The organism is Microbulbifer yueqingensis (assembly GCF_900100355.1).
GTDB classification, from domain to species: domain Bacteria; phylum Pseudomonadota; class Gammaproteobacteria; order Pseudomonadales; family Cellvibrionaceae; genus Microbulbifer; species Microbulbifer yueqingensis.
In genome coordinates, this window is sequence record NZ_FNFH01000005.1 from 171,716 (window position 1) to 229,386 (window position 57,671).

The 57,671-nt window shown below is 63.8% G+C and carries 49 protein-coding genes and 2 tRNA genes (2 of these 51 running past the window's edge); 19 read left to right on the forward strand and 32 right to left on the reverse strand.

The window, feature by feature from the left end; translation table 11 throughout:
• Positions 1-187, reverse strand: partial view of a formimidoylglutamase gene (gene hutG, locus BLT26_RS12730; RefSeq protein ID WP_091514888.1) — the 5' portion only. It extends 770 nt beyond the left edge of the window; 187 of the gene's 957 nt are visible here — the first part of the coding sequence; the start codon lies at positions 185-187; its stop codon lies off the left edge, out of view.
• Entirely contained in the window at positions 171-1,400 is a 1,230-nt protein-coding gene (gene hutI, locus BLT26_RS12735; protein ID WP_091514891.1) for an imidazolonepropionase, read from the reverse strand. Before hutI ends, hutG begins: the two co-directional genes overlap by 17 nt.
• 199 nt (positions 1,401-1,599) lie before the next feature.
• On the opposite strand from hutI, the gene hutC reads away from it, so the two are divergent.
• The 7 genes from hutC (at position 1,600) to BLT26_RS12770 (ending at position 8,479) form a co-directional block, all read left to right on the forward strand.
• Positions 1,600-2,331 carry a histidine utilization transcriptional repressor HutC gene (gene hutC / locus BLT26_RS12740; RefSeq protein WP_091514895.1) on the forward strand — a complete coding sequence of 244 codons (732 nt, stop codon included), beginning with the start codon at positions 1,600-1,602 and terminating at the stop codon, positions 2,329-2,331.
• A gap of 78 nt (positions 2,332-2,409) precedes the next feature.
• Positions 2,410-4,086, forward strand: coding sequence for a urocanate hydratase (gene hutU / locus BLT26_RS12745; protein ID WP_091515251.1), 1,677 nt, complete (start codon positions 2,410-2,412; stop codon positions 4,084-4,086).
• 187 nt (positions 4,087-4,273) lie between these two features.
• Positions 4,274-5,824: a histidine ammonia-lyase gene (gene hutH, locus BLT26_RS12750; protein WP_091514898.1), complete on the forward strand. Its 1,551-nt coding sequence runs from the start codon at positions 4,274-4,276 to the stop codon at positions 5,822-5,824.
• Positions 5,825-6,054: 230 nt separating this feature from the next.
• Positions 6,055-6,330, forward strand: a complete 276-nt coding sequence (locus BLT26_RS12755; RefSeq protein WP_139169542.1) for a hypothetical protein — start codon at positions 6,055-6,057, stop codon at positions 6,328-6,330.
• 131 nt (positions 6,331-6,461) lie between these two features.
• Positions 6,462-6,854, forward strand: coding sequence for a hypothetical protein (locus BLT26_RS12760; protein WP_217631438.1), 393 nt, complete (start codon positions 6,462-6,464; stop codon positions 6,852-6,854).
• A gap of 179 nt (positions 6,855-7,033) precedes the next feature.
• Positions 7,034-7,822, forward strand: a complete 789-nt coding sequence (locus tag BLT26_RS12765) for a 3-hydroxybutyrate dehydrogenase (RefSeq protein WP_217631439.1) — start codon at positions 7,034-7,036, stop codon at positions 7,820-7,822.
• A gap of 42 nt (positions 7,823-7,864) precedes the next feature.
• Positions 7,865-8,479 (forward strand): response regulator transcription factor, encoded by a 615-nt coding sequence (locus BLT26_RS12770; RefSeq protein WP_091514905.1) that lies wholly within the window; start codon positions 7,865-7,867, stop codon positions 8,477-8,479.
• 16 nt (positions 8,480-8,495) lie between these two features.
• Here the strand turns inward: BLT26_RS12770 and BLT26_RS12775 are convergent, their stop codons facing one another.
• Complete coding sequence (locus BLT26_RS12775) at positions 8,496-9,089, reverse strand: OmpA family protein (protein ID WP_091514908.1); 594 nt, start codon at positions 9,087-9,089, stop codon at positions 8,496-8,498.
• Between the two features lie 140 nt (positions 9,090-9,229).
• On the opposite strand from BLT26_RS12775, the gene BLT26_RS12780 reads away from it, so the two are divergent.
• Positions 9,230-9,970, forward strand: coding sequence for a hypothetical protein (locus tag BLT26_RS12780; protein WP_091514912.1), 741 nt, complete (start codon positions 9,230-9,232; stop codon positions 9,968-9,970).
• Positions 9,971-9,986: 16 nt separating this feature from the next.
• On the opposite strand, the gene BLT26_RS12785 is transcribed toward BLT26_RS12780, so the two are convergent.
• The 5 genes from BLT26_RS12785 to BLT26_RS12805 form a co-directional block, all read right to left on the reverse strand.
• Positions 9,987-10,634, reverse strand: coding sequence for an HAD family hydrolase (locus tag BLT26_RS12785; RefSeq protein ID WP_091514915.1), 648 nt, complete (start codon positions 10,632-10,634; stop codon positions 9,987-9,989).
• Positions 10,635-10,675: 41 nt separating this feature from the next.
• Positions 10,676-11,041, reverse strand: a complete 366-nt coding sequence (locus BLT26_RS12790) for a hypothetical protein (protein ID WP_091514919.1) — start codon at positions 11,039-11,041, stop codon at positions 10,676-10,678.
• Between the two features lie 82 nt (positions 11,042-11,123).
• Positions 11,124-11,867 carry a 16S rRNA (uracil(1498)-N(3))-methyltransferase gene (locus BLT26_RS12795; protein ID WP_091514922.1) on the reverse strand — a complete coding sequence of 248 codons (744 nt, stop codon included), beginning with the start codon at positions 11,865-11,867 and terminating at the stop codon, positions 11,124-11,126.
• Positions 11,868-11,945: 78 nt separating this feature from the next.
• Positions 11,946-15,083: an efflux RND transporter permease subunit gene (locus BLT26_RS12800; protein WP_091514926.1), complete on the reverse strand. Its 3,138-nt coding sequence runs from the start codon at positions 15,081-15,083 to the stop codon at positions 11,946-11,948.
• A 2-nt stretch (positions 15,084-15,085) separates the two neighbouring features.
• Positions 15,086-16,333 (reverse strand): efflux RND transporter periplasmic adaptor subunit, encoded by a 1,248-nt coding sequence (locus BLT26_RS12805; RefSeq protein WP_091514929.1) that lies wholly within the window; start codon positions 16,331-16,333, stop codon positions 15,086-15,088.
• A gap of 243 nt (positions 16,334-16,576) precedes the next feature.
• Between BLT26_RS12805 and BLT26_RS12810 the strand changes: the two genes are divergently transcribed.
• Together BLT26_RS12810 and BLT26_RS12815 are read left to right on the forward strand one after the other, a co-directional pair.
• Positions 16,577-18,922 carry a Tex family protein gene (locus BLT26_RS12810; protein WP_091514932.1) on the forward strand — a complete coding sequence of 782 codons (2,346 nt, stop codon included), beginning with the start codon at positions 16,577-16,579 and terminating at the stop codon, positions 18,920-18,922.
• A 111-nt stretch (positions 18,923-19,033) separates the two neighbouring features.
• The gene (locus BLT26_RS12815; protein ID WP_091514935.1) at positions 19,034-19,945 is read left to right on the forward strand and encodes a sugar phosphate isomerase/epimerase family protein; all 912 of its coding nucleotides are present in this window, start codon (positions 19,034-19,036) and stop codon (positions 19,943-19,945) included.
• Positions 19,946-19,994: 49 nt separating this feature from the next.
• On the opposite strand, the gene BLT26_RS12820 is transcribed toward BLT26_RS12815, so the two are convergent.
• The 7 genes from BLT26_RS12820 to BLT26_RS12850 all read right to left on the reverse strand — a co-directional run bounded on the left by BLT26_RS12820 (position 19,995) and on the right by BLT26_RS12850 (position 27,114).
• The gene (locus BLT26_RS12820) at positions 19,995-20,375 is read right to left on the reverse strand and encodes a VOC family protein (RefSeq protein ID WP_091514939.1); all 381 of its coding nucleotides are present in this window, start codon (positions 20,373-20,375) and stop codon (positions 19,995-19,997) included.
• 153 nt (positions 20,376-20,528) lie between these two features.
• Positions 20,529-22,466, reverse strand: coding sequence for an acetate--CoA ligase (gene acs / locus BLT26_RS12825; protein ID WP_091514942.1), 1,938 nt, complete (start codon positions 22,464-22,466; stop codon positions 20,529-20,531).
• Between the two features lie 177 nt (positions 22,467-22,643).
• Positions 22,644-23,567, reverse strand: a complete 924-nt coding sequence (locus tag BLT26_RS12830) for a histone deacetylase family protein (protein WP_175453113.1) — start codon at positions 23,565-23,567, stop codon at positions 22,644-22,646.
• A gap of 85 nt (positions 23,568-23,652) precedes the next feature.
• Positions 23,653-25,506, reverse strand: coding sequence for a bifunctional acetyl-CoA hydrolase/transferase family protein/GNAT family N-acetyltransferase (locus BLT26_RS12835; protein WP_091514946.1), 1,854 nt, complete (start codon positions 25,504-25,506; stop codon positions 23,653-23,655).
• A 119-nt stretch (positions 25,507-25,625) separates the two neighbouring features.
• Positions 25,626-26,012, reverse strand: coding sequence for an aspartate 1-decarboxylase (gene panD / locus BLT26_RS12840; protein WP_091514949.1), 387 nt, complete (start codon positions 26,010-26,012; stop codon positions 25,626-25,628).
• Positions 26,013-26,063: 51 nt separating this feature from the next.
• Positions 26,064-26,912, reverse strand: coding sequence for a pantoate--beta-alanine ligase (gene panC, locus BLT26_RS12845; RefSeq protein ID WP_091515262.1), 849 nt, complete (start codon positions 26,910-26,912; stop codon positions 26,064-26,066).
• Positions 26,913-26,922: 10 nt separating this feature from the next.
• Positions 26,923-27,114 (reverse strand): hypothetical protein, encoded by a 192-nt coding sequence (locus tag BLT26_RS12850; protein ID WP_091514952.1) that lies wholly within the window; start codon positions 27,112-27,114, stop codon positions 26,923-26,925.
• 109 nt (positions 27,115-27,223) lie between these two features.
• Here BLT26_RS12850 and BLT26_RS12855 point away from each other — a divergent pair, with 109 nt between their 5' ends.
• The 6 genes from BLT26_RS12855 to BLT26_RS12880 all read left to right on the forward strand — a co-directional run bounded on the left by BLT26_RS12855 (position 27,224) and on the right by BLT26_RS12880 (position 34,619).
• Complete coding sequence (locus BLT26_RS12855) at positions 27,224-27,982, forward strand: DUF6515 family protein (RefSeq protein ID WP_091514956.1); 759 nt, start codon at positions 27,224-27,226, stop codon at positions 27,980-27,982.
• A 390-nt stretch (positions 27,983-28,372) separates the two neighbouring features.
• Complete coding sequence (speA, locus tag BLT26_RS12860) at positions 28,373-30,295, forward strand: biosynthetic arginine decarboxylase (RefSeq protein WP_091514959.1); 1,923 nt, start codon at positions 28,373-28,375, stop codon at positions 30,293-30,295.
• 105 nt (positions 30,296-30,400) lie between these two features.
• Positions 30,401-31,594 carry a saccharopine dehydrogenase family protein gene (locus BLT26_RS12865; protein ID WP_091514964.1) on the forward strand — a complete coding sequence of 398 codons (1,194 nt, stop codon included), beginning with the start codon at positions 30,401-30,403 and terminating at the stop codon, positions 31,592-31,594.
• Between the two features lie 67 nt (positions 31,595-31,661).
• On the forward strand, positions 31,662-32,855 hold the full coding sequence (gene nspC, locus BLT26_RS12870; protein ID WP_091514968.1) for a carboxynorspermidine decarboxylase: 1,194 nt from the start codon (positions 31,662-31,664) through the stop codon (positions 32,853-32,855).
• 86 nt (positions 32,856-32,941) lie between these two features.
• Positions 32,942-33,817: an agmatinase gene (gene speB, locus BLT26_RS12875; RefSeq protein WP_091514971.1), complete on the forward strand. Its 876-nt coding sequence runs from the start codon at positions 32,942-32,944 to the stop codon at positions 33,815-33,817.
• Positions 33,818-33,929: 112 nt separating this feature from the next.
• Positions 33,930-34,619 (forward strand): DUF6515 family protein, encoded by a 690-nt coding sequence (locus BLT26_RS12880; protein WP_091514974.1) that lies wholly within the window; start codon positions 33,930-33,932, stop codon positions 34,617-34,619.
• A gap of 86 nt (positions 34,620-34,705) precedes the next feature.
• On the opposite strand, the gene dnaB is transcribed toward BLT26_RS12880, so the two are convergent.
• The 9 genes from dnaB to BLT26_RS12925 all read right to left on the reverse strand — a co-directional run bounded on the left by dnaB (position 34,706) and on the right by BLT26_RS12925 (position 41,904).
• Complete coding sequence (dnaB, locus tag BLT26_RS12885) at positions 34,706-36,151, reverse strand: replicative DNA helicase (RefSeq protein ID WP_091514977.1); 1,446 nt, start codon at positions 36,149-36,151, stop codon at positions 34,706-34,708.
• A gap of 155 nt (positions 36,152-36,306) precedes the next feature.
• Positions 36,307-36,753: a 50S ribosomal protein L9 gene (gene rplI, locus BLT26_RS12890; protein WP_091514979.1), complete on the reverse strand. Its 447-nt coding sequence runs from the start codon at positions 36,751-36,753 to the stop codon at positions 36,307-36,309.
• Positions 36,754-36,790: 37 nt separating this feature from the next.
• The gene (locus BLT26_RS12895) at positions 36,791-37,621 is read right to left on the reverse strand and encodes a hypothetical protein (protein ID WP_091514981.1); all 831 of its coding nucleotides are present in this window, start codon (positions 37,619-37,621) and stop codon (positions 36,791-36,793) included.
• Between the two features lie 44 nt (positions 37,622-37,665).
• Complete coding sequence (gene rpsR / locus BLT26_RS12900; protein ID WP_091514984.1) at positions 37,666-37,896, reverse strand: 30S ribosomal protein S18; 231 nt, start codon at positions 37,894-37,896, stop codon at positions 37,666-37,668.
• Between the two features lie 12 nt (positions 37,897-37,908).
• A complete protein-coding gene (gene rpsF / locus BLT26_RS12905) occupies positions 37,909-38,361 on the reverse strand; it encodes a 30S ribosomal protein S6 (protein ID WP_091514987.1) in 453 nt (150 codons plus the stop codon).
• A 339-nt stretch (positions 38,362-38,700) separates the two neighbouring features.
• Complete coding sequence (locus BLT26_RS12910) at positions 38,701-40,035, reverse strand: tol-pal system YbgF family protein (RefSeq protein ID WP_139169544.1); 1,335 nt, start codon at positions 40,033-40,035, stop codon at positions 38,701-38,703.
• Positions 40,036-40,112: 77 nt separating this feature from the next.
• On the reverse strand, positions 40,113-40,622 hold the full coding sequence (locus tag BLT26_RS12915) for a hypothetical protein (RefSeq protein WP_139169546.1): 510 nt from the start codon (positions 40,620-40,622) through the stop codon (positions 40,113-40,115).
• Positions 40,623-40,680: 58 nt separating this feature from the next.
• Positions 40,681-41,328, reverse strand: a complete 648-nt coding sequence (locus BLT26_RS12920) for a hypothetical protein (protein ID WP_091514998.1) — start codon at positions 41,326-41,328, stop codon at positions 40,681-40,683.
• Positions 41,329-41,346: 18 nt separating this feature from the next.
• Positions 41,347-41,904, reverse strand: a complete 558-nt coding sequence (locus BLT26_RS12925) for an RNA polymerase sigma factor (RefSeq protein ID WP_091515001.1) — start codon at positions 41,902-41,904, stop codon at positions 41,347-41,349.
• A gap of 369 nt (positions 41,905-42,273) precedes the next feature.
• On the opposite strand from BLT26_RS12925, the gene BLT26_RS12930 reads away from it, so the two are divergent.
• Entirely contained in the window at positions 42,274-42,981 is a 708-nt protein-coding gene (locus tag BLT26_RS12930) for a 2OG-Fe(II) oxygenase (protein WP_091515004.1), read from the forward strand.
• A 217-nt stretch (positions 42,982-43,198) separates the two neighbouring features.
• Here the strand turns inward: BLT26_RS12930 and BLT26_RS12935 are convergent, their stop codons facing one another.
• The 6 genes from BLT26_RS12935 to rnr form a co-directional block, all read right to left on the reverse strand.
• On the reverse strand, positions 43,199-44,503 hold the full coding sequence (locus tag BLT26_RS12935) for a tetratricopeptide repeat protein (RefSeq protein WP_175453114.1): 1,305 nt from the start codon (positions 44,501-44,503) through the stop codon (positions 43,199-43,201).
• 83 nt (positions 44,504-44,586) lie between these two features.
• Positions 44,587-45,153: a hypothetical protein gene (locus BLT26_RS12940; RefSeq protein ID WP_091515011.1), complete on the reverse strand. Its 567-nt coding sequence runs from the start codon at positions 45,151-45,153 to the stop codon at positions 44,587-44,589.
• A gap of 32 nt (positions 45,154-45,185) precedes the next feature.
• Positions 45,186-45,812: a hypothetical protein gene (locus BLT26_RS12945; RefSeq protein ID WP_139169548.1), complete on the reverse strand. Its 627-nt coding sequence runs from the start codon at positions 45,810-45,812 to the stop codon at positions 45,186-45,188.
• Positions 45,813-45,849: 37 nt separating this feature from the next.
• Positions 45,850-46,422, reverse strand: a complete 573-nt coding sequence (locus tag BLT26_RS12950; RefSeq protein ID WP_091515018.1) for an RNA polymerase sigma factor — start codon at positions 46,420-46,422, stop codon at positions 45,850-45,852.
• Between the two features lie 296 nt (positions 46,423-46,718).
• On the reverse strand, positions 46,719-47,474 hold the full coding sequence (gene rlmB / locus BLT26_RS12955) for a 23S rRNA (guanosine(2251)-2'-O)-methyltransferase RlmB (RefSeq protein WP_091515022.1): 756 nt from the start codon (positions 47,472-47,474) through the stop codon (positions 46,719-46,721).
• A gap of 48 nt (positions 47,475-47,522) precedes the next feature.
• On the reverse strand, positions 47,523-50,243 hold the full coding sequence (gene rnr, locus BLT26_RS12960) for a ribonuclease R (RefSeq protein WP_245720704.1): 2,721 nt from the start codon (positions 50,241-50,243) through the stop codon (positions 47,523-47,525).
• Positions 50,244-50,501: 258 nt separating this feature from the next.
• On the opposite strand from rnr, the gene BLT26_RS12965 reads away from it, so the two are divergent.
• Positions 50,502-50,588: transfer RNA gene (locus BLT26_RS12965), tRNA-Leu, on the forward strand.
• 196 nt (positions 50,589-50,784) lie between these two features.
• Positions 50,785-50,871, forward strand: a tRNA-Leu gene (locus BLT26_RS12970).
• A gap of 78 nt (positions 50,872-50,949) precedes the next feature.
• Here BLT26_RS12970 and ppc read toward each other — a convergent pair.
• Positions 50,950-53,613, reverse strand: a complete 2,664-nt coding sequence (ppc, locus tag BLT26_RS12975; protein WP_091515266.1) for a phosphoenolpyruvate carboxylase — start codon at positions 53,611-53,613, stop codon at positions 50,950-50,952.
• A 454-nt stretch (positions 53,614-54,067) separates the two neighbouring features.
• Positions 54,068-57,671: the 3' portion of a hypothetical protein gene (locus tag BLT26_RS12980; RefSeq protein WP_139169550.1), read on the reverse strand. It continues 677 nt past the right edge of the window; 3,604 of the gene's 4,281 nt are visible here — the last part of the coding sequence; its start codon lies off the right edge, out of view — the gene reads right to left on this strand; it ends in the stop codon at positions 54,068-54,070.

Consider the following 57,671-nt stretch of genomic DNA (forward strand, 5'->3'; position numbering starts at 1 on the left):
CCTTGGCCGCGCCGATCCGGCCCTTGTTGCGGCGCACACCTTCGTCGGAGGAGAAGCCCAGGATGGCAATGCCCGGCGCGCTGTCGATGTGCAGCGGGGTAACCCGCTGGTGCCAGCGCTCACCCGCGCGGCCGTCCTCGCTATCGGTGCGGCCGCTCCACAGGCGCATATCAGCCAGCTGTAACATTTTGACCTCCAAAAAATATCGCGGCCGGTTTCAGGGCGCCGTACTCGTAGGCGAGCTGGTCCGGCGTCTCCATGGGCCAGAGCACCATGTCGGCGCGCAGGCCAGCCCGCAGCACGCCGCGGGAACAGCACAGCCCCAGGGCCCGCGCGGCAGAGCGGGTAACGCCGGCCAGCGCTTCTGCCGGGGTCAGGCCGAACAGGTTGCAGCCCATGTTCATCATAAGGCGCAGGGATGCGATCGGGCAGCTGCCCGGGTTCAGGTCGGTAGACAGCGCAATACTGACCCCCGAGGCGCGCAGCTTGTCCACCGGCGGCACGCGGGTCTCGCGCAGGGTGTAGAAGGCCCCGGGCAGCAGTACCGCGACGGTGCCGTTCTCGGCCATGGCCGCGACGTCCATGTCGGTAATGTACTCGATATGGTCAACCGACAGCGCCCCGGCCTGTGCCGCCATGCTGGTGGCGCCGGAGCTGCTCAGCTGTTCCGCGTGCGCCTTGACCGGGAGGTCGAGCTCCCGCGCACAGTCGATCACCCGCTGGCACTGCTCGACAGAAAAAGCGATGGATTCACAGAACATGTCGACGGCGTCCGCCAGCTGCTCCCGCGCCACCGCCGGCAGTATCTCCTCGCACACCAGGTCGATGTACTCGTCGGCGCGGCCGTCGTACTCCGGCGGCAGCGCGTGGGCCGCCAGGCAGGTGGTGACGATATCCACCGGGTAGTGTTGCGCCAGCCGGCGCGCGGTGCGCAGCTGTTTCAGTTCGGTATCCAGCTCAAGGCCGTAGCCGGATTTCACTTCGAGGGTGGTGACGCCCTCTGCCAGCAGCGCCCGCAGCCGGGGCTCGGCGGCGTGGTAGAGCTGCTCGGCGCTGGCTGCGCGGGTGGCGCGCACCGTCGACAGTATGCCGCCGCCGGAGCGGGCGACCTCCTCATAGCTCTCGCCGCCCAGGCGGCGGGCAAACTCCGAAGCCCGGTGGCCGCCGTAGACCAGGTGGGTATGGCAGTCCACGAGCCCCGGGGTGAGCCACTGGCCCTCGCCGTCGATAACCCGGTCAGCGGTACACTCCGGCAGCTCCCGGCGCGGGCCGATCCAGACGATCCGGCCACCGGTCACCGCCACCGCGGCATCCTCCACGGCACCGTAGCCACCGGGAATGGACGGGTCCATGGTGGCGGCGTGCAGGTTGGTCAACAGCAGGTCGCAGCGTTCAGTCATAGGTGTTCCGTTAGGCGGCTTTTTCAACCGCAATTCCCATTAACGATAGTTCGAATCCGGCGCTTGGCGCGCAGGGCATTCCTGCCCGCACCCGCACGACCGATACGCCGGCAATCTTGACAGGGGCCGGCGACAGATTCATAGTGACAACTTGTATATACAAGAATATACAAGCAAGAGATGCACTGTACCTGAGTCCATGAATACTGCAAGAGAGCCCTCAGCCAGAGGACAAGAGCCCCGCTACGCGGCCATCAAGCGGCATATTCGCAGCCAGATCGACTCCGGCAGCTGGCCGGTGCACTACCAGGTGCCATCGGAAAACCAGCTGGCGCAGGAGTTTGGTGTGAGCCGCATGACGGCCCGCCGCGCGCTCAGCGAGCTTACCGACGAGGGGGTGCTGATGCGCTCCCAGGGGCTGGGCACCTTTGTCGCCGAGCCGGTGCCGGCGGGATCACTGCTGGAGGTGCGCAATATCGCCGACGAGGTATCGGCCCGCGGCCATAGCTACAGCAACACCATCCTCCTGCTCGAGGAAGCGGAGGCGCCGGCCGATGTAGCGCGGGCGCTGGGCCTGGCGGAGGGAGCACCCGTTTTTCACTCAGTGATCGTCCACCGGGACAACGGCCTGCCGATCCAGTGGGAGGAGCGCTATACCAACCCGGACCTCGCGCCCGAGTACCTGCGACAGGACTTTTCCAGCACCACCCCCAACGCCTACCTGTCCCGGGTTGCGCCACTCACCGAGGCAGACACCACCGTCGAGGCGATTGCAGCGGGCGAAGAAATCGCCGGCTCACTGCAGGTGGCAGCGGGCAGCGCCTGCCTGCAGATCTGGCGACGCACCATGAGCGCTGCCGGCAGCGTCAGTTTCGCCCGGCTGGTCCATCCGGGTAACCGGTACCGGCTGGGCGCCCAGCTGAGATTCTAGTGAAAAGATTGCCGCCGGCGGCTGCCGGTCACCGGGCGGCAAGACCCAACAAAAGTAATGATTTACGGAGAAGCGGATATGAGCACTGACAAACGACATGATCCGAGCCGCAGGATCGTCGCCCCGCGTGGCACCGACCTGTCTGCCAAAAGCTGGCTGACCGAGGCGCCGCTGCGCATGCTGATGAACAACCTGGACCCGGAAGTGGCCGAGCGCCCCGAGGACCTGGTGGTCTACGGCGGTATCGGCCGCGCGGCGCGCGACTGGGAGTGCTTCGACAAGATCGTCGAGGTACTCAAGCGCCTGGAAGAAGATGAGACCCTGCTGGTGCAATCCGGCAAGCCCGTGGGCGTGTTCAAGACCCATGCCGACGCGCCGCGGGTATTGATCGCCAACTCCAACCTGGTACCCCACTGGGCCACCTGGGAGCACTTCAATGAGCTGGATAAGAAGGGGCTGGCCATGTACGGCCAGATGACCGCCGGCTCCTGGATCTATATCGGTTCCCAGGGCATCGTCCAGGGTACCTATGAAACTTTTGCCGCGGTGGCCCGCCAGCACTTTGACGGCGAGGCGAAAGGCAAGTGGATCCTCACCGGCGGCCTCGGCGGCATGGGCGGCGCCCAGCCACTGGCGGCCACCATGGCCGGCTTCTGCATGATCGCCGTGGAGTGCGACGAGACCCGCATCGACTTCCGCCTGCGTACCGGCTACCTGGACAAAAAGGCCACCACCCTCGATGAGGCGCTGGAAATCGTCAACGCGGCCAGGGAAAAAGGCGAGGCGGTGTCCGTGGGCCTGCTCGGCAATGCCGCTGACGTTTTCCCGGAGCTGGTGCAGCGCAATATCACCCCGGATTCCGTTACTGACCAGACTTCTGCCCACGATCCGCTCAATGGCTACCTGCCGAAGGGCTGGACCATGGAATACGCCGCCGAGATGCGCAAGAAAGACGAGGCAGCGGTGGTGAAGGCGGCCAAGCAGTCCATGGCCATCCAGGTGGAAGCCATGCTGGAACTGCAGCGCCGCGGTGCCGCCACCCTGGATTACGGCAACAACATCCGCCAGATGGCCCTGGAAGAAGGGGTAAAGAATGCCTTCGACTTCCCCGGCTTCGTGCCCGCCTATATCCGCCCGCTCTTCTGCCAGGGCATTGGCCCGTTCCGCTGGGCGGCGCTGTCCGGCAACCCCGAGGATATCTACAAGACCGACGCCAAGGTAAAGGAGCTGATCCCGGACGACCCGCAGCTGCACAACTGGCTGGACATGGCCCGCGAGCGCATCCAGTTCCAGGGCCTGCCGGCGCGCATCTGCTGGGTGGGCCTGAAAGACCGCGCGCGCCTGGCGCTGGCATTCAACGAAATGGTCGCCAACGGCGAACTGGAAGCGCCGGTGGTGATCGGGCGCGATCACCTCGACAGCGGCTCGGTGGCGAGCCCCAACCGCGAGACCGAGGCCATGCAGGACGGGTCCGATGCCGTATCCGACTGGCCGCTGCTGAACGCCCTGCTGAATACTGCCAGCGGTGCTACCTGGGTCTCCCTGCACCACGGTGGTGGCGTGGGTATGGGCTTCAGCCAGCATTCCGGCGTGGTCATCGTCTGCGACGGCACCGAGGCGGCGCGCAAGCGTATCGAGCGCGTGCTCTGGAATGACCCGGCCACCGGCGTGATGCGCCATGCAGATGCGGGTTACGACATCGCAAAAGACTGCGCACGCGAGCAGGGCCTGGACCTGCCGATGCTCAAAGATTGAGTCGAGCCAGGCAATTTATTACAGCGTCATCCCGGCGCAGGCCGGGATCCAGCAACGGTGCATGTAGAAGGCACTGTGCCATCCCTCCTGGACACCGGCCTGCGCCGGTGTGACGACACAAATTGATTTCTGTAATGCTGGCGAGAGCCGGCGTGACAACAGGCAACAATACTTTCGGTAAAATTTTATGTACAAACTGGAAATCAATCCCGGCCAGCTGAGCCTGGCCCAGCTTCGCCGCGTCGCCCGCGAGCCGGTGGAGCTGTCACTGGACGAGGACGCCTACCCGGCGATCGAGGCGTCGGCAAAAACCGTGGCCCAGGTCCTGAGCGAGGGGCGCACCGTCTACGGCATCAACACCGGTTTTGGCCTGCTGGCCAATACCCGCATCGAGAAGGACGACCTGGAAACCCTGCAGCGCGCCATCGTTTTGTCCCATGCCGCCGGCACCGGCAACTTTATGGACGAATCCACCGTGCGGCTGCTGATGGTACTGAAGATCAACTCCCTCGCCCGCGGTTTTTCCGGCGTGCGCCCGGCAGTGATCGATGCGCTGATCAAGCTGGTAAATGCCGGCGTGTTCCCCGCAATTCCCGAGAAGGGCTCGGTGGGCGCCTCCGGCGACCTGGCCCCCCTGGCCCATATGAGCGTGGTGCTGCTGGGCGAGGGCGAATGCTTTATCGACGGCCAGCGCCGGCCGGCCACCGAGGGACTGAAGAAAGCCGGCCTGGAAGCACTGACGCTGGCCCCGAAAGAGGGCCTGGCGCTGTTGAATGGCACCCAGGCCTCCACGGCTTTTGCGCTGCTGGGACTGTTCGCCGCCGAAGACCTGCTTGCCGGCGGCATTGTCACCGGCGCACTGTCGCTGGAAGCGGCCAAGGGCTCGCGCCGCCCGTTCGACGACCGTATCCATATGGTCCGCGGCCAGCAGGCCCAGCGCGAGGTGGCTGCCAGCTACCGTGCGCTGCTGGGCGATAGCAGCCAGATCGGCGAATCGCACGAGTTCTGTGAAAAAGTGCAGGATCCCTACTCCCTGCGCTGCCAGCCGCAGGTCATGGGCGCCTGCCTGCAGCAGATCCGCTTTGCCGCTGAGGTGCTGCTGGCCGAGGCCAACGGCGTTTCCGACAACCCGCTGGTCTTTACCGATGAGGAAAACCCGGAAAATTCCGACATCATTTCCGGTGGTAATTTCCATGCCGAGCCGGTGGCCATGGTTGCCGACAACCTGGCGCTGGCGCTGGCCGAAATCGGTGCCCTGTCCGAGCGGCGCATGGCATTGCTGATCGACACCAACCTGTCCGGCCTGCCGCCTTTCCTGGTGGAGAACGGCGGAGTGAATTCCGGCTTCATGATCGCCCAGGTGACCTCCGCGGCACTGGCGAGCGAGAACAAGTCGCTGGCCCACCCGGCCTGTGTCGACTCGCTGCCCACCAGTGCCAACCAGGAGGACCACGTCTCCATGGCAACTTTTGCCGGGCGCCGCCTGCGTGACATGGCCGACAACACCTGTGGCATCCTGGCGGTAGAGTTACTGGCTGCCTGCCAGGGCCTGGACTTCCGCGCGCCGCTGAAGACCACCGATAAACTGGAACAGGCCAAGGCAAAGCTGCGCGAGCGCGTCAGCTTCTATGACAAAGACCGCTACTTCGCTCCCGATATCGAGGAGGCCAAGCAGCTCCTGGCCAGCGCGGCTTACCTGTCGTTCCTTGAGCGGGACATGCTGCCGAGCGGCAACTGACAGGCGGCCGGAGTAAGGTCTCCCCACTACCAGCAAGGCGCCGGCTACCCAGCGGCGCCTTTTTTATTTGCACATGGCAACACTGCCAACCATTCGCAAGCCCCTTCTCTTCTCGTTACCACTGGCGGGCCGCCGGACCGCCATGAAGATTTGTCAATTTGATGAAATCTACGCCATCGGTGCTAGGCTGAAAGTAGACGTTTTACCCGCCACACGGCGTGGAGGTCTCAATGCAACGGCCAGCCAGGAAGCTACTGCTATCCGGCCTTGGCTGCGTGTACCTGGCCGGGGCAGGCCTCGTCCTGCCAGCCTGCACCAGCGATGGCTATGTACGCAGTAGCTCCCCGTCTTCCGGCAATGCCCGCTATCGCGTGAGCGATCCCTATTATCACTGCCATCGCGGCGGCGCCTGCCACAGTGTGCGCCATACCGACGACTACTGGTCGAGCGAAGTCTACCGGCAGTTCCCGAAGCGGGAGGACAGACGCAAGCCGAGACCCCTGTAACAGATATCGACCCGAATTCAGCGCGGGCGATTCCTGGAATCGCCCGCATTGAATAGAGCCGGCGAGCGGTACATCACATGCCGCAGGGAATGCCGTAACCACCGGATCTTTCCCAATCGGAGACTGATGCCATGAACAGGACCCTGAAAACCGGGCTTGTCGCCATCACGGTCTGCACAGCACTCACCCTGGGTGCCTGTGTGACCGATGGCTACTATGCCTCGGGCGGCTACTATTCGAGCTACCCGTATACCTATCCCTCCAGCAGTGTCTACCTGTATTACTCGTCGCCACGTTATTATCGCTACCGCTATCACCCCCGCTATCGCCACTACTACCGTCACGGCTACCGTTATCCCGGCCGCTACTATGGGGGCCACCGGCACTATCGCGGTCATCGCTACTACCGGGGCGATCGCCATTATCGCGGTGGGCGCCACTATCGCGGCGGGCGCCATTACCGGGGCAGCCGTCCGCAGTACCGCAGTCGTTACCGGGGCGGCAGCCACGGCTTGCGCCGCTGAGGCCGGGCAACACAACTGGCACCGACGGGGTACGGGCACTCGCCCTGCCCCGCGCATCATACCTTGGTCATACAGACCGCCCCCTCCCACCGCTGCTACGATTTCCCCAGTCGATAAACCCACCCGGCGCGGCCGCGAATCAGGCCAGCCCGGGTGCAGTGCAGCCGCGGGAGTTTTCTGTGCAGCGGAATAACAACAAACCAGCCCTGGTTACCGGTTCCACCAGCGGGATCGGCCTGGCCATTGCCCACACCCTTGCCCGGGGCGGCCACCCGGTGATGCTGCACGGCCTCGCCGACCCGCAGAGCGGTGCCAGGCTGCAGCGCGAGTTCGCCGACAGTTACGGTGTATCCTGCGGCTTCAGCGATGCCGACATCACCACAGAGGGCGGTTGCCAGCAGCTGGTCGCGGAGACCCGCGAAGCGCTCGGCAATACGGCGATACTGGTGAATAACGCCGGCATCCAGTTCACCGCCGCCGCGCACGAATTCCCGGCCGAACAGTGGCACAGGATTATTGCCGTAAACCTCAGTGCTGCTTTTTTCCTGGCCCGCGACGTAATCCCGGATATGCGAGCCGAAGGCTGGGGCCGCGTGGTCAACGTCGCCTCGGTACACGGCATGGTGGCCTCCGCCAACAAGGCCGCCTACTGTGCAGCCAAACACGGACTGGTCGGCCTGACGAAAGTGTTGGCACTGGAAAATGCCGACAGCGGCATCACCGCCAACGCCATCTGCCCCGGCTGGGTGGAAACCCCGCTGATCCAGCCGCAGATAGACGCCATTGCCAGCACTGAGGGGATCACCGGGGACGAGGCCCGGGCCCGGCTGGTGGGGGAAAAGCAACCCATGCCGCGCACCACCCACCCGGAAGCCATCGGGGCACTGACGCTGTATCTCTGCGGGGAATTTGCCGACACCCTGACGGGAGCCACCCTGCCGGTGGACGGGGGCTGGACCGCGCAGTAGTATCTTTGGCACCCACCATAATGATTCAAGCAAGGGTGCCGAGTGAGTTACCAGCTGCTGATTGCCGATGACCATCCGCTGTACCGGGATGCCCTGGCCACAACGCTGACCCGCCATTTCCAGTCCAGCGCCCTGCTGCAAAGTGAGGACCTGGACTCCACCCTGGCCCAGCTCAATTCCCACGACGTGGACCTGCTGCTGCTGGACCTGAACATGCCCGGCAGCGAGGGGTTCAACGGGCTGGCACAGATCCGCCATGATTTCCCGGCCATCCCGGTAGTGGTGGTTTCCGGCAGTGACAACAATACCGTGGTGCAGCAGGCGGCTGGACTCGGTGCCAGCGGTTTCCTCTCCAAAACTGCACAGCCGCAGGAGATTGCCGAGTGCATCGCCGCGGTGCTGGACGGAGAGCAGTGGTTCAATGAGGAAGCGCTGGCGGAGGAAGACGGCCTTGGCCAGCGGCTCGGGCTGCTGACACCGCAACAGCTGCGCATTTTCCATATGATTGCCCAGGGCCAGCTGAACAAGCAGATCGCCTACGAGCTGGAGATCACCGAGCCCACGGTCAAGAGTCACGTCACTGCGATACTGCGCAAACTGGAGCTACGCGACCGCAAGCAGCTTATCCGCGAAGCACAGGTGCTGGTGCAATTCTGACGGCACCGATTGCCAGTTATCGCCCGTCACCTGGCTGCTGGTGAAACTCCACCGGAACCGGCCGGGAATCGAAATTCAGTATCCTGATCACGAGCCTGCGGTTCTTTTTCTGTCCCGCCGGGGAAGTGTTGTCCGCAATCGGCCGGGTATCCCCAAAACCTTCTGAGGTCACCCGCTCGGCGGCGACGCCCCGCTCCACCAGGAACTGCCGCACCCAGTCGGCGCGGGCCTGCGAGAGCCTGCGGTTCTTGTCCGGTTCGCCCTCATTATCGGTGTGGCCCTCGATGGCGATGCGCAGCGAGGGGTAATCCCGCATGATGACCAGCAGCGCCTCGAGATCTGCCAGGGTATCCATCCTCGGTGCAAACCCTCCCGGCTCAAAGCGGACCCCCAGCGTGAACTCATTGCCATCTTCACGGGGTTTGCCGCGCAGGTAGCGCACCATCTCGTCACCGAACGGGTTCGACTCCCGCGCCAGCTGTTCCGCCGCGCCGGCCTGCACGTTGGGCAGCGGCTCGAGCGCATATTTGCGGTTGGGGTCATCGTAGCAGGCGGCCAGGCAGACCGTGGCCACCAGCACGAACAGAGGGCCACAGGTAACTCGGGTCATCAGGACGGCTCCCGGACTGACAGGCGTGTTATTCATTGTAGACAATGCTCTCGAACGGCACCCACGCGCGCTTTTTACCGACCGCATGTCCCACACCCTAGGATAGGGAGCCCGAGGATCTCTTGCCGCAGGAGAGGCTGATGGCATTCGTATCCAGGATATTGCTGGGACTACTGCTGCTGGGTGCCGCTGTCGCGCTGACGGATTCGCCCCAGCTGCTCACCGTAAACCCGGGCGAGGCCCTGCTGGATTCCAAGCGCGGGCTCCACGAGACCCTCACCTGGCGCCTGGCCAGTCCCGGCGGGGCCACTTCATCCCACGGAGAGTTCGTCAACCTGGATAACAACCGGGTACTCGCGCGCGTGGATAAATCGCTGGCAATGGGTGCCGATCGCGGCCGCCTGAGCGAGTCGGTCCGGTTGTCACCGCGCCAGGCCGAGGCCTGGTACAGCGAAGGTGTGCGCCGGCTCGGTTACCGCCGCACTTTTTCCGGCCCGGCCGGCAGCCTCTCGAACACGGTGGTCATCGACCTGGGCGCCAGCGGCCGGCTGGTGGACCTGCAGGCAATACCGGGCCGCCAGTCGCTGACGGAAGATTCGCGGGAAATGATGGTGCAGTGGCAGCTGCGCGGCGATATCGGTGGCGTCCGCGCAAGCTCAGAGACCGGGTATTTCACTGTGGCCGACCGGGTGGTTTACACCACCGGCGAGCCCCTGTTTACCGATGGCAGCGGGCTGCTCACCGAGAGGGTGCGTATCCCCCCGTGGCTGGTGGCCGACCTGCTGGATGGCGGCATCGACCAGCTCGAGTACCATCGCACCTTCACCGACAGCCGCGGTGGCCGCCGCAGCGCCACGGTGACCCTGGATCTGGAGCCCTGACGCCTTAACCCGGGACCTAAAGGTGGTCCAGCACCGCCAGCAGGTCGTCGACCACGCGCGCGCCCTCGTGCTCCAGCTGTGGCGCCCGCACCGGATGGCGACTGTAGCCGACCACCGGCATGCCCGCCGCCACCGCCGCTTTCACCCCGGCGATAGAGTCCTCCACCACCAGGCAGCGTTGCGGCTCCACGCCCATGCTGTGCGCGGCATGCAGGAACAGGTCCGGCCAGGGCTTGCCGCGACTGACGTCATCCGCACTGAAGATACGCCCGTTGAAATACTCGAACAGGCCAGTCTTGTTCAGGGTGAGCTGCATTTTCTCGTGGGAGCCGGAGGAGGCGACGCAGCTGGGCAGGTTCACCTGCAGCAGGTGATCGAGCAGGCCCTCGATTCCCGCCACCGGCTGCAACTCGCGGTGAAACGCCTCGCGGATGCGCCGTTCGGTGTTGGCGAAGTAATTGTCCGGCAGGGGCCCACCGTAGCGGGTCTCGATCTCCAGCAGGCAATCCCGCGCCGGCCTGCCGCTGAACTGCTCATCGAGTTCCTCGGCGGTGGTCTGCATGCCGAGCCTGTTCATCTCCTCGGCCAGCACGCGACAGACAATCGTCTCGCTGTCCACCAGCACACCGTCGCAGTCGAAAATTACCAGTTCAGTGGCGAACATCGTTGCGGACCATCCGTATTGCCCAACTCAAACTATCGCGCTCAACTCGCGGAGAGAAGCAGCAGGCCCAGCAGTATGCCGATGGCCGCACTGACCCTCAGGAAGGTATCGTTGCCGTGGGCAATCCTGATAGCCAGTGCCTTGCTCCGCTCGAAGCCGATATGCAGCATATAGGCCCCCGCCAGCACCAGCAGTACCCCCAGGGCATTGAACAATACGTTCCACGCGCGGGTGTCGGCGATCAACAGCAGGATCAGGCCCACCACCAGCCGCCCCCAGGCGGAGATTGCGTAGCCGGTCTCGTTGAGGCGCTCGCTCAGGCTGCGCGCCAGCCCCGGCTTGGCAATCACCGCGATGGACAGCACCAGGATAGCGAGTCCCAGGAACCACAGAACCAGTTTAACCATCACACCCTCTCCCTGTATGGATGACACTGTATTTGTGCCAAGGTTAACCCGGCAGCGGGCGATTGAGAAATACCGTCATTCCTCAGAGGTCGCCCCACTGGTACTGCAGCACGGAGAGCGCTGCCACCGGTGCCGTCTCGGTGCGCAGCACCCTTGGCCCCAGGCGCAGTGGCTTGAAATCGCGCGCCAGCGCCGCATCGATCTCGGCGGCGGAGAGCCCGCCCTCCGGCCCCACCAACAGCAGTGCCGATGCCGGCCAGCCCTGCCCGGCCCCGAGTTCCCGCAGGTGCTTGTCCGTGCGGTGATGAAGCACCAGTTTCAGGTCGGTGTCTCCGCTATCGGTTTGCTCCAGGTAGGAGGCAAATTTTTGCGGGGTGGCCACGTCTGGTACCCGGTTCCGCGCGCACTGCTCGCAGGCACTTACGGCCACCTGCCGCCAGTGGGCGACCTTTTTTTCCAGCCGCTCGCCCTTCAGTTTCACTTCGCAGCGCTCGGTAAACAGGGGCTGGATACGCGCCACCCCCAGCTCGGTGGCCTTCTGCACCACCCAGTCGAAGCGATCGCCGCGGGAGATGCCGATGGCCAGGGTCAGCGCCAGGGGGGATTCGCGGTTGTCGCCGTGAAAGTCGCCGAGCCGCACCCGGGCCCGCTTGCCCGCCTCCACCAGCTCCGCGCTGTATTCACCGCCGCGGCCGTCGAACAGCACCAGTGGCCGGCCGACCTGTAGCCGCAGCACCTTGACCAGGTGGCGGCTGGCGCCCTCATCCAGCTCGACTTCATTTTGCCCCGCCAGGGGCTCATGGCTGTAGATACGCGGCACGCGCATGGGGGCGAATCCTCGAGTCAGTGAAAGGTATATACGAAAACGCCGACTCGGGGTCGGCGTTTTCTCCAGGACGGTAGTTTAGGTGTTTTCGGGACTGGGCGACAATTCCCCGCTCGCGCCCCGGCGACGATGCACCTTGTCGCGCAACACCTCGATCACCTTGTAGAGGTTGGGCACCAGGATCAGCGTCACCGCAGTGGCGAAGAGAACGCCGAAGGCGAGGCTCACCACCATCGGGATCAGGAACTGCGCCTGGATAGAGCGCTCGAACATGATCGGCACCAGCCCCACGAAAGTGGTGATGGAGGTCAGGATAATCGGCCGGAAACGATCGCGGCCGGCCTGGACCACCGCGTCCATCACCGCCATACCTTCTGCCCGCAGCTGGTTGATGCGATCCATCAATACCAGGTTGTCGTTCACCACCACCCCCGCAGCAGCCAAGAAACCCAGCATCGACATCATGCTGATATCGTAGCCGAACATCAGGTGACCGACGATGGCACCGAAGAAGCCGAACGGCACCGCGGTGAGGATCAGCAGCGGCTGGGAATACGACCGGAAGGCGATCGCCAGCAGCGCGTAAATGGTGAAAAGCGAAAAGCCGAAGAACATGAGCAGCGCCCAGAGAAATTCATTGGCTTCCCGCATCTCTCCGGCGGTCTGCAGCTTGAATCCGCGGAACTTCTGCTCCCAGCCGGGCACCTTCTTTTCCCGCAGTTCTTTCAGGATTTCATGCGCCGAAGCAGCGCCGGGAGTCAGCTCGGCAGTGATGCGCACCGTGCGCTCGCGGTCGTGGCGGCGGATAGTGGTGTAGCCGGGCACGTAGACTGCATCGGCCACGGCGCTGAACGGCACCTCGCCCTCGCTGGTGCGGATGCGGATGCGATCGATCTGGTCCTCGCTGGCGCGCTCCTCCTCCGGGTAGCGTACCATCACCCGCACGTCCTCGCGGCCGCGGGGAATGCGCTGTACTTCCTCGCCGTAGAAGCCCTGGCGTACCTGCTTGGCCACCTGGGCCAGGCCGATACCCATATTGGTGGCGTGGGGCTTGAGCTGTATCTCGATATCCTGGCGAGCGCTGACCAGGTCGTCGCGCACGTCATAGACACCGGCAAACCCGTTGAGTGCTTCTTTTACCGCGTCGGCGGCTGCACGCATTTCGTCCATGTTGCCCGACGAGGTGCTCAGGTTCAGGGACATGCCCGAGCCGCCGTCGTTGATGGTGTGCTGGATACGCATCTCCTCGACACTGGCGGGCAACTCGCCGATATACTCGCGCCAGCGCATGGATAGCGTCTCGGAAGTGACATCCCGGTGCTCGCCATCTTTCAGCTGCAGCAGCACGGTCACATTGCCGCGCCACAGGAATGCCATGGTGTTTTCGACGAACGGCTCGCCGCCATTCATCTCCAGCATCTCCGGGTCCTTGGCGAGCCTTTCACCCGCCCGCTCGACCTGCTCCATGACCCGCTTGGTTTCCTCGAAGGATTCGCCCGGCGCCATGGTGGTGCGCAGCTGCAGCAGGTCAGAGGGCACTTTCGGTGAAAATGAGAAGCCGAGGTAGTTCCCCGCGGCCACAGCGAACGACAGGAACAGCGCCATCACGAAGATCATTACCGTGGCACGGCTGTTACCCAGCGACTTCTCCAGCAACGGCATATAGTACTTGTCGCCGGCGCTCTTCATGGCGCCGGCAAAGCGACCGCGCAGGTTCTGCAGTTTTCTGCCGATACCGGAAGTGGCCTGCTTCTCGGGCTTCATGCCCACCAGGTGTGCGGGCAGGATCAGCAGCGATTCCACCAGCGAGAAGAACAGGCACAGCAGCACCACCACCGGCAGGGCCAGCATCATCTGGGCGGTCACGCCGGGCAGTAACAGCATGGGCACGAAGAACACCATGGTGGAGACCACGGCAAAGATCACCGGCGCCGATACCTGCTTCACCCCCTGCTCGGCCGCCTCCAGGCCGGTTATGCCCCTGTCGTGGGCCGCGTGCACCGCCTCGCCGACAATAATGGCATCGTCCACGACGATACCGAGGATTAAAAGGAAGGCGAACAGCGACAGCATGTTCAGGGTCACGCCGGTGGCCGGCAGCAACCAGAAGGCGCCCATAAAGGCGGTTGCGATCCCCACCGTCACCCAGATGGCCAGGGCCGGGCGCAGGAACAGCATCAGCAGTATAAATACCAGCACCAGGCCCCCGAGCGCATTGCCGGCCAGCAGTTCCATCCGCCCCTCGAAGGCCTCGGAGAAGTCGAACCAGATCTCGAATTCCATACCGGGCGGCAGCTGCTCGCGTGCCTCGGCCATGAAATTCTTGATGTGCTCGGCGGTGGCCACCACGTCCAGCGGTTCGCCCTGCATTACGCGCAGGTTCATGGCCGGCTTGCCGTTGAAGCGGATCACCGAGCCCTCTTCCTCGAAGCCGTCCCTGATCTCGGCCACGTCGCCCAGCAGCAGGCGCGTGCCGTCGGCGCGGCTCACTAGCGGGATACGTGCGAATTCGTCAGCGGTGTATGCCTGGCCGCGCGTCTGTACCTGGATATCGCCCCGGTCCGAACGCACCATGCCGGCCGGCAGGTCCAGCGAGGAGCGACGCACCGCGTTGGCCACGTCGTCGAAGCTCAGGTTATAGCGGCGCAGGTCCAGCTCGGAGACCTCGATGGACACCTCGTCGGCACGGTCACCCCAGACATCCACCCGGCGCACGCCCGGCAGCAGCATCAGCTTGTCGCGCAGGTCCAGGGCAGTGTCTTTCAGCTGGTGCGGCGAGACGGGACCGCCGATGGCGATCATCATCATCTGCTGCTCCCACTCCTGCAGCGCCACCACCGGCCGCTCGATATCCGAGGGGAAGGTATTGATGCTGTCCACCTGCACCTTGATATCGTTAAGGAGGCGCAGCTGGTCGTAGCCGTCCACTGCCTCGACCCGCACGGAGCTGTGGCTGCGACGGGACCAGGAGTTTACTTCCTTGATGCCCTTCACCTCGGAAATGGCCTGCTCCACCCGCTGGGTGACCTGCTGTTCCACCTCCGCGGGCCCCGCGCCGGGATAGCTGATATCCACCGTTACGATGCCCGGGTTCAGGGTCGGGAATACCTCGCGGCCAATCTTGAACATCCCGATTACCCCGCCGATGATGATCATGATCATCAGCAGGTTGGCTGCCTTACTGTTGCGTACGAACCATCCGATTATGCCCTGCATATTCAGCGCGCTCCCTGCACGGTACCGCCGGCGCTGGCGGCGACGCCGCCTTCGGCCGCGGGCTGTTCACTCGCTTCCTCATCGCCGAGGATGAGACCGGCCGGCTTCTCGTTCAGCGGGTTGGCGGTGATCACCATGCCCTCGCGGGAATAGCCCAGGCTGGAAACGATGACGCGTTCGCCCGGCTCGATATCACCGCGCACCCACACCTCATCGCCCACGGTCTGCAGCAGCTCGACGGTCTTGAAGCGCAGCTTGTTCTCGGCGTCCAGCACCAGCAGGTGGTCGCCTTCGTGGATGGCCTGGCGCGGCAGGCGAGCCACGTCATCAAAGGTCTTGCCGGCGATGTCCGCCTCGACGAACAGGCCATTCACCAGCGGCGCCCCACCCTCGTAGGGGGCCTTCACCTGGGCGACGGCGTAGACGAAACGGCTGTTGGGGTCGATGTTGGCCTCGGTGCGCACCAGCTGGCCGCGCCACTCTTGTTCCTGGCCGGCAATCCTCGCCTTCAGGCGCACCGCCGGGCCGTTGTCGATGGCCTTGCCCAGGGGCAGCTCCAGCAGGGCCAGCTGGCGGTCGGTAAGGGGCAGGCGCACTTCGGCGACACCGGTGCTGTGGATTTTCGCCAGCCGGGTGCCCGGCGTCACGTACTGGCCGAGGTCGACATAGGTCTCCACCACGCGGCCGGCGAAGGGTGTCTGCACCCGCGTGCGCTCCAGGTCGAGCCGGGCCTGGTCGCGGTCGGCGCGCGCCGCCGCCACTGCCGCCTCGGCTGCGGCCAGCTGGGGCTTGCGCAGGAACAGGGCGTTGGCCTCGCTGGTGCCCAGGTCGCGCCACTCGCGCTTGGCCTGCTTGGCGCGGCCCTTCTCCTGGGCCAGGGTGGCCCTGGCGTTGGCCAGTTGGGACTCGGCCCGCACCAGTTGGTGCTCGTAGTCCGCATCCTCGATCTGCAACAGCGACTGGCCGGCCTCGAAGAAGCCGCCGGCCACGAAGGCGTCGTCAACCTTCTCGATGGCGCCACCGACGCGGGCCACCACCTCGATCTCGTGGCGGGCGCGGACGGTGCCCTGGCTGGGTACCAGCAAGGTCTGGCGGCCGGGCTTGGCGTAGAGCACATCGGCCATCGGCGGCGCCGAGGCCTCCGCGACTTTTTCCTCAGGTTTCGGCGCCAGGGCAGACACCAATCCAATCGCGACCACGCCGACGATAACAACGACTGCAAACACCTTGTTCTTGCTGGAAATTTTCACGGAGTTCCTCTATCCCGGCATGGACCCAATACTGGTCAAAATTTAACTAGTTGCGCATTCTACTGGAGTTTGACGAGGAAGGCAGCGCCTGTAGATGCAGGCCGTCGCAGCGAAGTGCAGTTCGCCGCAAAACTTCCTCCCGGCGCCAGCCTCCCGCATAATGCCCCACCCCGATTTTGAGCGTGACTGGGGCCCGCCCACGGACACGAAGTACACCCCGCAGAACGGATGTAAGAAAATAAGATGCTGGATATCAACGCCCGAATTGCCGAAGAGCTGAACGTCAATACCCGCCAGGTGGCCGCCGCCGTGGGACTGCTGGACGAGGGGGCCACGGTGCCCTTCATCGCCCGCTACCGGAAGGAGGTCACCGGGGCCCTGGACGATACCCAGCTGCGCACCCTGGAAGAGCGCCTGCGCTACCTGCGGGAGCTGGAGGAGCGCCGCGCCGCCATCCTCAAGAGCATCGACGAGCAGGGTAAACTTACGCCGGAACTCGCACAGCAGATCAACGGTGCCGACACCAAGAACCGGCTCGAGGACCTCTACCTGCCCTACAAGCCCAAGCGCCGCACCAAGGGCCAGATCGCCATCGAGGCGGGCCTGGAGCCGCTGGCCGACGCCCTGTTCACCGAACCGGCACTGAATCCTGAGGAAGAGGCGCAGAAGTACCTCAACACAGACAACGAGGATGCCTCGCTGCACGTCAAGGACATCAAGGCGGCGCTCGACGGGGCCAAGTTCATCCTGATGGAGAGATTCGCCGAGGATGCGGAGCTGCTGGGCAGGCTGCGCGACTTCCTCAAGCGCGATGGCCAGGTGAAGTCGAAGGTGCTGGCGGGCAAGGAAGAGGAAGGTGCCAAGTTCCGCGACTACTTCGACTACGCCGAGGACTGGGCCAGGGTCCCCTCCCACCGCGCACTGGCCATCTTCCGCGGCCGCAACGAGGGTATCCTCAGTATCAATATCGGCCTGGACGGCGACGAGGAGCGCCCCGCCACCGCGGCCCATCCCTGCGAGGGCATGGTGGCGAAGCATTTCGATATCCGCGACCAGGGCCGGCCGGCGGACAAGTGGCTCGGCGAGGTAGTGCGCTGGACCTGGCGTATCAAGCTGCTGACCAGCCTCGAGACCGACCTGATGGGCGAGCTGCGCGAGAAGGCCGAGGAAGAGGCCATCAAGGTGTTCTCCCGCAACCTGAAGGACCTGCTGCTGGCCGCGCCGGCGGGCCAGAAGGCCACCATCGGCCTGGACCCGGGCCTGCGCACGGGGGTCAAGGTGGCGGTGGTGGATGCCACCGGCAAGCTGCTGGACCACACCGCCATCTTCCCCAACCCGCCGCAGAACCGCACCCGTGAGTCCGCCGCGGTAATCGCGGCGCTCTGCACCAAGTACGACGTGGGCCTGATCGCCATCGGCAACGGCACCGCCAGCCGCGAGACTGACAAGTTCGTCGGCGATACCATCAAGCAATTCAAGCTGACCGCGCAGAAGGTGATGGTCAACGAGGCCGGTGCCTCGGTGTACTCGGCGTCCGAATTCGCCGCGCGCGAATTCCCGGACCTGGACGTGACCATCCGCGGCGCCATCTCCATCGCCCGCCGCCTGCAGGACCCGCTGGCCGAGCTGGTGAAGATCGAACCCAAGTCCATCGGCGTGGGCCAGTACCAGCACGATGTGTCCCAGACCCAGCTGGCGCGCTCCCTCGACGCGGTGGTGGAAGACTGTGTGAACGGTGTCGGCGCCGAACTGAACTCCGCCTCGGCGCCCCTGCTGGCGCGGGTGTCAGGCCTCAGCGCCTCCATCGCCAACAACATCGTCATGTACCGCGACCAGAACGGCGCCTTCAAAAACCGCAGCCAGCTGAAGGAAGTCCCCCGCCTGGGACCCAAGGCGTTCGAGCAGGCCGCCGGCTTCCTGCGTATCAACAATGGCGAGGACCCGCTGGACAAGTCCGGCGTGCACCCGGAGTCCTACGTGGTAGTGAAGCGTATCGCCGAGAAGAACGGTCGCGAGATCAACAGCCTGATCGGCGACTCCGCCTTCCTGCGCTCGCTGAACCCGGCCGACTACACCGACGAGAAATTCGGGGTGCCCACGGTGACCGACATCATCGCCGAGCTGGAAAAGCCCGGCCGCGACCCGCGCCCGGAGTTCCGCACGGCGAAGTTCGAGGAGGGCGTGGAAGAGATCAAGGACCTACGCCCGTCCATGGTGCTGGAGGGTACCGTCACCAACGTCACCAATTTCGGTGCCTTCGTGGATATCGGCGTTCACCAGGACGGCCTGGTGCACATCTCCGCCCTGTCGGAGAAATTCGTCAAGGACCCGCATGAGGTGGTCAAGGCTGGCGACATCGTCAAGGTGAAGGTCATGGAGGTGGACGTGGCGCGCAAGCGTATCGGCCTGTCCATGCGCCTGTCGGACGAGCCCGGCGAACAGGGCAGCGGTGGCGTGAAGAAGGGCGACCACCGCGAGAGCCGCCAGGCCAGTCGCCACAACAACCGCAACCGCCAGCAACAGGGTGGCGGCAACGGCCGCGGCAGCATGGGTGACCTGCTGGCGGCGGCGATGAAAAACAAGAAGTAATTTTCATCCCGCCGTTCGCGGCCATGGGCCGCTCCTACAAATTCCCCGTAGGAGCGGCCGCTGGCCGCGACACCCTCTGCACCTCACCAAAAGAACCCGGGAGCCAACCCGATGCAAGACTCATCCCGCCGGCGTTTCCTGAAAGCCGCCTCCGCCACTTGTGCCGCCACGCTGCTTCCTCTCGGCTGTAGCCAGTCCGGCGGAACAGAGCCCTGGTTCCGCATCTCCCTCGCCCAGTGGTCCCTGCACCGCGCCTTCCAGAACGGCGTCGCCAACCCGCAGAATTTTCCCCGCCTGGCCCGGCAGCTGTTCGGCATCGAGGCGGTCGAGTACGTGAACCAGTTCTACGCGGACAGCCTCAGCGACCGGGTGATCAAAAACCTGAAAGGCCAGGCCGACGGCGAGGGCGTGCAGAACCTGCTGGTGATGGTGGATGGCGAGGGGCAGCTGGGCGCCGATACGCAGGCGGAGCGGCAACACACCGTCACCCGCCACCGGCGCTGGGCGGAGATGGCAAAGGCACTCGGCTGCCATTCCATCCGCGTGAACGCGCAGAGCAGTGGCAGTTATGCAGAGCAGATGAAGAAGGCCGCCGACGGCCTGCGCCTGCTGGCCGAAAACTGCGCGGACCTGGGCCTCAACGTGCTGGTGGAGAACCACGGCGGGCTGTCCTCCAACGGCCAGTGGCTCGCGGGCGTGATGGAACTGGCTGACCACCCCCGCGTGGGCACCCTGCCCGACTTCGGCAATTTCACCATCGACCGGGACAGTGGCGAAAAATACGATCGCTACCAGGGGGTGCGGGAGCTGATGCCCTGGGCAAAGGCAGTCAGCGCCAAGAGCTATGATTTCGATAACAGCGGCAATGCCCTGGTAACCGACTTCCCACGCATGCTGGGAATTGTGAAGGATGCCGGCTATCGCGGCTGGGTGGGCATCGAGTACGAGGGCAACCGGCTGAGCGAATTCGAGGGCATCCGCCACACCCTCGCCCTGCTCGAGCGGATCCGCCGCGCCGGCTGAAGGTTGCACCACCGGCTGCTGGCACCCGGCCGGGAACAGTGCGACCGAGTCACTCCACGCGGTGCATCGCGCAGATCTTGTTGCCGGACGGGTCGCGCAGGTAGGCCAGGTACAGCTTAATACCGGAACCCTCGCGCACGCCGGGCGGGTCCTCGCAGCTCGAGCCGCCGCTGGCGAGGCCGGCTTCATGCCAGGCGTCCGCCGCCTCCGGGCTTTCCGCGGCAAAGCCGACCGTACTGCCATTGCCGTGAGTGGCCGCCTCGCCGTCGATGGGCTTGGTCAGCGCGAACACCCCGCTTCGGGAAAAATAAAAGCAGCGTCCCTTCTCGTCGAATACTCCCGGCTTGTAGCCCAGCGGCTCCAGGATGGCATCGTAAAATTTCTTGGATTCCTCGACGTCGTTTGCGCCGAGCATTACGTGGCTGAACATCTTTTTTCCTGATTATTTGATTAGTTTTAAACGAAGACTACCAGCTTCTCTGGCTCAGTCTCTAATCCGGAGGTGTTCCAGATAAACAAGCGAATCCGGAGGCCCGCCTGAATGGATTTGGGGCGCCACTGCGAGCAGGCGCCGACCACAACTTTATTTATTGGCCCGCCGCTCGATCAGGTCCTCCACCACCGACGGATCCGCCAGGGTAGATGTGTCGCCCAGGTTATCGAGCTCATTGCAGGCGATCTTGCGCAGGATGCGACGCATGATCTTGCCGGAGCGGGTCTTGGGCAGGCTGGGGGCCCACTGGATGATATCGGGCTTGGCGATGGGGCCGATCTCCTGCACACACAGGTCGATCAGTTCCTGGCGCAGCTCATCCGAGGGTTCATGGCCCGCCTTGAGGGTGACATAGGCGTAGATGCCCTGACCCTTGATATCGTGCGGGTAGCCCACCACGGCGGCCTCGGCAGTATCGTCGTGCAGCACGATGGCACTCTCGATTTCCGCGGTACCGAGGCGGTGGCCGGAGACATTGAGCACGTCGTCGATGCGGCCGGTGATCCAGTAGTCGCCGTCGGCATCGCGGCGCGCGCCGTCGCCGGTGAAATAGTATCCGGGGAAAGTGGAGAAATAGGTGTCGATCATGCGCTGGTGGTTGCCGTACACCGAACGGATCATGCTGGGCCAGCTGGCCTTCATCACCAGCGCGCCCTCACCCTCACCCTCGATCTCACGGCCCTGCTCGTCCAGCAGCGCCGGCTGCACACCGAAGAATGGCTGGGTGGCGGAGCCCGGTTTCATGTCGATTGCCCCGGGCAGCGGCGTGATCAGGTGGGCACCGGTCTCGGTCTGCCACCAGGTGTCAACAATGGGGCAGCGCTTGTCGCCCACCACCTCGTAGTACCACTCCCACGCCTCGGGATTGATCGGCTCACCCACGGTGCCCAGCAGTTTCAGTGAGCCGCGGTCGGTCTTCGTCACGTAGTCGTCGCCGGCGCCCATCAGGGCGCGGATGGCAGTGGGGGCGGTGTAGAAGGTGTTTACCTTGTGCTTGTCCACCACCTGCCAGCAGCGGGAAGCGTCCGGGTAGTTGGGCACGCCCTCGAACATGAGCGTGATGGCTCCCATGGCCAGCGGGCCGTACACGATATAAGTATGCCCCGTCACCCAGCCCACATCGGCGGTGCACCAGAAAACATCGCCATCCTTGTAGTCGAAGGTGTACTTGAAGGTCATGGCCGCCATCAGCAGGTAGCCGCCGGTGGTGTGGAGCACGCCCTTGGGTTTGCCGGTGGAGCCGGAGGTATAGAGGATAAACAGCGGGTCCTCGGCGCTCATCACCTCGGGTGCACATTCGGTGTCCTGTTCTGCAACGGATTCGGCGTACCAGATGTCACGCCCGTCATGCCAGTCCACGGTGGCACCGGTGCGCTTGAGGACGATGGCCGTATGCACATCCGGGCAGCTGGCCAGCGCCTTGTCCACGTTGGCCTTGAGGGGGATCTTGCGGCCGCCACGCACACCCTCATCGGCAGTGATCACCAGGCGGCAGTCGCTGTCCTGGATACGGTCCTTGAGGGACTCGGGGGAAAAGCCACCGAACACCACCGAGTGGACGGCACCGATACGCGCGCAGGCGAGCATGGCGTAGGCCGCCTCGGGAACCATGGGCATGTAGATGCACACGCGGTCGCCCTTGTTCACGCCACGCGCCTTCAGCAGGTTGGCCAGGCGACCCACCTGCTCGTGCAGCTCCCGGTAGGTGATATGTTTGCTGTCGGCGGGATCGTCGCCCTCCCAGATGATCGCGGTCTGGTCGGCACGCTCCGTTAAGTGGCGATCGATACAGTTGGTGGTGACATTCAGCTCGCCGTCGGCGAACCAGGCGCAGTGGCCTTTTTTCAGGTCCTCTTCCGCCACCTGGGTGAAGGGCTTTTCCCAGTCCAGGAAATCGGTGGCCTGCTGCGACCAGAAGGCCTGTGGCTCCTCCACCGACTGGCGGTACATCTCGCGGTAGTCCTCCGCGCTGATATGCGCATCGGCGGCGAATTCCTCGGGTACGGGACGGGCGTGCACTTCAGACATGGTTTTCTCCCTTATTAGAGTTATCCGGCCGTTCACTCAGCCTCACTATGCATGCAAGGGTAGCCCATGGGCGGGTGCTCCTTCATCACAGCCACGTCGAGCGCCCATCCTTTTCCGGAGCCGGATCCTGGCTCCGCCCTTTATAACACCGGCCGGTGACCGGTGTTAACGCCCTGATCAGCCGCCCATCAGGCCCTTCAGGTGCGCCACCACGCTGCGACCCAGCGCACTGAGGGCATAACCGCCCTCCAGCGTGGAAACGATACGCCCGCCGGCGTGGCGCTCGGCCAGCTGCCGCACGGTATCCGTGACCCAGCGATAGTCCTCTTCCACGAAGCGCAGCTGGGACATCTCGTCCTCGATATGGCCGTCGAAACCGGCGGAGATAAACAGCATCTGCGGCCGGAATGCCTCCAGGGCGGGCAGCCACTGCTCCTCCACCGCACGGCGCAGCTCGGCCCCGCCGGCCCCGGGTTCCAGGGGGGTATTGACGATATGAGGCGGCAGGTCGCCGGTGCCGGAAAAGGGATAAAAGGGGTGCTGGAAGCTGGAGCACAGCAGGTAGCCCTGCTCATCGCGCACGAAATCCTCGGTGCCGTTGCCGTGGTGCACATCGAAATCGACGATCGCCACCCGCTCGAGGCCGTGGTGATGACGTGCGTGGGCGGCCGCGATGGCAATGTTGTTGAACAGGCAGAAGCCCATGGCCCGGTCGCGCTCGGCGTGGTGGCCGGGCGGGCGCACCGCGCAGAAGGCCGACTGCACCTCGCCGGCCATCACCCGGTCCACCGCCGAGACCGCCGCGCCGGCGGCACGCAGGGCCGCCTCCAGCGAGTCGGGACACATGGAGGTATCCGGGTCGAGGATCTCGGTCCCCTCTGACGGCGCCCGGGCGAAAATGGACTCCACATAGTCAGGGTCATGCACCAGCTCCAGTTGCGCCCGCGTTGCCCGCGGCGCGTCGAAGTGCTGCAGCACGAAGTCCATGCCGCTGGCCAGCAGCTGGTCCTGGATGGCATCGAGGCGCGCGGGGCGCTCGGGATGTCCCTCCCCCATGTCGTGGAGGGCACAGGCGGGGCTGGTGATCAATCCGACGGACATGTCTGGCTTCCTCGCACGGTCCATTTGGCTCACTGGCAGGGACACCAGTGTAGCGCTGCCCGGTCGAAGGGGCGACTTCCCGGCGCTAGCTGTCCTCGCCCCGTTGCAGGTCCAGCTCCAGGATGAGTTCTTCGGCGTCCTCCCCGAGCCGGGCACTGAAGCCGCGGTTCTCGAATACCGCCAGCATGGGGCGATTGTCACGGCGCACGTAGGCCATCATGCGGTCTATACCGCGACTGCGGGCGATTTCCTCCATCTCTTCCAGCAGCGCGGTAGCGATACCCTTGCCACGGCGGCTCTCCTTGATCACGAAGGCCACCTCGCAGCTGTTGTCGGCGGGATTGTAATAGTAACGGCCGACACCCTGGATCACCTCTGCCTGCCCCTGCCGGTCGGTAAAGCACAGGGCCAGGTCGCGCCGCTGGTCCACGCTTACCAGGCTGCAGGATTTCTCCCGCGACATCTGGGTGACGTGGTGGTTGTAGCGCATCAGCAGGGTTTCCTTGTTGTGGGTGTAGAAGAATTCCTGCAGGCGGCGCTCGTCGGCAGGCCGCAGCGGGCGCAAGGTGTACTCGATCCCATCGAAGGTGAATTTTTTCGACTCCACCGGCCCCAGCTCGGGTACCGAGGTGGGTGCCTGCTCCTGGTACTCGGGCACCCAGTAGAAGTTGCGTACTTCTTCCAGCAGTTCGCGGCGGAATTTCGGGTGCGCGATGCGAATCAGTTCCAGCGCCCGTTCGCGAATACTCTTCCCGTGTAGCCAGGCGATACCGTACTCCGTCACTACATAGTGCACATGGCCGCGCGAGGTCACCACGCCACCGCCCGGGGTGAGGGTGGTGACGATGCGGGAGCGCTTGCCGTCGCGAGTGGTGGACGGCAGCGCGATGATCGGCTTGCCACCCCGACTCAGTGCCGCCCCGCGGATGAAATCCACCTGCCCGCCGATGCCGCTGTAGAAGCGCCGGCCGATGGAATCCGATACCACCTGCCCAGTCAAATCCACCTCGATGGCACCGTTGATGGAGACCATCTTGTCGTTGCGCGCGATCCTGGTGGGGGAATTGGTGTGCTCGGCGGGATAGAACTCCACGTGGGGGTTGCCATCGACAAAGTCGTACAGCCGGCGGGTGCCCATGCAGAAGGTGGTGACCGCCTTGCCCCGGTGGAAAGTCTTCTTGCGGTTGTTGATCACCCCGCTCTTCATCAGGTCGATGATGCCGTCCGAGATCATCTCGCTGTGCACGCCCAGGTCGCGGTGATTGCCCAGGTAGCGCAGCACGGCATCCGGGATCTTGCCGATGCCCAGCTGCAGGGTCGCGCCATTGTCCACCAACAGCGAGACGTACTGGCCGATCTGCTCGGTGACCTGGTCCAGCTCCGCCGGCGGCAGCTCGGGCAGTTCCTCGGCTTCTTCCAGCCAGGCGTCGATCTGGTCGGTATGCACGAAGCTGTGGCCGCTGGTGCGCGGCATGCGCGGGTTTACCTGGGCCACCACCCTGCGGGCAAAGCGGACCGCGGCGGACACCACATCCACGCTGACCCCGAGTGAACAGTAGCCGAACTCGTCCGGCGGGCTCACCATCACCAGCGCCACGTCCAGCGGCAGGATCTTTTCGCGGAAGAGCGACGGGATTTCCGAGAGGAAGCAGGGGGTATAGTCGGCACGCCCCTCGGCGATGGCCTCGCGCACGTTGGCACCGCCGATAAACAACGAGTTGACCTTGAACAGGTCGCGATAGCGCGGCGTCGCCCAGACATTGTCGGATAGCGTGAGGATGTGGGTAACCTCGATATCGTGCAGGCCGTGGCTGTGCTCGATCAGGTCTGCCACCAGGGCATTGGGCACGGCGGCGTTGGAGCCGATAAAGATCCGGCAGCCGGATTTCAGCAGGTCTCCCCACTGCACCCCGGCCCCGCTTTTCGGGCAAGTAAGCATGACGGCGCCTGTCAGTTCGCGAGCGACAGGGTGATGGTAGCGCGGCAGGGGGCGGGCCCCAAGGGGATCCCTGCAGGGGCGGCCGATGGCCGCGCCTGCAGGCAGAAAACAGGAGGGAATCAGGCCTCGGCCAGCTGCACCGGGATGGTGTTGGTGCTGCGCTCTACCCGGTTATGCTCGTCGAGGTATACCAGCTTCGGCTTGAAGGTATCAGCCTCTGCCTCGGTCATCTGCGCGTAGGAGGCGATGATGATACGGTCGCCCACCTGCACCCGCCGCGCGGCGGCGCCGTTCATGGAGATGATGCCGGAACCGCGCTCGGCCAGGATCACGTAGGTGTGGAACCGCTCGCCGTTACTGACGTTGTAGATATCGATCTTCTCGAACTCGCGCAGGCCCGCCAGCTCTACCAGGTCCTGGTCGATTGCGCAGGAGCCGTCATACCAGAGCTCCGCCTGGGTGACCGCGGCCATGTGCAGCTTGCACTTGAGCATTTCAATCTGCATGGGTTACCTCCCCCCGGAACTCCGGTGAAAAATCAGAGCTCCAGCGAAACATCAAAGTTCCAGTGAAACGTTGTCGATCAGGCGCGCGGCACTGGTGTACATGGCGCCCAGTATGGTGATCTCGGTATCGTCGTGTGCGGCCGGTTCCAGGTTGCGACTGTTACAGATGGAGAAATAGTCCACCTTGAAGCCCGCCTCCCGGATACGGCGCGCGGCCTCGGCTTCCAGCTCGGCGAAATCGCGCCGGCCAGACACGATCTGGTCCTTTACCCAGTTCAGGGACTGGTTCAGCACCGGCACCCGGGGCCGCTCCGCGGCAGTGATATAACTGTTGCGCGAACTCATGGCGAGGCCGTCTGCCTCCCGATGCACCTCCGCGGCGACGATTTCCACCGGGATGCAGAGGTCCTCCACCATGCGGCGGATCACCGCCAGCTGCTGGAAGTCCTTGATACCGAATACCGCCTGGTGGGGCTGTACGATATTGAACAGCTTGGCCACTACGGTGGTGACCCCCTCGAAGTGCCCCGGGCGGCTGGCGCCGCACAGAACGTCGGTCATGGCCGGGCAGACGACGCGGGTCTGCTGGTCCATGCCGTTGGGGTAGATCTCGTTCTCCTCCGGGTGGAAGAGGAAATCGCACCCGGCCTCGCGCAGGCGCGCCATGTCGTTTTCCAGCGTCCGCGGGTACTTGTCCCAGTCCTCATTGAGGCCGAACTGCAGGCGGTTGACGAAAATGGACACCACCACCACATCGCACTGCTGCTGGGCGGTCTTCACCAGCTGGATATGTGCGTCGTGGAGGTTGCCCATGGTGGGCACGAAGCCGATGGTCTTGCCGGCCCGGCGGGCCTCGCCCAGCGCCTCGCGCAGGCTGGCCACATGGTGGAATACTTGCATCGCAGTCACTTCAGACGGGATCAATCAGCGCGGCATCATACTCGCTGGCGGAACTGGCGACAATATAGCCAGGCGGCCAGATCGCCCGATCTCCGGCAAAATCGCGGCGAAAATACCCGGAAAAGCCGCCAGATTCGCCAAAGCAGAACAATCCCTCGGTTTCTCTCCCACCGAAATCGCTGTCGGCCCGCAAATCGGGCAAAAAACATTGAAGTGGTTCAGGAAAGATTCAGTCCCGGCGCGGCACACTGTGCTCCACAGTACGAGAGGTGGCCCCGGGGGTACCTCGATCGCCCGATGGAGACACTGCCATGAACAAACTGATCACTGCAATCGCGGCTGCCGGCCTGCTTCTCGCCGGGCCCGCCCTCGCCGGCGACAGGGACGACCGCCACGGCTTCCGCGGCCACAAGGATTCCCAGCTGAGCGGCTCGGCATTCGACAAAGCCTACAACAAGTACCGCCGCGGTGAGCGCGATGGCGACCACAAGCGCCGCGGCGACCACGACAGGCACGGCGACTACAAGAAGCGCAGGCACGACGAGCGCGGCCACCACCGGGGTGACCGCCAGGGCCGCGGCGACTACGACGGGGACCATCGCGGCCACGGCGACCGCTATAAGTATGCCGGCAAGTACCACGACGGCCACCCGGGCCGCGGCCACGGCAAGCACTGGAACAAGCACAAGCGCAAGCACTGGAAAAAGCACCATGGCCGGCACTGGGCGAGCCACGACTACGACCGCCGTTATTACCGCAAGCACCGGCACCACTGGCGCCCGTCGCACTATGATTACGGTTACCGCTGGCGCCACCTGCCGAGCAACTTCGTGCGCATCAGCCTCGGCGGTATCGGCTTCTTCTACAGCGACGGCATCTTCTACCGCCGCCATGACCACGGCTACGTAGTAGCCCGGCCGCCTATCGGCGCGGTTGTTTACAGCCTGCCGGGGGCAGCGGTATCCCTGAGCTTCGGCGGCCTGAACTACTACGTGGCGTACGACACCTTCTACACCTGGGATCACCGTCACCGCGGCTACCGGGTAGTCGATAACCCCGGCTTTTATTGAGCCGCCCAGACCGGGCGAATCCTTAACCCCAACTTCTGGCGGCCCACGGGCCGCCTTTTTTATGGCTACGGGGCAGCCCTCTGCCCCCATACCGCTTCCGCCACTTTCTCGCTACGGAACTTGCCGGGTCTCCGCCCACCCAAGAAACAGGCCGTTCCGATGAAAGGAGTCTCAAATTGCGCCACAAGATGTGCAGTGCGAGCAAAAGTGAGTAGGCTGTGGAATCAGGGTGGCAGCTGTTTCACTCAGAGCGCCGCCGTGATAAAAAACCGAAGTAAAATTTGATTATTCCCGCAGAAATAGGGCGGTTTTTTGAATCTATAGTTATTGCTTTCAGCACGCGATGGGCCCAAGATTCGCGCCCCGAACAAACCCAACTGATAAGGCGCCATGAAGCAGCAACAAGTAAAAGACTGGACCTGTGAGGACTCGGCCGAGCTGTACGGCATTCGCAACTGGGGTGCCGGTTACTTCGACCTGAACGACAGCGGCGAAATCACCGTGAAAGTCCCCGCGGGCGACGGTGAGACCCGCGCCGTCTCCATGATGGAGATCGCCCAGGGCGCCATGGAGCGCGGTCTCGGCATGCCCCTGCTGCTGCGGATCGAGAACCTGCTGGATGCGCAGGTGGCGCTGATCAACGAGTCGTTCGGCCGCGCGATCGAGAGCTGCGGCTATAACAATGTCTTTCGCGGCGTCTTTCCCATCAAGGTCAACCAGCAGTGCCAGGTGATCGAGGAAATCGCCCGCGCCGGCCACCCCTTCAATCACGGCCTGGAGGCCGGCAGCAAGGCTGAGCTGATTGCCGCCCTGTCGACGCTCGACAATGCCGAGTCGCTGATCATCTGCAATGGCTACAAGGACGAGGAGTTCATCAACCTCGGCCTCCAGGCGCAGCGGCTGGGCGTACAGGTATTTTTCGTGGTGGAAACCCCCTCGGAAGTGGAGACCATCATCACCTGTGCCGAACGCGAGCAGGTGCGCCCCAATATCGGCGTGCGCATCAAGCTGGCGTCAAAAGTGGGGGGCTACTGGAACGCCACCAGCGGCGACCGCAGCATTTTCGGCCTCGGCAGCAACGACCTGATTGCCATGGTGGACCAGCTGCGCCGCCACGACATGCTCGACTGCCTGAAACTGTTGCATTACCACCTGGGCTCACAGGTGCCGAACATCCGCGACATCCGTACCGGTGTGCTGGAGGCCTGCCGCTATTACGCTGACCTGGTGGAGGAAGGCGCGGCCATGGGGTACCTGGACCTGGGCGGCGGCCTGGCGGTGGATTACGACGGCTCCAAGACCAATTACACCCACAGCAAGAACTACTCCCTCGACGAGTACTGCGTGGACGTGGTCGAGGCCATTATGGGCACCCTGGACAGCGAGGGCGTGGCGCACCCGGTGATCATCACCGAATCGGGCCGCGCCACCGTGGCCTACTCGTCGGTGCTGCTGTTCGACATCCTCGACACCACCCGCTTCGAACCGGTTGAACTCGAGCATACGAAGATCACCGAGGATGACCACCCGATGCTGCGCAACCTGCAGGATGCGGCTGGCAACATCACCGCCAAGAACCTCCAGGAAAGTTACAACGACGCGCTCTATTATCGGGACGAGGTGCGCTCCCTCTACCTGCACGGGCAGGTGAGCCTGCGCGAGCGCGCGAACGCCGAGAACCTGTTTTTGCAGGCCGCGCAGAAGATCCGTACCCTCCTCGACGAAGCCGAGGAAATCCCGGTGGACCTGCAGGCGCTGCCCGAGGTCCTGTCGGACATCTATTATGCGAACATCAGTGTGTTCCAGTCGCTGCCGGACATGTGGGCCATCGACCAGGTATTTCCCCTGGTGCCCATTCACCGGCACGACGAGGCACCCACGCGCTCGGCGATCATCGCGGATATCACCTGCGACTGTGATGGCAAGATCGACCGCTTTATCGGCCGCCAGGAAGAGCAGAAGACACTGCCACTGCACCCCCTGCGGGAGGGCGAAGACTATATCCTCGGCACCTTCCTGGTGGGCGCCTACCAGGAAACCCTGGGGGACCTGCACAACCTGTTCGGCGATACCAACGTGGTGAACGTGCGTATCAATGACGACGGCAGCGTGGACTACAGCCGCGAGATCCACGGCGACAGCATCGCCGACGTGCTGAGCTACGTGGAGTACCGTCCGCAGGATATGTTCGAGCACTTCCGCAAGCTGGCCGAGCGGGCGGTGAAAGACGGGCGTATCAGCCCGCAGCAGCGCAAGCAGATCCTGCACACCTACACCGCCAGCATGAGTGGCTACACCTATTTCGAAAAATAGTGCAGTGACGCAAAAGGGCGAGCGCAGAACCCGCAGCCCGCTCCCATTGCATTACCGCAAGAATAACGGCCAGCGGCCGCGACAGAAAATTAACGGAGGATTTTCATGGCTAATGTACTGATTGTCGGCGCCGGTGGCGTCGGCCAGGTTGTCGCCCACAAATGTGCCCAGGTGGAAGATGTCTTCGAGAACATCACCCTGGCCAGCCGCACCAAGAGCAAGTGCGACAAGATCGCCGCGATGCTGCCGCGCAAGATCAACACCGCCGAGGTGGACGCCGACAACGTGAAGGAAATGGTGGCGCTGATCGAGAAGGTCAAGCCCGACATGGTGATCAACGTCGCCCTGCCCTACCAGGACCTGCACATCATGGACGCCTGCCTGGAGACGGGGGTGCACTACCTGGATACCGCCAATTACGAGCCGCCGGAAGAAGCCAAGTTCGAATACAAGTGGCAGTGGGCGTACCAGGAAAAATTCGAGAAGGCCGGCCTGATGGCCCTGCTCGGCAGTGGTTTCGATCCGGGCGTCACCAGTGTTTTCACCGCCTACGCGAAGAAGCACCATTTCGACCGCATCAAGACGCTGGATATCATCGACTGCAACGCGGGTGACCACGGCCTGCCGTTTGCCACCAACTTCAACCCGGAAATCAACATCCGCGAGATTACCGCCAACGGGCGCTACTGGGAAAACGGTGAGTGGATCACCACCAAGCCGCTGGAGGAAAGGCGCGAGTTCGATTTCCCCGCCGGTATCGGCGAGAAGGACATCTACCTGCTCTACCACGAGGAGCTGGAATCCCTCTCCAAGCACTTCCCGGAGATCGAGCGTGCGCGCTTCTGGATGACCTTCTCGGCCAACTACCTCAAGCACCTGGAGGTGCTGCAGAATGTGGGCATGACCAGCATCGAGCCGGTGGAATTCCAGGGCCAGGAAATCGTCCCCATCCAGTTCCTCAAGGAGCTGCTGCCGGACCCTGCCAGCCTGGGGCCGCTGACCAAGGGCAAGACCTGCATCGGCAACATCGTGCACGGCACCAAGGACGGCGAGGACAAGGTGTACTACGTGTACAACATCTGCGACCACCAGGAGTGCTACAAGGAGGTCAAGTCGCAGGCCATTTCCTATACCACCGGCGTGCCCGCGATGATCGGTGCCAAGATGATGCTGGAGGGCAAGTGGATGAAGCCCGGCGTATGGAACCTGGAACAGCTGGATCCGGATCCCTTCATGCACGACCTGAACCAGTACGGGCTCCCCTGGCACGAGACCTGGCTGGACAAGCCGTTCAACTGATCCCCCTTCCCGGCACAGGGTCCGCCAACCGGCAGGCCCTGTGCGTAACCAGTGATGCAGACTCTCTATGGACCTGACGCCCCGCAAAGACTATTTCGGCAGTTTCGATCCGTCGCGCGTGCCCTCGCCCTGTTTCGTGGTGGACGAGGCGGCACTGCGTGACAACCTCGCGGTGCTGGCAGACGTGCAGGAGCGCAGCGGCGCCAAGGTGCTCGCCGCGCTTAAAGCCTTTTCCATGTTCAGCACCGGCCATATCGTGGCCGAGTACCTGAGCGGTACCTGTGCCAGTGGCCTGCACGAGGCCCGCCTGGGCTTCGAGGAGTACGGCGGCCGGGAGCAAGGCAAGGAGGTTCACGTATTCAGCGCCGGCTACAAGGAGGAAGAGCTGCGCGAGATCCTGGGTTTTGCCCACCATGTCATCTTCAACTCCTTCTCCCAGTGGAAACGCTATCGCGCCCTGTGCCTGGAGGCGCAGCAACAGCGCCCGGAACTGCGTTTCGGCCTGCGCATCAATCCCGAGCACTCCGAGGGCACCACGGCACTTTACGATCCCTGCGCCCCCTGCTCGCGCCTCGGTATTATCCGCTCGCAGTTCGAGAACGAGGACCTTGCCGGCATCAGCGGGCTGCATTTCCATACCCTGTGCGAGCAGGACTTTGCCCCGCTGGCGCGCACCATCGCCGCCGTGGAGGAGAAGTTTGGCGACCTGATCCCGCAGATGGAGTGGATCAATTTCGGCGGCGGCCACCACATCACCCGCGGGGACTACCAGGTGGACGCGCTGGTGGAGGCGGTAAAGGACTTCGCCGGGCGCCACGACGTGCAGGTATACCTGGAGCCGGGCGAGGCCATCTCGCTCTTCGCCGGCGTGCTGGTGGGCGAGGTGATCGACCTGACCTGGAACGGTGTCGACCAGGCCATCCTCGACGTCTCTGCCACCTGCCACATGCCGGATGTGCTGGAGATGCCCTACCGCCCGGACATCACCGGTGCCGCGCGACCGGGCGAGCTACCGCACACCTACAAGCTGGGCGGCCAGAGCTGCCTGGCCGGCGACAGTATCGGTGAGTACAGCTTCGCCGAGCCCCTGCAGGTGGGCGACCGGCTGGTGTTCGAGGAGATGGCGTACTACACCATGGTGAAGACCAATACCTTCAACGGCATCCCGTTGCCCTCGATCGCCCTGTGGAATTCCGAAACCGACGCACTGCAGGTCGTGAAGGAGTTCGGTTATGACGATTTCAAGGGCCGACTCTCCTGAGTTCCCGGCCCACTAAACTGTTCCAGCGGCGCTTGATAGCCGCTCGCGGCACGATCCGTGCGGTATCCCGAAAGAGATAGGCAAAGATGCTCTCAGACAACGATTACCCGATCTTCCTGGGCTCCGAAATCGAGCAGCCCCGCGCCGAAGAGGCCCTGTTCCATATCATTCCCATCCCCTATGAGGAGACGGTGTCCTATGGCGGTGGCACGGGCAAGGGGCCCGCGGCCATCCTCGAGGCCTCCTGGCAGCTGGAGACCTTCGACAACTTCTCCTCTCCGTGTGACCTCGGCATCTACACCCGCTCCCCCGTGAACGTGAACGGCGAGCCGGAGCAGGTTATGGACAATATTGCCGCCGCCACCCGCGAGGTGCTCGACCTCGGCAAGATGCCGGTGGGCATCGGCGGCGAGCACTCGGTCACCTGGGGGGTCATCAAGGGCCTGCTGGATGCGGGCGTGGAGGATTTCGGTGTGGTACAGATCGACGCCCACGCGGACCTGCGCGACCGCTACGAGGGCCAGAAGCACAGCCACGCCAGTGTGATGCGGCTGGTGGTGGAGGCCGGGGTGCCGCTGTACCAGCTGGGCATACGCGCCTACTGCGAGGAGGAGATGGCCGCCCGGCAGAAGTACGGTGTGCACTACCTGGACGCCCACCAGCTGGTACCCACCAATGTGCAGGAATTCGAGTTGCCGGAGGACTTTCCCTCGAAGGTATTCTTTACCCTGGATGTGGACGGTATCGACCCTTCGGTCTTCCCATCCACCGGCACCCCGGTACCGGGCGGCCTGGGCTGGTACCAGACCCTCAACCTGTTCGAATCGGTAGCCCGCCAGCGGGAGATCATCGGTTTCGACCTGCTGGAATTCGCGCCGATCGAGGGATTCCACGCCTACGACTTCGCCGCTGCACAGCTACTCTACAAATTGATGGGGATCGTACAGCGCCATCGCCGGTGACCGGTAGTCCGGGACAGCCCGGAGAACAAATCTTAACAACTGGGCATGGCATTAGGGGCACCAGGTCGGTTAAAATTTAACCACTTGTAAGTACTCGCTTCGCGGAGAAGCCATGAAAATATTGAGGTTTGCGCTCGGCGCCGCCGGACTCGCGGTGCTGACTGCCTTTGCATTCGCACCACCCGCCGATGCTCGCGGAGCCGGCTACGACCGCCACGGCTACGGCCATCACCATTACAAGCGGCACCACGGCCCCCGGCACTGGCACGGGCGCCATGGGCCGCGGATCTCGCTGGGACTGGCCTTCCCGGTCCTTCCGGCAGGCTTTGTCAGCCTCGGGGTTGGCGGCCGCCCCTACTACTATCACGGCGGTCACTTCTTCCGTCCCGGTCCCGCCGGCTACGTGGTGGTATCCGCGCCGCTGGGCGCCTCGGTGGTGTCCCTCCCCGGCAGCGCCGTGCGGGTGGAGATCGGCGGCGCCATCTACTACCAGTATGCCGATGCCTACTACCAGTGGCACCCCGCACGCCGGCTCTACGTGGTGGTGCCGCCACCAGCTGGCGTGCCGGTAGCCATGCCGGCACCAGCCCCGGCTGCCCCTCCTGAGCCCGGCGAGCCGGTCAAGGGCGGCGGCCCGGCCGGGGTTAGCGGTGCATACGCGCCGGGCGAGGTCCTGGACAGCCTGCCGGTGGGCTACACGGCGGAGGTGATCAACGGGGTACAGTACTACCGCTACGGCGACCAGTACTTCATGCCCGCCCAGCGGGATGGGCGCGAGGTATACGTAGCCGTACAGATCTGAGCCCCCCCGGCCACACGGCCAGACGAAGAAGGGCGATCCAGTTGGATCGCCCTTCTTCGTAATTGGACCTGCAGGTCAGGTGGCTGTCAGTCGTCGCCCTGGTAGTACTCGGGGGCCAGGTTGTCGAAGCGGGTGTACTTGCCCACGAAGGCCGCCCGGCAGGTGCCGATCTCACCGTTACGCTGCTTGCCGATGATCAGTTCGGCCATGCCCTTGTCCGGGCTGTCCTCGTTGTAGTACTCGTCCCGGTAGATGAACAGGATCACGTCAGCATCCTGCTCGATGGCGCCGGATTCCCGCAGGTCGGAGTTCATCGGACGCTTGTTGGGGCGCTGCTCCACGCCGCGGTTCAGCTGTGACAGGGCGATGACCGGACACTCATATTCCTTGGCCAGCCCCTTCAGCGAGCGGGAGATCTCCGAGATCTCCTGGGTGCGGCCCTCGGTGGCGCCCTTGACCTGCATCAGCTGCAGGTAGTCGAGCATGATCAGCGCCGGCTGGCTCCTGGCCTCGGCATCCTCACGGCTCATCTGCGGGTTCTCGCGCAACAGCTTGTTGGTGTGGTCACGCACGGTGCGCTTGGTGCGCGCGCGTACCTCGCTCGGCGACAACCCCGGGGTATCGTCGATATAGAGCGCCCTGCCCTTCATCTTCTGCACCGCACTGGAAAGCTTGGGCCAGTCGTCTTCCTGCAGCTTGCCGTTGCGGATACGGCCCTGGTCGATGCGTCCTATCGACGACAGCATCCGCATCACCAGCGCATCAGACGGCATCTCCATACTGAACACCAGCGTCGGCCGTTCCTGGCTCAGCATGGCGTGCTCGATAAAGTTCAGTGCCAGCGCGGTCTTGCCCATGGACGGGCGCGCCGCGAGGACGATCAGCTCACCGGGCTGCCAGCCTGAAGTGCGCTGGTCCAGCTCGGTGAGGCCGGTGCCGAGGCCGGTGATGTCGCCCTCGGTCTTGAACAGCTCGTCGATGCGCTCGACGGTCTTCTTCAGCAGCGTGTCGACGCCGACGAAACCGCCGTCCTTGGCCCGCCCTTCGGCGATCTCGGCCACGCGGCGCTCGGCCATCTGCAACAGGTCGGCCGAGGCGAGCCCGCCGGGATTGAAGCTGGTACGGCTGATTTCGCCGGCGGCAGCGATCAGCTGGCGCAGCATGGAGCGCTCGCGCACGATCTTGGCGTAGGCGACGATATTCGCCGCGGAGGGGGTGTTGTCGGCCAGCTCCGCCAGGTAGGCGGGCCCGCCCACGCTGGCCAGCAGGTCCCGGTTGGCGAGGGCTTCGGCCAGGGTGACGATGTCCAGCGGCTGCTCGGCGTCCGCCAGCTGGGTCATCACGCCGAATATGGTGCGGTGGCTGGCAACAAAGAAGTCCTGCTCGCCCAGCTGCTCGGCCACACTGTCGATACGGCTGGAGTCCAGCATCAGGCCGCCCAGCACCGACTGCTCGGCCTCTACCGAGTGTGGCAGCGGAGAGGACTCCTGGCTCTGTACCTCTTCTTCCGGGACGGCGTATTCTTCGTTCATTGCAATGACTGACTGGCAGAAACAGATCGGGCGCTGGACCCACAGGGAATCCAGCGCCCGATTGTAGCGCGAGTTACCACGCTATAGGAGCCTGCTTGCAGGCGAACCGGCCCGGGGCCGCCGGCGGCGGCTCCGGGAGCGCTGGTTCGGCGTGCTTATTCGGCTTCGACCACGACCTTGACGGTGGCGACGACGTCGGCGTGCAGCTGCAGGTCGATTTCGTACTCACCGGTCTCGCGCAGGGTGCCCTGCGGCAGGTTGACCTCGGCCTTGGCCACTTCAACGCCGGCGGCAGTGATGGCCTCGGCGATGTCGCGTGCACCGATGGAGCCGAACAGCTTGCCCTCGTCACCGGCGTTGGCGGCGATGGTGACAACCAGGTCGTTCAGCTTCTCAGCGCGCTCTTCAGCGGTTTTCACCTTCGCAGCGGCAGCGGCTTCCAGATCGGCACGCTTGGCTTCGAATTCGGCGATGTTGGCGGCAGTGGCAGCAATCGCCTTGCCGCTGGGCAGCAGGAAGTTGCGGCCGAAACCGGCTTTTACCTCAACGCGGTCACCCACGTTGCCCAGTTTGCCTACTTTATCGAGCAGAATAACTTCCATCTCGGTTTCCTCAATTTCAGTTTGGTGCGGCCCGCACCTATTTAGCGGAGCGGCCGCGAATATCAATCCAGCTATCTACCAGCGCCAGCCCGCACAGGAAGCCAGCCAGCGGCAACGCCGCAATCACCAGTACCACATACAGCGCCACCAGTGGACCGCGGCCCCAGCCGCGCTGGGCCACCAGCCAGTGGATGAGCGCAATGCCCGCCACCACCAGTGGAAATGCGATCAGCGCGCCCCAGAAGGCCAGTCCCGGGGTCAACAGGCAGTACACCCACAGCAACATGGCCACCGCCGCCAGCGGCAACGGCATGCGCAGCTGGTGAAACTCCTCGCGCAGGCCACCGGGGTTGTACAGCAATGCCTGCCACCAGCGCCCCAGCACCAGCGCCAGGGTCGCGGTAATCGCGGACACCAGCGCCAGGTAACCTGTGGCCAGGACTTCACTGTTGAACACCTGGCGCAGCTGGTCAGCCTGGCCCCCGCCAGACTCCTCCGCGGCCTGCAGCAGCGTATCCAGCAGGCCGCCGCTGAAGTGGGCAGTCAGCAGTATGCCCGCCGCCGCCAGGGCCGTGAGTGCCACCAGCGCCGGGACCCAGGAGCGGCTGGCCCGCAGGACCATGGCGCCGCCGAACACCGCCGCCAGGTGGGTGGTACCGAGGCCGGTCATCAGCGGGGAAAAGACCCCGCTCATGCCACCCGCCACCACCGGCAACAGCGCCCAGACCAGGACTACCAGGCCGTCACGGCTGCCGCGCCGCAGGCTCACCAGAGCCAGCGCCGCCGGGCTGATCAGGGGAATACCCACCATCGCGGTGAGGACCGCCCTCACGCGCCCGCGCATAATAAACTCAGCCAGGGCGCGCATATTTAGATAGCTTCTCTTGTAACTTCTCTAAGCAAAACAGCTGCTTAGGCTTCGTGGCTGTCCGTGTACGGCAGCAGGGCCAGGTACCGCGCGCGCTTGACCGCAGTGGCCAGCTGGCGCTGGTAACGGGCTTTGGTACCGGTGATACGGCTCGGTACGATCTTGCCGGTTTCAGAAACGTATGCCTTCAGGGTATCGAGATCTTTGTAGTCGATACGCTTTACACCTTCAGCGGTGAAACGGCAGAACTTACGACGACGGAAAAAACGTGCCATCTGGTAACCCCCTTACTCTTCGCTTGCCTGGTCGGAAGATTGCTCTTCCCTGGCGTTGGATTCGTCGGAAGACTTGTCTTCCCTGTCGGCACGCTCGCGACGCTCGCTGCGCTCAGCGCGGGCGGCCTTGCGCTCGCGGCTCTCTTTTTCCGCCTTCATGATGGGGCTCTCTTCGGTGATCGCCTCATCTTCGCGGATTACCATGTTGCGCAGCACGGCATCGTTGTAACGGAAGTTGGTAGTGAGCTCTTCCAGGGCCTCTTCGGTGCACTCGACGTTCATCAGAACGTAGTGCGCCTTGTGGATCTTGTTGATGGGGTATGCCAGGCGGCGACGGCCCCAGTCTTCCAGACGGTGAACCTGGCCACCGCTGTCCTTGATGGTGGCGGTGTAACGCTCCACCATGCCGGGCACCTGCTCGCTCTGGTCCGGGTGAACCAGGAATACAATTTCGTAATGACGCATTTTAGCTCCTTACGGGTTAAACAGCCCCCCGGACATCCGGTGGGGCAAGGAGAGCAACGTGCCGGGCCTTGCGGGGGCACATTGCGGGCGGCGTATTCTATGCACTTGCCAGGCTGGTTGCAAGTTGATCAGCGTGCGGTGTCGGGAGCCTCCGGTGAGGCAGAGCCAGGCTGGCTACACCCGGCGCGCCGGGACCGGGCACGGACGCAGGGTCACGCGAAGCTGGCCGGGCAATGGCCCTCGCGGAGGCGAGCTTTTGGCCGGAGGGGGGCGGCGCCCCGCTTGAAACAGGCAAGTCACAGCCCGCCGGCGCGCCGACGGGGAATCGACAGGAGCAGGTCAGAAGAGGTAAGTGACTCCGAGATTGGCCTCGGTCTTGTCGTGGGTGTAGGTCTCGAAGTTCTCCTCATTACTGGTGAAGGTCACCTTGCCGGCCAGGCGGAGGCGGGGGGTCACCATCCACTGAGAGCCCAGCCAGGACTCGACCCGGTCTGCCTGGCGCTGCTCCTCGCGCAGGGCGCCATCCGAGTCGACAAGGCGGTTCTCGCTGTCATAGTTGCTGAGCCGGTACTCCGAGCCCACAGAGAACCGCCAGTTGCCACCCACGGGCCAGCGCAGCTCCGCACCGAAAGAGTGCCGGACCGGGGAGTAACTGTAGAAACTATCCCCGGCATCCCCGGTTACCAGCAAGTCCTGGCGATCGTTCACGTCCAGCCGGTAACGGGCCTCGAGTTTCGCCGCCCCCAACGGATGCTTCCACTCGGCCTCAAACCGCTGGCGGCTGCCATCCAGGTACTCATAACCATCACCTCCGGAAAACTGGGCGGGGATATACGCCAGCTCCAGCTTGCCGTCTCCGATTCGCTGGCTGGCCTTGGCTTCCAGGCGGATTTGCTGGTAGACCTGCTCACCGTCCAGTGCCACCTGCTCGGCAGCACCACCCAGTTCCAGCTGCCAGGCGCCCCAGTGCATGTCCCGGGCGATACCAGCGCTGAAACTACTGAGGTCCAGTGAGCTGTATTCGGTGTAAGCGCGCTGGAACCCGTAGCCGTGTATCCGCCAGCCATCGCTGGTAGAGCCGGCAATGCGGTACTGGCCCCAGCCGAACAGGTCCATGTAGGTATCCTCTCCAACGGACGAATCCACCTGCAATTCATCGCGCAGGGCATAGGCATTGTTGTCGTAGCCCGCCGCCAGTTTCAGGAGAGCCGAGCCGCGGTCCGCCGAATCCTGGCCTGTCTCCCTGACCAGTACGGGTGACCTACCCAGATTACCCAGGCGCGCGCCAGCAAGCCGGCGCAACTTCTCCGATCCGGAGGCTGCAACCATCTGGTAGCGGCGCTGGGCCAGTGCGCGATTGCCACGCTTTTCCGCCACCATCCCCAGCTGGAACAGGGCCAGGTCGCGCCAGTCCGGACTGTCGAGCAAGGACTCGAACCAATCGGCGGCCTCGTTGTAACGCTCCAGTTTGTATAGTGTCACGCCCATGTTGTAGGACAGGTTTTCGCTGCGGTTACCGCGCGCATGGGCGGCCTCAAAGTGCCCGAGGGCCGCGCGGTAGTCTCCGCGCTTGAATGCGGATGTCCCCTGGGAAAAAACGTCCTGCTGGGCGCCTGCCATGGTCGTGCCGGAAGCAAGGCAGCAGGCCGCCAATGCATTTATTATCTTGCGCACAAAACACCTCATACAAATACACAAAAAGGCCGGGCATTGCTGCCCAGCCAAGGAGAACCACTCCAACAATAGGGGGATTAACCGCCTGCAGGCGTTTCAACCTCAGGGGTCTCTACTTCAGGAATGTTATCCAGTGCCTCGTTCAACTGCTCCTGGATATCCTCGGGGAGGTTTTCCATCACGTCTGCCGGGATGTTCTCCAGAATCTCTTCAGCGGAGGCACCGGAAGAAAGTGCATTCTTGATCGCCTCAGCGGCTGCCTCGTTGGCATTGGCCGTTGCTTCCAGCAGGGCTTGCTCTGCCCTCAGGGCAGCCTCTTCAGCGTTCGCTACGCCGTTGGCCGCCTTTTCCAGCTCTTCCTCGAGCTCCTCATCACGGCCCAGCTCACCGGCGCGGGCAGCGTCGGCCACTGCCAGGCCACCTTCTTCTACCGCCATGCGAGCGGTGTCGCTGGCGGATTCGGGCAGCTCGATCTCATTTACCACATCGGCAGCGCTCTCGTCCGCCTCAACCACCGTCACATCGAGCTCGTCACTGCTCTGGGCGAGGGCCGGAATCGCGGCCTGGGATGACAGAAATACGGCCATAAAAACCAGATTCTTATATGCTTTCATAATCCACCTCGTATCGTTCTTAAATTGACTTTTAAATTGTCTGTACTTTTTCTTCAGCCCCACCCTGGGCATTTATTCCTCCGCGAACAGGCACCCGGAACTCCCTCCGGGCCCCGTTGTGCTCGATTTCGATCAGGATCGTCTCAACGCCGCTGCGGGAGCGCCGCTGGACTGGCAGGGTCAGCCGATTGGCCCCGGCTTTCAGGTCTGTATGCCACTGCAGGTCGCGCTGGTTCTCGAATCCCTGTAACTGCAAATGTTCCGGCATCACGACCCTGATCCTCGCTCCAGCCAGGTCTCGCCCGCTGTTCAGCGCGAGTGTTACCGGGATGACCGCCGCGGTCACTGCCTGCGCCAACCCGGGGACCGGCTCTACTGGGCCAGGCTCTGGCAGGGCCAGGATAACGGCCAGCAGTAGACTGGCGGCGGTGGCCAGCTTCCAGCCGATGGCGCTGGGCACTCGCCGGGCAACTTCGTCCCCGGCAGAGGCCGCCCGGAGCACCCTCTCCTCGAACCCAGGTGTGGGCTCGGGAGCCGGCAGGCTGCGCAGCAGGCGCAGGATACGCAGGTCCTCGGCAAAATCCCGGCACTCCCCGCATTTACGCAGGTGGGCGAGCAGCTCCGGTTCGTTCGACGGCTTCAGCTGCTCCAGCTGTGCCTGTGCCAGTTTGCATTCCATAATCTCTCCCTCCGGTCGTTAACACGGTTCCGGAACGGTTTTGGTTCCCGACTCCAGCGCGGACCGCAATTTTTTTCGTGCGCGGTGCAGTCGTGACTTCACGGTACCGACGCTTATGTCGAGGATGTCAGCCACTTCCAGCACCGAATGGCCCTCAACCTCGTGCAGCAGGATTACATCTCTCCAGCCGGCGTCGATTGTGGCCAGCGCGCGATTCAGCTCGCGCTGCAGGATCAGCTGCTCCACATGATCGCGCTGGTCCTGCATGCGCTCAGCGAAGAAGTCGTCGTCGGCGAGTGGCTCGGCGGTGTCGTCGATAGGGGAGCTGGCGTTACGCCGATAGAGGTCAACGAAGCGGCGGTACAGAACCCGCATCAGCCAGGGGCCGGTTTTTTCCACCGCCTCCAGTTCATCGAGCCTGGGGAACAGGCGGGTGAGCACATCCTGCACCAGGTCCTCGGCCTCTGCCCGGTCCTGAGTCCAGCGATAGGCCATACGGTGCATGAGACGCAGGTGTGGCCGCACCAGCGCGGTGAATCGATCCTGTGGTGGTCTTGGCCAGCGAAGCAACTTCATCGGGCTTACCCGATCCCCCGTCGATATTCTGAATTGCTATTCGTTACAGGTTACACGTGTGGGCAAGGCAAAAGGTTCCCACCGAGGGATCATTCTTCTTCAGACGCGCCCCGGCTGTAAATTCGGCGGATACCTGGCAGCCCCACGCGAAACCCTGTTTTGCATTTAACGGAAATCCGGGAACAGCTGCATGGCGAAACACTAACAAGTGAAATTTTCTACCGGCATCGCCGTGAGTTTGATCGGTCACCAACCGGTGGACTTTTCTTCGCCCGCAGCGCGTGCCACTATTCAACCAGCACACCATCAGTCCTCTGAAGGTGAGAGCCGACTCTCCGGCAAAAAATATAAGACAGCGGAACATTCACCATGGACTCACTGGTAGTACAGTTTGGGGAGGCGATGTCGCCGGAGATGTGTGATCTCCTGGTCAGGCGTTTCCGTGAGGCACCGGAAAAGCAGCCAGGCCGGATCGGCTCCGGTATCGACAGGAGCAAGAAGAACAGTTCCGACCTGTTTATCTCCGGCCTGGAAAGCTGGCGCGAGGAATGCAGTGTCGTGAACCAGCTGGTGTTGCGGGCACTGATGGGATACTGCCGGCGCTACCCGCACATACTCACCGGTGCCCTGTCCCCGACCATTTATGATGAAAACCTGCAGGCCCCACGTAACCTGACCAGCGAGGATATCGGCAGGCTGACAGATGAGCAGCTGCAGATGCTGGTCACCGGAATCTTCCGCCTGGACGGCATCAACTTCCAGCACTATGAGAAATCGTCCGGCGGCTTTCGGCACTGGCATTCGGAGCACTACCCGCACCCCACAGACCCGGAACAGAAGTCGCTCCACCGGGTGCTTTTCTGGCTGCTGTACCTGAACGATGTGGAGGAAGGCGGTGAAACGGAATTCCAGTACCAGGGCATCAGCCTGAAACCGCGCACGGGCAGCCTGGTGCTGTCTCCCTGCGGTTTCACCCACACGCACCGGGGCAATGTGCCGCTTTCAGGTGATAAATACGTGCTCACATCCTGGGTCATGTATCGGCCAGCCGCCGAACTCTATGGCCAGCCCGGCTGAACCGCGGGTGCGCCATCTCCTAAAATTTCTTGTGTTTTGCCACGCTACCCTTTTTGGGCACGCAAGCCAGAAAAATTAAAAGAGGCGGCTCCGGTTTATAGACTAAGGGAGAGGTCTAACCGGAAAAACCGGAGCCGCCCGAAGCGTTGCTGCCGCGCACAGTCTCACTGCACCTGTGCCGCGCCAGATTGCATTCACAGCCATTCCTGCCCGGCCATCAGAAGATATAACTCACCCCAAAGCTGATCTCAGATTTATCGAAGGTATAGAGCTCCCTGTTTTCCTGGTTATCGATATTCACCACCTTCCCATCCAGACTGAAACGTGGAGTGAAGCGGAATTTCGTCGACAGCCATGACTTGATGCGATCCGATTCACGCTGGTAGCGCAACACGCTGCCATCCTCGGCGGTCACCAGATTGGTGCCGGCATACACACTCTGGCGAAATTCAACCCCGGTAGCGACAGTCCAGCGACTCGCCGGGGCCCATTCCACCTCTGTACCCACGGAGTGGCGGGCCGGGGAATAGCTGTAATAGTCACTCGCCTGCCGGACCAGGTCGGCGCGATCGTTGTTGTCGTATAGATAGAAGGCCAGCAGTTCTCCGCCGAGCGCTGGCTGGCGCCACTTCACACCGAAACGCTGGCGCCACCCGTCCAGGTAGCTGTACTCGTCACCGCCAACGTAATAAGCGGGTATATAGGAGAGCGACAATAAACCGGGCCCCAGTGTGCGCTTGAGCCGGCCGAGCAACTGCAGCTGCCGGGTGACCTCTTCGCCCCCTAAAGAAATGAATTCCGTGGCTGCACCCAGTTCGGTGTTCCAGCCGCGCCAGCGGTCGTCCCGCACCAGCCCCGCGCTCACGCTGGCCAGGTTGAGGCTGTCCAGCTCGCTGTAGCGCCGGGTGAAGCCGTAACCGTATATCCGCCAGCCGTCGGCCGGGGTGCCTCGCAGCCGGTACTGCCCCCAGGCGAACGCCTCGCTGAAGCTGTCATCACCGGTGTCGACGTCCTCCAGGAGATCGTTTTGCAGGGCATAGGCATTGTCGTCATAGCCGGCCGAAAGGCTCACCAGGCCCAGCCCCCTCTTCGCATGCCTCCCGGCATCGGCCACAGCCAGCGCGCGCAGGCGTTTACCGGCCAGCTTGCGCAGCTTTTCCGAGTCGGCACTTGCTGTGACCTGCCTGTAATGCCGCGCTGCCTGTAAATCACTTCCCTGTCGCTCTGCGGCCAGGGCGAGGTTATAGCGGGCCAGGTCCCGCCATTCCGGCTGGCTGAGAAGCGGGTAGAAATACTCACTCGCCTCGCGATAGCGGCCCAGCTTGACCAGCGTGACCCCCAGGTTGTACTTGAGGCGGGAACTATTGTTACCGGCGCTGTGCGCCTGCTCGAATAATTGCAGCGCCCGCTTATAGTCTCCGCTGCGAAAGGCCTCGATACCGCCAGCGAATTCCCCGGCGAACAGCACCTGCGGTACCGCCAGTCCTGCCACCAGTGCCAGCCACTTCAGGTTTCTCTTCACTTCTGCTACCCCTGTAATTCCCTTTGATGAACATCCTCGAGAACCGACTGCGGCGCCGGCTACCGGGCCGGCGCCGGTCAGCTTCAGCCATCAGGGGTTTCGCTGGCGCTATTGCGCGCGTCCTCGATTATTGAACCGATGTCGGAAGGCATCTGCTCGCGGATATCGGCGGGGAGGCTGTTGAGGATATCCTGCATCATCTGCTCGATGATCCCCTCCACCTCGGCGCCGGTAAGGCCGTTCTTTACCGCTTCCTCAATCGCTTCCCGGGTGGCCTCCGCTGCAAGCTGGGCATCGGCGGCGGCCGCGTTGGCCGACTCGATATTGCTGGCGGTCATGTCGCGACTGCGTGCGAGTGCTTCGGCGACAATCGCCTCGGTCTCGCCACTGTGAGAGCTGTGCTGCCCCCCTTTCTGGCGCGCCGCCTCGACCGCAGCCATCACCGCCGCCAGTTGCTGTTCGGCCATTTCCCGCAGTTCGGGTGGCAGCTCGATGCTGTTCAACAGGTCCTGAGCATCCTGTGTGTCCTCCACGACCGACAGGGTGATATCCAGGTCTTGCTGGCTTTCCGTGTCCTGCGCCATCGCGACGGGCAGGGCCAGGTATGAACCGGCAGCCAGCCCCAGTACCAATAGTTTTTTCCGCATCATCTTCCTTTACCTCTATGGAGGGTTACGCACATTCAGGTTGTAGTGATGGTTTCGACGCTGTCGTTCCCGGGCGCCGATGGCAGGGGGAGCCGCAGGGCCTTGCGCGCTCCACCGTGCTCCACCTCGAGCAGGATCGTCCCTTCGGCATCAGCCGGCACCAGGAGTGGCAGCGACAGCCGGTTTCCCCCGGCCGGGATATCGGCCTGCCATTCAAGCACCCGGCGAGCCCGGTAGCCCTGCAGTATCGCGTTCGCGGGCAGCCGCAGCCGGATGGTGGCACCCAGCAGCTGGCGGGGGCTGTCCAGCTGGATATGGATGGGCCTGGGTACAAGCCCGGGAGATTGTTCGTCAGCAAGCAGCTCCCCTGCAGGCCTGCCCCACTGGGTCAGTACCGATACCGCAAACGAAAGCCCCAGCAGCAGTATTGCCGCCGCTGCCAGCGGCCAGCGTAGCGGCCGGAAGCCGGGCGCCACCCGCGCCTGCAGCGCCCCAGCCAGCATCCGTGCCTCGAACCCGTCTCCGGGCGCGGGTACCGGCATGCCTCTCAAGGCTTGCAACAGTTCGACATCAGCCTCCAATTCGCTGCAGGCGGAACAACGGTGCCCGCCCGGGTGCAGGGGGTGCTCGAACGCTGCCTGTTCACTCTGTGTATTTCTCATGGTTTGCTGTCGGGCCATCGCCAATCTCAGTTACCCCCTAACACGCCTCCGAGACCCGGAGAGTTCCTTTGCCGAGGGATTTTTTCAGCCGCTGGTGCGCGCGACTCAGGCGGGACTTGGCAGTGCCGACAGGGATCGAAAGTATTTCCGCCACTTCGATGGCGGTATAACCTTCTACGTCGTGCAACAGCACGATATCGCGCCACTCGTCAGGTAGTTGCGCGAGTGCACGCTCGAGCGCGCGCTGCATTTCCACCCGGCGGTAGTCCTCGCTGCCAGCATCGGCGAGTCGCGGGCCGCGCGCTTCATTCAGCTGTAACTCGCAATCCAGGTCCACCGGCGAGGCGCGACGTCGCCGATAGAGGTCGACGTAGCGGCGGAACAGGACTTTCACCAGCCAGGGGCCCAGCCGCTCCACTTTCTCCAGCTCCGCCACACGGGGTAACAGCCGCACCAATACGTCCTGGACCAGGTCTTCCGCCTCGTGGCGGTTCCTGCTCCATCGGTACGCCATGCGGTACATACTGCGCAGGTGGGGACAGACAAGGGATACGAACCGGTCGTCGTGCGACCGGCGCCTGTTGAAGGCGCGCGTCAGCCAGGTATTCAAACCACTACTCCCGCTTGGCTGGAACTGGATTGCCGGCCCGGCTTTGCATTCCGCGCCAGGAGGGCGGGTTGCTACAGGACGGCTTGTCGGTGTTACACGAGAGGGCGGGAAAAAGGGTTCCGTAAATTCCTGCCCGAAAAAAATCTAGCAGGAGCGAAAGGGAGGCAGGCGAAGCCCGCTCAAGAGGGGCGGTGATTTGCGTCCGCGGAGCGGGCATGGCTCACACCACAGGCTTTACAGGCGGGAAGCGGCGGCAGGCAGAAAAGCAACCGGCCCGGGAGGGATGGGCGAGAAGGTCAACCGGCGCGCTGTCGCACCGCCTCGAACAGGCACACGCCGGTAGCCACGGAAACATTGAGGCTGCTCACCTCCCCCGCCATCGGAATGCGGACCAGGTGATCACAGTGCTCCCGGGTCAGGCGGCGCAAACCGGGACCTTCGGCTCCCATGGCCAGCGCGACGGCGCCGGTCAGGCTGGCAGCATAAATGTCCTGACCTGCTTCACCGGCGGCCCCATAGATCCAGACGCCCGCCTGCTGCAGTTGCTGCATGGTGCGCGCCAGGTTGGTGACGGTAATGAACGGCAGCACCTCGGCGGCGCCGCATGCCACCTTGCGCGCGGTCGGTGTCAGGCCCGCGGACTTGTCCTTGGGCGCGATAACCGCGTGCACACCGGCCGCCTCTGCCGAGCGCAGGCAGGCTCCCAGGTTATGGGGATCGGTCACGCCGTCGAGGATCAGCAGGAAGGGTGCCTCGCCAACCTGCTCCAGTTCCTGCAGCAGCTGCTGCAGGAAGCGCTCGTCGTAAATGCGGGGCCTGCCGGCGCAGATGGCCACCGCCCCCTGGTGGTTGCCCTCGTCGCCTACCCTGTCGTCGAGGGTGCGGCGGTCGACAAAACGAATGGCGATATCATTCTGCTCCGCCTGGCGGATCAGTTTCTGTATTTTCTGGTCCCGGCGCCCGCGCAATAACAGCAGCTCCTGCACCTGCTGTGGGGAGCTCTTGAGGAGAGCCTGCACCGCGTGCAGGCCATAGACGATCTCTGTGGTCATACTCTGTAAAATTCTGTCAGTGATTCGGCTGGCGGTTGTTGCTGCCCGCTACTTTTTCTTTTTGCCGCGGGTGGCAGCCTTTTTCTTGCCGGGCTTTTTCCGGCCCTTGCCGTTCGGGGCCTTGGCTGCCTTCTGCGCAGCCTTGCGCGCAGCCACGGCGGGCCGCTTGCCACCCTTGCGCGGCGGCGTACGCCTGGGCCCGCGCCGGCGGCGCGGCTCCTGCCCTTCTTCAGCGCCCTCCGGAACAGCTTCCGTGTCCGGCGACGGAGGCGAAGCTGGCACCGGCTCGGCCTCGGCAGAGCCTACCTTGCGCTTGCGGAATGGCGTGGCACCGGGCTCTGTCTCAGGCCGGGATTTCCACGGACTTCCGACCGGCTTGCTTTTTTTCGCCGCAGCCTTGCCGCGCCGCTCGCGCTGCTGCTGGTGTTCTACCGCCATTTCCATGGCGCGCGGGCTGACGTGGGTGTTCTCCTCTTTCTTGCGCGGCCGCTTGCGCTGCGGGCGCGGCAGTAATTCCTCGAGGACGAAATCCACCTTGCGCTCTTCCAGGTCCACCCGCGCCACCTGCACCCGCACGGCGTCGCCGAGGTGATAACGCACACCGCTCCGCTCGCCTACCAGGCGCTGGTGGGCCTGCTCGAAATGGTAGTAGTCCTTGGGCAGCGCGGTAACGTGGATTAACCCCTCCACATAAAGCTCGTCGAGTTCCACAAACAGGCCGAAGCCGGTAACGGCACTGATCACGCCGGGATAGGTTTCGCCAACATGGTCCTGCAGGTACTCACACTTGAGCCAGCTGACCACATCGCGGGTGGCATCGTCGGCGCGGCGCTCGGTCATGGAGCAGTGCTCACCGAGCTGTACCATGGCCGGCATGTCGTAGGGGATAATATGTTCGCGCGGAATGGCCTCGGCGCCGGGAACCGAGTGCACCTTCTTGGCCACCGGACGCTCGTTGGCGCTGCCGTTCCTGACCAGCCAGCGCAGTGCGCGGTGCAGCAGCAGGTCCGGGTAGCGCCGGATGGGCGAGGTGAAGTGGGCATAGGCCTCGTAATCAAGGCCGAAGTGGCCGCGGTTCTCGGGCTGGTAGACCGCCTGGTTCATCGAGCGCAATACCATCATCTGGATAATGTGTTCGTCGGCGCGGCCCTCCACCTGCTCCATGAGCACTTGGAAATCCATCGGCTGCGGCTCGGTCCCACCCGGCAGGCGCAGTCCCAGCTCGCCCAGGTACTCGCGCAGGTTGCTGAGTTTCTCCTCCTTGGGTGCATCGTGGACCCGGTACAGGGCCGGCACCTCGGACAGCTCCATCAGCTGCGCCGCGCAGACGTTGGCGGCGAGCATGCATTCCTCGATCAGCTTGTGGGCGTCATTGCGCTGTACCGGCACTATGCGCTCGATCTTGCGCTGCTGGTCAAACAGGATGCGCGTCTCGGTGGTCTCGAAGTCGATCGCCCCACGGCGGTCGCGGGCGCCACGCAGGGCCCGGTAGAGGTCGTGCAGGTTGTCCAGGTGCGGGGTCAGCGCGGCGAGCTGCTTGCGCAGTCCGCTGTCGCGGCTATCGCGCTCCTCGATCACCTGCCCCACCTGGGTGTAGGTCAGGCGCGCATGGCTGCGCATCACGCCCTCGAAAAACCGGTAGTCGCGGATCTGTCCCTGGCGATCGATCTGCATTTCGCAGACCATGCACAGTCGGTCCACGTGGGGATTGAGCGAGCAGAGGCCGTTGGAGAGCTTCTCCGGCAACATGGGCACGACAAAGTCCGGGAAGTACACCGAGTTGCCGCGACTGTGGGCCTCCTCGTCGAGCGCGCTGCCGGGGCGCACATAGTGGGAGACATCGGCGATGGCCACCAGCAGCTTCCAGCTGTCGTCGGGCAGCACCTCGCAGAAGACGGCGTCGTCGAAGTCGCGCGCATCCTCACCGTCAATGGTGACCAGCGGCAGCTGGCGCAGGTCGACGCGCGCCTTCTTGTCCTCCTCTCTCACCTCGTCGTGGATGGCGGTCACTTCCTCCTCGACCGCGGCGGGCCAGGTATGCGGGATACCGTAATTGCGGATGGCGACATCGATCTCCATCCCCGGCGCCAGGTGATCGCCGAGCACCTCCGCCACTTCGCCCTGGGGCAGGCTGTCGCGGCTCGGCTGGGTGACGATATTCACCACCACGTACTGGCCGTGCTCCGCATCGGCGGTCTTGTCCGCCGCTACCATGATGTCCTGGTTGATACGCGGGTTGTCCGGGCGCACGAAGCAGATGCCGTTCTCGCGGAAGATCCGCCCGGCGAGCTCACGGGTATTGTGCTTGAGCACCCGCACCACCGCTGCCTCGCGCTTGCCACGAAAGCCACCGGGGGTCTCGCGCACCAGCACCTCGTCGCCGTCGAACACCTTGCGCATCTGGCGGTGGGACAGGAAGAGGTCGTCGCCGCCGTCGCGCGGTGACACGAAGCCGAAGCCGTCGCGGTGGCCGATCACGCGCCCGCGCACCAGGTGCATCTTGTCCAGCACCCCGAAGTCGCCGGCACGGTTGCTGGCAATCTGGCCGTCGCGGGACATGGCGATCAGGCGCCGGCGCACACCCTCGCGGCGATCCTCATCCTGGATCTCCAGCAGGTCGGCCACCTGTTCCCAGGACACCGGCTCGTGCTGCCGCTCCAGCAGCTCCAGCAGGTATTCGCGGCTGGGGACCGGCTTCTCGTACCGCTCCGCCTCGCGCTCTGCGTGGGGATCGGCGTTGGTATGGTCAGTTGGTCTATCTTGCGTCAAAACATCATCCATTGTCTGAAGAACCGCGGTTCATGCGCGGCCGCCGGGGTCATCCGGCTGTGACTGCAGGCGGCGGGGATCGGTGAATGTGGCCGGGAACCGGCCGGTCTGTGGTGCCGCTCAATGCTCGCAGTATAAGCGATTTCGAACCGATTCCCGACCACCCGGGGAAAAGTTGAAATTAACGCAACCAGACCGTTGACACCCCCCCGCCAAATCTCTATAGTTCGCGGCCTCAACGGATCACCCCGTTGAATTGCCCAGGTGGCGGAATTGGTAGACGCGCTAGCTTCAGGTGCTAGTGTCCTTACGGACGTGGAGGTTCAAGTCCTCTCCTGGGCACCAATTTCAGAAGGCCGACTCGCGAGAGTCGGCCTTTTTTCGTTTCAGCCCCGGTTCGGACTTGAGTCCCTCGCGAGCAGCCGTCCCTGGAGCCACGACCAGCCCGAACGACAAAGTACCCGGCCGGTCACATCCACCAATTGACACGCCCGGGAAATTCTTTATATTGCGCACCCTCGACGGCAGCTGCCGTCGGCATGCCCAGGTGGCGGAATTGGTAGACGCGCTAGCTTCAGGTGCTAGTGACCTTACGGTCGTGGAAGTTCAAGTCTTCTCCTGGGCACCATATCTGCAAAAGGCCGACTCCCCGGAGTCGGCCTTTTTTATTTCCGCGGTTCCCGCCGCACCGGATGGCTCACCGGCATCAGCCGGTATTGCGCATCCCCGCGGCGATACCCGCAATGGTCACCATCAGCGCGCTTTCCAGCACCGGGTCGGTTTCCCGGTCGCGCAGGCGCGCCATCAGTTCTGCCTGCAGCAGGTGCAGCGGATCCGTATAGGGATCGCGCACGCGGATGGACCAGCGCATTACCGGGTTGTTGTCCAGCAGGCTGTCCCGGCCGGTGAGGCGGTGCAGGGCGTCGACGGTGCGCGCCAGCCGCTGGCGCAGGACCTCGCCCAGGCGGAGCAACTCCTGCTCGCCGGTGAGTCGCTCTTCGTACCAGGAAGCGACCCGGGTGTCGGCCTTGGCCAGCACCATCTCCAGCATATCCACCGCGCCCTGGAAGAAGGGCCACTCCTCGCTCATGGCATGCAGGGTGGCGGTGTCCTCGCTGTTCTCCAGCGCGCGCTCGAGTGCCGCACCCGTGCCTAGCCAGGCGGGCAGCATCAGCCGGATCTGTGTCCAGGCAAACACCCAGGGGATTGCCCGCAGGGTCTCTACCCCGCCTCCCGGCTTGCGCCGCGCCGGGCGGCTGCCCAGCGCCAGGCGGCTGAGCTCGGTCTCCGGCGTGACCGTGCGCAGGTAACCCACAAGGGCCGGATCGTCACGCACCACCTCGCGGTAGCTGTTTACCGACACCTCGGTGAGCCGGTCCATTGCCGCGCGCCACTCGGCGCGCGGCTCTGCCGGCGGCATCAGTGTGGCTTCCAGGGTGGCCGCCACATACTGCTCCAGGTTGTAGGCCGCCACCGACGGCCGGCCGTACTTGAAGCGGATCATCTCCCCCTGCTCCGTGACGCGAATGCGCCCCGCCACCGAACCCGGCGGTTGCGACAGCAACGCCATGCGGGTGGGCGAACCGCCGCGGGAAATGGAACCGCCGCGGCCGTGGAAGAGTGTCAACGGGATACCGTGCTCGCGGAAAATGCCGGTGAGCCGCTCCTGCGCGCGGAACTGGGCCCAGGCCGCACCCAGGAAGCCGGCATCCTTGGCGGAATCCGAGTAGCCGATCATGATTTCCTGCCCCCCTGCCACGCGCTGGCGGTAGGAGGGGATTTCCAGCAGCGTGTGCATGATATCGCCGGCATTGTTGAGGTCATCGAGGGTCTCGAATAACGGCACAACACGCATGGGCTCCCGCACCCCGGCAATCTTCTGCAGCAGCATGACCGCCAGCACATCCGATGACGCCCGGGCCATGGAGATCACGTAGGCGCCAAGCCCCTCCGGCCCCTGCTCGGCAATCACCCCACAGGTTTCCAGCACCTGGCGGACGTCGTCATCGCAAAACTCGCTCTGGTAAAAGGCGTCGTCAACCAGCGGCCGGCGATTCTCCAGCTCGGCAAGCAGGAAGCGCTGCCGGGTTGGCTCATCCCAGTGCGCATAACTACCCAGGCCAAGGTAACGTGTGATGGCATCCAGGGCATCGCTGTGGCGGGTGGATTCCTGGCGGATATCCAGGCGCAACAGGGTGATGCCGAAACAGTTGAGGCGGCGCAGGGTATCCTTCAGCTGGCCATCGGCAATGGCCGCCAACCCCACTGCGCGCAGGGAGCGGTCGATCAGCGCCAGCTCCCCGGACAACTGTGCCCCGCTGGTATAGCCCTCCCCCGCCGGCTCCGGGTTGCCGTTGACCCGCGCCTCCAGTTGCGCGCGGGTGATCCTCAGGCGGTCGCGCACCTGGCGCAGCAACAGCCGGTAAGGCTCGTGACTCGGGCCGGTGCGGGCGAGCAATTCATCACTGGCCCGGTGCATGGACAGGTCGGCCAGCAGGTTCTCCACGTCGCGCAGGTACAGGTCCGCGGCCATCCAACGGGCCAACAGCAGCACGTTGCGGGTAACGGCGGCGGTGACATTCGGGTTGCCGTCGCGGTCACCGCCCATCCAGGAAGCGAAGCGCACCGGCACCCAGTCGGCGGGCAGTGGCTCAAGGCCCGCACGCGCCAGCTCCGCCTCGACCTTGCGCATGCTGTCGGGCACCGCCCGCCACAGGGACTGCTCGATGGTGGCGAAGCCCCACTTGGCCTCGTCCACCGGCGTGGGCCGCTCGCGGCGGATCTCGTCGGTGCTCCACGCCGACAGGATCTGCTCGCGCAGGTGGCGGCGCAGGTCCTCCACCTCTTCCCCCGTGAGGTCCGGCCGGTCCAGCCCGGCGAGCAGGTCGGCAATCTGGTCGTACTTGCGGATCAGGGTGCGGCGCGTGACCTCGGTGGGGTGCGCGGTGAGCACCAGCTCTACCGATAGCTCATCCAGCACCGCGCGGATCCTGTCCTGGTCCACACCCGCCCTTTTCAGCTTCGCCAGTACCTGGCGCAGGCCCTGGTCCGTGTCCGGGTCGCCGGGAAAACGCTGGTGGTGGCGGTGCAGGCGCTCGCGGTGACGCTGTTCGGCGATATTCGCCAGGTTCAGGAACTGGCTGAATGCACGCGCTACCTCCAGCAGGGTTTCATCATCGAGGGGGTCCAGCAGTTCGCGCAACCGGCCCACCTGCATTTCCCCCTGGCCACGGCTCTCCACCGCCGCCTGGCGGATGGTTTCCACAGTTTCGAACAGTGGCTCACCGGCCTGTTCCCGCAGAACCGATCCGAGCTCCTCGCCCAGCAGGCGGACGTCTTCTCGCAACGGGGCATTCTGGTCCTGATTCACGAACATCGTCTCCCTGGCAGAAAGTGAGGCGGTATGTTCGCATATTTCCGCCTGTTCGTTGCCGGCTTGCGCGACAAGCCGGACCACTGGCGGCATGAGTGGCGCAACAAGCCCCCAGAATAAAAAGGGCCGACGCAATAACGTCGGCCCTGGCAGCGCGCCGCGCGGAGACGGCGTGCTTTTTACCCGGTATCTCTCCAGGCGCTACCTGCCCTCCTTGCCGGCAAACTGCACTTCGCCCTGGAGCCTTTCGGAGTGGCTCGGTTCGGAAGCAGGCAGTTACTGTTGGCCAGCCGACTGGGGTAGGGTCGCCAATAATCGGGGCCGTCCCCGATTGCTCGACAAAGCCACTCCAAGGAATCGCATTCCGCCCGCTAAAACTTCTTACGAAATTGCCAGAAAAAATCATGGTCAACCCTTGCTGAGATAGTCCTGACCGAAGCGTCAATGGTTGCTAGCGCAGGTTCTCATGAATCATCCGCGCGCTGCCGACCAGGCTGCCAATACTCCCCATCAATCCCATCACTGTGGCCACAATCAGGTAAATAGAGTTCCCCGAGCTGATGGCGATTGCCCCAACCAGCAGCAGGATCACCAGCGTTACCGGCAACCGGTAAGTGAGCCAGGCGCCCTGCTGGCCGCTCTCCAGTAATTGGCGCATGGATTCCTGGTCCTCGGCGTTCAGGACAAAGTAGGCAAAGCTGTTGTTCACGATCCGCACGCGGGCCTTTTCGATGCGCACCAGACCCTGTATCGCCAGCTGTTCCAGCACCTGGGTGTTAGCGGGGTTGATGCGCTTGCCGCGCGCAAGGTAATACAGGGCCAGTTTCTCCTCACTTGAGCAGACCTCCCACTGATAACGGAAACGGGCGCCGGCCTTTAGCAGGATACACAGAATCGAGGCCCACTCCGGGCCGGTCTTGTGTCGGTCCAGCAGGGTGCGCCAGCCCTGTCGCTGGCGACCGCTTGCCCCGCGCGCGCGCTCGGCAAGTTCAGGGATCAGGTAGCGCAGCAACCGGCCGCCCCGACACTCCTCAATCACAAAACCGGGATCCGCGCGTTCTACCAGCGCCTGCGGCAGGTCAACGGTAAAGTCCATCAGCAACTCTGCCCAGGCAGCCCGCTCCTGCGCATCGGGCCAGCTGCGCCCGGGCTCCGGTGGATGGGCGTTGAGCAACAAGGTCTCGAAGCACTGGCTCTCAAGACACAGGCGTAGCTCCGACAGGCGCCCCGACAGCTGCATGGACTTTAGTTGCCGGACCAGCTGCAGCAACCGCGCGCGTCCCGCTGGCGCAGCGAGGCAGGTCTCGATATTTTCCAGGCAGATCGCTGGCGCCTTGCCGGCGACCGGCATCCCGCCCCGGGAACCCATCGCATCGAGCCGGACACGCACCTCGGGAAACAGCTCGCCGTCCTCACCAGTGGTACGCAGCGCCGGGCAGTGGGCCAGCAGCAGGTCCAGTACCGGCGAGGCGGGACCATTGTCCTGGCCAGCCTGCTGCACCAGCATATCCAGACCGATACCCGAGGCCCCGTCGTCGCACAAATCTACCACCAGTCCGGCTGCCGGCCGTACGCCGCGCAGGCGGCCGCCCGGCCCTGACAGCTGCTTCAGGTGCACAAGGAATTCCGGCGTACCAAACATCCTGGGAGTAATAACACGTCGGTAGAACATCAGCCACAGACGGCAAATCACCAGGAACACCAGCACCTGCACGACAACATACAACACAATGTGCCCGGCCAAAGATAATCCGCCCTCGCCAGCAGGGCTGGCATCGGGGAGTTCTGGCTGCCCACCGCCAGTGCTGTCGGGTTTTCCAACACCGTCGCACGGGTCCGGCGCGCGGTCTGTCCGCCAGCGGCCGTCATCTGTCCATCCGAGCACATAGCGTCGAATCCAGCTCGCCACCCCGGTGGTCGCAGTAAGCTGGCCAAAGGTGCCGATTTCTGCCGGCAGCCGGTGCCGCTGGTTCGAAGGCTTGCCGTCGCGGGTGCAGGCCAGCGCGGTCCGCCAGCGCGGGCTGATCGGCAACAGGTCGAGAGGATCGGCAGCAAATCGCTTGATCGTATTGGGATAACGGGTCAGCGCGATCGTTTCCAGTTCGGCCAGCTCCTGGTTGAGTCGCGCCGGGTAGAGTTTGTTGGAAAAGTACCAGTGCATCGCGGAGACCGGTGTGTTGCCCACGCGCTGCAGCTGGCCAATTATCGCCAGGCCAAACAGGAAGTACAGCGTCAGCAGGACCAGCAGCCCGCGGTCCGGTTCCAGCCCTGCCTTACCACCGGAGACGCGCCGCATATGGAAATAGCGACAGCACCCCCAGGCCAGCACCAGCAACAGTGCAATCACGGGCGCCCATACCGGTGCCGTCGCTGCTATAGCGACTTCGCCGAGTTCCAGCTGTATCACCGAGCCCATGCGGAAGCCCAGATAGATACTCGCAATCAGGATTGAGGTGAACAACAGTGTATTGTGGCGGGTGATTGCCAGCGGAATACCCAGCTGCGTCTTGAGACCGGGAAAAATCGCGGGCACCGTGTATAACAGTGCTGTCACCAGTAGCAGCGAAAGCCCCATGCCCGCCGTCATCGACAGGAAAAAATTCGTCATCAGGCTGTCGGTGCCATCGTCGGGAATAAACGCCACGGCCACCCACTGGTTCAGCGGCAGTTCCCCGGCAATAAAATCGCCCGAGGTGCCGCGGTAAAACCCGGGTACCGACCGGTTGCGATACAGGCCCGAGCGAATCACCTGGCCGATTGCCACCGTGCCCTGCCCTGAGTGAAAGAGGTTCTCCACCATGGTCCGTCGGTGATCCATATGAAACAGGACATCGCCAGTGGAGCGATCCACCACCATCAATACCAGGTCCTGCAATTTTTCCGGCTCGTGCCACTCACTGAGCGTCATGGACGGCAACAGGATATCGGAACCGAGGATATAGTCACCGGGCGGCCAGGCGGCAGTCTGCGACTCTTCTGTAACTAACGGCATGCCGAGCGTGGTGCCGCGCGTTCCGCTACCGAGGTTCAACAGGCGCTGGATATAAAAATTGCGGACGCTGCGGGTGTCTCCTTCGTCAGTGCCGCGCTCCGGGTCGGCGCAACTGGTCCAGCATCCACTGACCGGCGCAGGCCCCCTACCGCGCGCGAAAACCCCGTGCCAGCCTGTGCCCGCGCGCACTTCGCGAAAATAATCCCTGTGGCCAAGTGCATAGCTTATGGGTTTTTTGTTGCTCTCGATAAACTGGAAGGTCGGCAGCACCCGGTCTCCGTCCTGGTTCATCAGGAAGACGTTGATCAACTTGGGGCCGCGCTGCGCAGCCATCTGGCTGCTTTCAAACCTCTCGCCCACCTTGCCTGGCGTGATGAGTCGCGCACCGCAACCGAACAGGTATACCTGGGAAAACGGCAGCAGCCCCTCATGACGTTCGGAGAGACTGCGTGCAACTGCCATCTCCTCAGGGCTCAGGGCCCATTCATTTTCGACTTCCTCGGGTCGTTGGCGGCCACTCCCGTCTTCCATGGTCACCGCTTCGACCTGGCGGCAATTCACATTCCCCCCGGGCAGCACCAGTAACCCGGGATCCCGCAGCTCATCCTCCGCCGTGTGCCCGCTTTCGCTATTCGCGCTTGCATCTGCGTGCACCCCGGATGACAGCAGCCGCACGTAATAGGCGTGGAAGGCCTCCAGGTCGCGGAACAGCCAGTAGAGTTCGCTCTCCAGCTGAGCGGAGGTGTCCTGCAACAATGCCCTCGCATTGGCCTGCTTGCGGGAAACCTCGGCGGCGCGCTCGGCCCAGGCGAGCCACAGGGCCACCACCATTATGAAAACAACAAATGTACCGGCAAACGTGACGCTGTAAAAAAATGTGCCCAGCGGTTCGTTGCGGGACATCATCACCAGCCGGGCGACGGTCCAGCAGGAAGCCAGGAACATCACCGAGAGCAGCAGCAGGCTGAGGTTCCAGCGCTTGTCTTCCTTTAGGTCCAGCAGCCGGTCCGGCAACACGCCGATCAGGTACAGGTGCTCTAGTGGCGCGAACGCCTCTCCATTC

What these genes read in the sequence shown, in the direction of transcription:
- hutI (WP_091514891.1), bottom strand. Translation starts at nt 1,400, where the DNA reads ATGACTGAACGCTGCGACCTGCTGTTGACCAACCTGCACGCCGCCACC.
- hutC (WP_091514895.1), top strand. Translation starts at nt 1,600, where the DNA reads ATGAATACTGCAAGAGAGCCCTCAGCCAGAGGACAAGAGCCCCGCTAC.
- hutU (WP_091515251.1), top strand. Translation starts at nt 2,410, where the DNA reads ATGAGCACTGACAAACGACATGATCCGAGCCGCAGGATCGTCGCCCCG.
- hutH (WP_091514898.1), top strand. Translation starts at nt 4,274, where the DNA reads ATGTACAAACTGGAAATCAATCCCGGCCAGCTGAGCCTGGCCCAGCTT.
- BLT26_RS12755 (WP_139169542.1), top strand. Translation starts at nt 6,055, where the DNA reads ATGCAACGGCCAGCCAGGAAGCTACTGCTATCCGGCCTTGGCTGCGTG.
- BLT26_RS12760 (WP_217631438.1), top strand. Translation starts at nt 6,462, where the DNA reads ATGAACAGGACCCTGAAAACCGGGCTTGTCGCCATCACGGTCTGCACA.
- BLT26_RS12775 (WP_091514908.1), bottom strand. Translation starts at nt 9,089, where the DNA reads ATGACCCGAGTTACCTGTGGCCCTCTGTTCGTGCTGGTGGCCACGGTC.
- BLT26_RS12780 (WP_091514912.1), top strand. Translation starts at nt 9,230, where the DNA reads ATGGCATTCGTATCCAGGATATTGCTGGGACTACTGCTGCTGGGTGCC.
- BLT26_RS12785 (WP_091514915.1), bottom strand. Translation starts at nt 10,634, where the DNA reads ATGTTCGCCACTGAACTGGTAATTTTCGACTGCGACGGTGTGCTGGTG.
- BLT26_RS12790 (WP_091514919.1), bottom strand. Translation starts at nt 11,041, where the DNA reads ATGGTTAAACTGGTTCTGTGGTTCCTGGGACTCGCTATCCTGGTGCTG.
- BLT26_RS12795 (WP_091514922.1), bottom strand. Translation starts at nt 11,867, where the DNA reads ATGCGCGTGCCGCGTATCTACAGCCATGAGCCCCTGGCGGGGCAAAAT.
- BLT26_RS12800 (WP_091514926.1), bottom strand. Translation starts at nt 15,083, where the DNA reads ATGCAGGGCATAATCGGATGGTTCGTACGCAACAGTAAGGCAGCCAAC.
- BLT26_RS12810 (WP_091514932.1), top strand. Translation starts at nt 16,577, where the DNA reads ATGCTGGATATCAACGCCCGAATTGCCGAAGAGCTGAACGTCAATACC.
- BLT26_RS12815 (WP_091514935.1), top strand. Translation starts at nt 19,034, where the DNA reads ATGCAAGACTCATCCCGCCGGCGTTTCCTGAAAGCCGCCTCCGCCACT.
- BLT26_RS12820 (WP_091514939.1), bottom strand. Translation starts at nt 20,375, where the DNA reads ATGTTCAGCCACGTAATGCTCGGCGCAAACGACGTCGAGGAATCCAAG.
- acs (WP_091514942.1), bottom strand. Translation starts at nt 22,466, where the DNA reads ATGTCTGAAGTGCACGCCCGTCCCGTACCCGAGGAATTCGCCGCCGAT.
- BLT26_RS12830 (WP_175453113.1), bottom strand. Translation starts at nt 23,567, where the DNA reads ATGTCCGTCGGATTGATCACCAGCCCCGCCTGTGCCCTCCACGACATG.
- BLT26_RS12835 (WP_091514946.1), bottom strand. Translation starts at nt 25,506, where the DNA reads ATGCTTACTTGCCCGAAAAGCGGGGCCGGGGTGCAGTGGGGAGACCTG.
- panD (WP_091514949.1), bottom strand. Translation starts at nt 26,012, where the DNA reads ATGCAGATTGAAATGCTCAAGTGCAAGCTGCACATGGCCGCGGTCACC.
- panC (WP_091515262.1), bottom strand. Translation starts at nt 26,912, where the DNA reads ATGCAAGTATTCCACCATGTGGCCAGCCTGCGCGAGGCGCTGGGCGAG.
- BLT26_RS12855 (WP_091514956.1), top strand. Translation starts at nt 27,224, where the DNA reads ATGAACAAACTGATCACTGCAATCGCGGCTGCCGGCCTGCTTCTCGCC.
- speA (WP_091514959.1), top strand. Translation starts at nt 28,373, where the DNA reads ATGAAGCAGCAACAAGTAAAAGACTGGACCTGTGAGGACTCGGCCGAG.
- BLT26_RS12865 (WP_091514964.1), top strand. Translation starts at nt 30,401, where the DNA reads ATGGCTAATGTACTGATTGTCGGCGCCGGTGGCGTCGGCCAGGTTGTC.
- nspC (WP_091514968.1), top strand. Translation starts at nt 31,662, where the DNA reads ATGGACCTGACGCCCCGCAAAGACTATTTCGGCAGTTTCGATCCGTCG.
- speB (WP_091514971.1), top strand. Translation starts at nt 32,942, where the DNA reads ATGCTCTCAGACAACGATTACCCGATCTTCCTGGGCTCCGAAATCGAG.
- BLT26_RS12880 (WP_091514974.1), top strand. Translation starts at nt 33,930, where the DNA reads ATGAAAATATTGAGGTTTGCGCTCGGCGCCGCCGGACTCGCGGTGCTG.
- dnaB (WP_091514977.1), bottom strand. Translation starts at nt 36,151, where the DNA reads ATGAACGAAGAATACGCCGTCCCGGAAGAAGAGGTACAGAGCCAGGAG.
- rplI (WP_091514979.1), bottom strand. Translation starts at nt 36,753, where the DNA reads ATGGAAGTTATTCTGCTCGATAAAGTAGGCAAACTGGGCAACGTGGGT.
- BLT26_RS12895 (WP_091514981.1), bottom strand. Translation starts at nt 37,621, where the DNA reads ATGCGCGCCCTGGCTGAGTTTATTATGCGCGGGCGCGTGAGGGCGGTC.
- rpsR (WP_091514984.1), bottom strand. Translation starts at nt 37,896, where the DNA reads ATGGCACGTTTTTTCCGTCGTCGTAAGTTCTGCCGTTTCACCGCTGAA.
- rpsF (WP_091514987.1), bottom strand. Translation starts at nt 38,361, where the DNA reads ATGCGTCATTACGAAATTGTATTCCTGGTTCACCCGGACCAGAGCGAG.
- BLT26_RS12915 (WP_139169546.1), bottom strand. Translation starts at nt 40,622, where the DNA reads ATGGCCGTATTTCTGTCATCCCAGGCCGCGATTCCGGCCCTCGCCCAG.
- BLT26_RS12920 (WP_091514998.1), bottom strand. Translation starts at nt 41,328, where the DNA reads ATGGAATGCAAACTGGCACAGGCACAGCTGGAGCAGCTGAAGCCGTCG.
- BLT26_RS12925 (WP_091515001.1), bottom strand. Translation starts at nt 41,904, where the DNA reads ATGAAGTTGCTTCGCTGGCCAAGACCACCACAGGATCGATTCACCGCG.
- BLT26_RS12930 (WP_091515004.1), top strand. Translation starts at nt 42,274, where the DNA reads ATGGACTCACTGGTAGTACAGTTTGGGGAGGCGATGTCGCCGGAGATG.
- BLT26_RS12940 (WP_091515011.1), bottom strand. Translation starts at nt 45,153, where the DNA reads ATGATGCGGAAAAAACTATTGGTACTGGGGCTGGCTGCCGGTTCATAC.
- BLT26_RS12945 (WP_139169548.1), bottom strand. Translation starts at nt 45,812, where the DNA reads ATGAGAAATACACAGAGTGAACAGGCAGCGTTCGAGCACCCCCTGCAC.
- rlmB (WP_091515022.1), bottom strand. Translation starts at nt 47,474, where the DNA reads ATGACCACAGAGATCGTCTATGGCCTGCACGCGGTGCAGGCTCTCCTC.